Here is a 57,671-nt window from a genome sequence, read left to right as displayed (position 1 = left end):
TTTTTTCTTAATTACGTCATAACTATTTGCATCCTTTTTTACTGGTAAATATCCAGAATTCATTGAAAACTCTATATTTCTATCTATACCCGTAAACCATTTTAAGAATTCAGTAACTGCATATTCACGCTTTTCATCGGATTTAATAAGTACCATTCCTGCTCCTTGTTGAGGCATATACCCTTTCCCTTCCTTAAATTTAGGAAGAGGCAGCATCATTGGCTGAATTTTATAACTTGTTTCCTCATTTGTTATCACTGCGTCTGGAAAATATTCAGCTCCGCTTGTTGATCCAACAAATGAAATAATATCACCTGTTTTAGCATCATCAGAGCGGAAGCGTCCATAAGACGCGTAATATCCATTTATGTATGGAACATAAAAATTATCCCACAATTTTCTCATAACTTTTTTATTTATATTAACTTTTAATTTTCCATCTTCCATATTAAACATATCTTCGCCTAATTGCTTACTTCCAACTATCATATAGTTAGCCATTGCATCTCTTCCAAAAAAGGCTTTTCCATCATTTTTTGTTTCAGTTTTGCTATCTGACCATTCATAATATTGTTTAGCTAGATTTGCAATTCCTTCCCATGTTTCAAAGTCTTTTATATCTGCATTAGTCTCCTCTGAAAACGTGTCCCAATCTGTTTTATTAACCATAAGTATTTCCGTAGACTTAGCTATTGGAAATATCTTCAATTTATCTTCGCCATTTAATTTTCCTTCATCAATATAATTCCCTACATACTCAGCTATTTCGTCTTTAGTTAAGTATTTATTGAAATCAGATAATATTCCTAATCTATCCACTTCAAATGCAGTATCGGGATACGCCATAAATGCATCTGGCATTTTACCTGTTCCTACTTTTTTATTCGCAGTATCTATAATTTTATCCGTAAGTTCATTAATACTACCTTGATTAAAAGCCTCAACAATTATTCCTTTATCTTTTCCTACCCCCTTATTAAACTCCTCAATCATTTTATCAAATTCTATTTTCTGTACCCCATTATAATAATGCCATATTTGGATCGCTATTGGATCTTCTTTATCCAATCCATATTTATTCCTAGAAATAACATTGCACTCAGTTAAAGTAGTCAAACAAATCATTAATGCTATCACTATTTTAGTCAAATTCTTACACTTTTTTAACATCTCAACCCCGCTGTATAAAACATATTTATTCATTATCTCTAATTATAGGTTAAAATTCATCTAAATTCCATAAAATAATTAAAATTATATATCAAGAATGACATAGATTTTAAACTCCTTAATTAAGTATTGTAAAATTTATCATTATTGATAATTTTAATATTTATAATATATTTTTATAATTTCACGAAAATAAGGCTATATAAAATAGCTATTACTTCTATTTTATATAACCTCATACTTTTTTGTATTCATAGACTAGATTTTAATTTCGGTTTTATTCCTTATTATTAAAGCAAATTTATTTATATTTTAAAATTCAAAACTAATTCAGTTAATTTTTCTGCCCTTATTGACTGCTCTTGAGCTACTACTGCAACCTGTTCAATTGCCTTATTAGTTTCACCTATACCTATTAATATTTCTTCTGAACTATCCTTAGTATTTTGCATATTCCCAGCAATTGTTTGTATCACACTTGATATTTCTTCTGTCGATGCATTTAATTCTTCAGTCATTGATGCAATATTTTGAGATAAATCACTAACAAAAACAGCATCTTTTTCATATTTTTCTCCTGTATCAATTAATAGATCATAATCTTTTCTTACTCTATTATCTATATAATTCAGTATATCTTTTGAATTGTCTGATAAATTGTTAAAAGCAACTTTAACATTTGATATTACATTCTGTATATTTTTCACATACTCAGCTGACTGTTCAGCTAGTTCTTTCACTTCATCTGCTACAACTGCAAATCCTTTCCCATTCTCTCCTGCTCTTGCGGCTTCAATTGATGCATTTAATGAAAGCAAATTAGTTTGGTCAGCAATCGATGCTATTGATTTAGCAATTATACTTATTTCTTCAACTACCTCTCCCTGCTCAATCGCATTTATAATTTTACTTTGCTTTTCTCCATATAGTTTATCAGCAGCATTCTTAGAATTATAACCTTTTTCTCTTATTTCAGATGCCTTATCTTTAATTTGCACCGATTGATGGCTGCTTTCAGTTGAATTTGCTGCTAATTGATTTATTCCCGAATTAACATCCTCCATAGTTGCCGATAGTTCCTCAGTAGAAGAATTAATTTCCTGTATATTCATCACTATATGTGAAGTATTCTTATCTATGTTATTAAAATTATTAGCCATTTCTTCCAAAGTAGCAGATAACTCTTCACTAGACGATGTCATCCCTTGAGCTTGATCAATTATATTTTCAATAACAGATTTCATTTTATTCTTCGCATTATTCAAAGCCTTTATAAGTTTTCCGAGTTCATCATTACTTTTACTTTCTAGAGAATATGTTAAATCTCCATTTCCCAATGCTTCAGCAAATAATAACCCTTTTTTTACTGCATTTGATATATATCTTGATAGTATAGTTCCGATAATTACTGCTAAGGTAATTCCTACACCTAAAATTATATGCATTATATTAATTGTTATTTTATAATCTTCCGCGTTATTATCATTAGCTTCTTTTGCTAAAGTTTGATTTATTTTAATCAATTCATTCAACTTTTCAAACATATTATCTCTAGCTTCAAATAATTCGTCTTTCTTTTTAATTGCTTCGACATAATTTTCTTTATTAAGTAAATCAAAAATTTCACTTTGTACCGATGCATAATTTTCCAGATTAGAAACATAACCATCAAATGCCCTTTTCTCATCATCTGACATAGTTCTTTTACTATAGTTCTCAACATATGTAATATTTGCTGATTTAATTTCATTTATTATTTTTATACCTTCAGCCGTTTTAGTAGGATTACCATCTATAATCATCCCCTGCACTATGGACATTTCATCAAGTAAATTTTCCTTAATCGAATGTATTTCATCAATTCGTTGAAGGTTATTGGTATATATTTCTTGCGCACTATTCTCTATTTTTGACATACCAAACTTTCCAAAAAAGCCTGTTACTCCTATTAAAAGCGCAATAACTATAAATCCTGTTAGCAATTTTACTTTGATTGATAAATTTCTTATAATTTTCATACTTGTCCCCCTGAAAGTTTATTATCATTAAGATTATTTTTATATTAAAGCACTTATAAATTCCAAATTAATTCTAATTTATAAAGTTTTCTATAATAATTAAGCTTAATATTTAATCTGATAGCTTACCTCATCCATATCCCCCTTCTACTAAAACAAACCAGATACTGACTTTTTCATAAGTCAGTTGAGAATAAAATCAATATGGTATTACAAGATCAGATTTCCTCTTCACACATATTATTCTATTTTATTAACCTTAACAATAGCTTAACATGTATATATTAATTGTATCTTCTTAAACCATTAATAATTCTATTCTCTCCCCAATAATAATACATTTAGAATCCTTCCCATGCCCAATTTCATCGGTTTTAACTATTGGCATATTCGGATTATCGACAATTCCTTTTACTATCTCTTCGATATCAGGAGAATATTTTTTTCTTTCCATCTCAGTAAAACTTCCAAGTATTATTCCTTTCACTTCACCAAATACTCCCATTTGTTTATATTGAGTTAAATATGTTACCATTTTAGGGACATCTCCACCTAAACTTTCTAAAAAGATAATTTTGTCTTGAAAGTCAGGTATATATTGGGTTCCAGCTAATTTTAAAAAGCATCGTAAATTTCCCCCAACAACAATCCCATCCATAGAATTGCCTTGAATCCACTTATAGTTAAAATTTAAAAGTTCATTTCCTGATTCCATAAACGTGCTCTTAAATTCTTTTATTTGCTTTTCCTTATAACTTTCAATTAAATTTCTTATCTGATACAAATATGTTTTTAAACCGGCCTTTGAGTATAATGAATTTATAATAACCGAAAGATCACTATATCCAAAGAAAGACTTTGGATTATTTCTTATGATTTCAAAATCTAAATAGTCCAAAACCTCATTAGCTAAATCTCCACCTGAGATATCAAATATGGCTTTAATACTACAGTCCTTAAAAAAATCCATCAAAACTTCTGCTCTTTCACTTCCAGTACCATTAAACACAGAAATTTTTCTATATATTTTGTCGCTAAACACAACTTTTAACCCTAATAAACTTAATGTGTCTTCTAATTCTTTCATTTTTATTTTATTCGCTTCTTCTAATCCATTTGAACAGGCGATAATTCCAACTTTGTCACCATTACTTAATACTTTCATAAATAATCTCCTTTAAATACTATTCGAGTAGTTTAATCTTTTATAATAATCTTATTTTATTGTATCGTACATTCCCGTACAAAAAAAGTTTCTCTATATAATAAACTATATACCTTGAATACTTAGGACTCAATTACAACTCAACCGCTTGATATCTTAACCTAAAGTTTAGTTATTATAATTATAAAGAGAGGTTAAACTAACTCTTTCGTAACCCAATCATTATTATGGATAACAAAATTAGAATAACCTCTCTTTAAATCATAGGATTTAATAATATATTTATACTTATCTAATGCACGGTATATAAATATTTTCTAGAATGCTGCTTTAAAAATATTTAATACATCCTTTTCTTCTAGTGGTTTAAATGCATATTTAAAATATGGATTCATAGCTTTCTTAGCCATTATTTCAAGTTTATCTTCTTCAATCCCAACTTCCCCCAATGTACCTGGTATTCCAAGATCTTTAAAAAATTCTGCTGTCTTTTCTATTGCTTTATTAGCTATTTCAAATTCATCTAAGCCTTTATCTATTCCCCAAACATTCACTCCATACTGTGCAAACTTATAAACTGTAAACTCATCTAATGAATATCTCATCCAATGAGGAGTTAATATTGCAAGACCCACCCCGTGCGTTATGTCATAAAAAGCACTTAATTCATGTTCCATAGGATGAACTACCCATGGCGAACTGGTTCCATAAGAAATAAGACCATTTATTGCCCAGCTTGAAGCCCACATTAAATTAGCTCTAGCATCATAATCCTTAGGATTTTCTATTGCTATCTTTCCATATTTTATACAAGCTCTGAGTAATCCTTCTGCTGTGCTATCTTGAATATCTACACCCTTTGTGTGATTAAAATAAGTTTCAAAAATATGACTCATAATATCAGCTGTTCCTGCCGCTGTTTGATTCTTAGGTACTGAATATGTATATTCAGGATCTAATATAGATACTTTTGGTTTCATATTTTCATGCCCTGTGCCTATTTTTTGGTTAATGCTCATATCTGAAATTACCGCATGCCTATCCATTTCTGACCCAGTTGCCGATAGTGTTAATATTGTCACTATAGGTAAAACTTCATTAATTTTTTCTGGATTAGTTACTAGGTCCCATGCATCGCCTTCATATTTTACTCCTGCTGCAATTACTTTTGCACAGTCTATAGTACTTCCGCCTCCTACAGCAAGAACTACCTCTACATTATTTTCTCTACATATTTCAATTCCTTTTCTTACTGTTTCAATTCTTGGATTAGGTTCTATACCTGAAAGCTCAACATATGTCACTGAATTATCATCTAAGATTTTAATCATCTCATTATATAATCCAATTTTCTTGATACTTCCTCCACCATAGGCAATTAGTACTTTATTTCCATATTCTTTAATTACTGTTGCAAGTTTTTTAATTTGACCTTTACCAAAATAAACTTTAGTAGGTATTGAATAATTAAAATTTTCCATAAACGCTCTCTCCTTATTAGTAAAAAATTAGAGTAATAATTATATCAGTTACATAGAATAACCTATATAAATTCTACACCATATACTTAGCTTTAAGTCAAGAATTTATACACAATTTTTCCCTATTTTTTTATACTGAAGCTATTTTTTCTTCTTTGCTTACAATTGCTTTCCCATTCCATTTCTTACTTCTCCACCTAAAATACATGATTAGCCCTCGTACCCATTCATCCATAGCTAAAGCTATCCACATACCTGGCATACCCAAATTAAAAGTTATGCTAAATACATAAGCCAGTCCTACACCAATTGTCCACATAGAACATACTCCAACAAACACTGGAAATCTTACATCCCCACAAGCTCTAAGGCAATTTATAATTACAAGATTAAAAGTCCTTCCAGGCTCAAGAAAAGCATTCACAAATAATACTGCCGCTCCAAGTGCTAATATCTCCTCATTGCTTGTGAATATTCCAAAAATATTCCTTCCCAATGCGGCTACTAAAATTCCTAGAATTGTAGAAACTACAAATGCTTTTTTTAGCGAAGAGAAACATAGATGATATGCATCCTCTGTTTTTCCTCTCCCTACTAATCTTCCCACAAGGATTGATGATCCCTGAGCTATAGCAACTGAGAATACAAAAATAAAAATACAAATATTATTTATATAACTATTAGTAGTAACTGCTGCAATACTAATATGTGTTAGTATAACTGTTGTTACTAATTTTGCTACAGAGTATGATATATTTTCTCCCGCGGATGGTACTCCCATATGAAGTATGTTTTTAACTTCTTTTTTATCAATTTTCCTTAAATACTTGGACGAAAAGTTTGGTAATATCCTCTTAAACAAGTAATATCCTAGAAAGATAGTCCCAAATACCTTACTTATAGTAGTTGCAGTTGCCGAGCCTTGAACCCCAAGACTTGGTGCTCCAAACTTACCAAATATTAATATATAATTTAGGATTATATTAAATATATTCATTACAAACGTAGTATACATACATATACTTGTAAATCCAAAAGCTCTTATAACTGAAGTAAAAGTTGTCGTTATAGCTTGAACAATCATAAAGCCTCCAACTATCTTTATATATTGAGAGCTATATGTCATAAATTCTGGTGCTACATTCATCCATTGTAAAATATACTTTGAAAATAGTAGAATTATCAGACTTATTATTCCGCCAAAGCATAAATTTATTACAAGAGATGTTCCCACAAGCCCCATGATATCTTCATCTTTCTTTTTAGCTCCTATGTACTGTGAACAAATTATTGTAGTTCCTGAAGTAATAATAACAAATAATAGATTTAACATATTTATTATTTGATTAACTATTCCTACTGCTCCTACAGCATCGTCACTATATTTTCCAAGCATAAATATATCCATGCTTCCAAGTAACATAAGTAATAACATCTCAACAAAAATAGGCCAAGTAATCTTAAATAAATTCTCTTCTAATTTTATACTTGCATTTTTCATAGAACTTAAAATCTTCCTTTCTGATTATTTAAGCAAATACCCTGAAAATAAATTGTAGTTAAACGCTATAATAATCACTTAGCTTTATTTAGCGTTTAACTACTGATTTAATATAATTCATTAACTATATTTTTATCTATTAAACAAATTCTTTATTGCTTACTAGATTAGGAATTATAGCTTTTCCATCAATAATTTCTATGGCTTCCCCATTGATGGTTACTGCTCTTTCATTTATATTATTAAATATAAATTCTATATGTGTGAATTTATCATCATATTCATAATCTATAATTTTAACCTTTATTTCAACCTTGTTATTATTATTGATTACTTTTATTTTATAATTATTAAATTCCCCAGCTTGATATCTAAAACTTTCTCCATCATCAGTAAAATGATGATATTTTGTTTCTGTTTCTTCATTGCATAGAAAAACTTCAAATGTTAGCTTATTAGAATTCTTTTCTCCAATATAGTTTTGTTCTTCTGCTACCGAAATAATAGATCCCCCTTTAATAAATATTGGACAAATATCTAGTGGAGTTTCTCTTATTATATATTGACCACCCCTATATTCTTCTTTTGTCCAATAATCTACCCAAGTTTCACCTTCAGGAAGATATATTATTCTTGCTTTAGCTCCTTGTTCTACAACTGGTGCAACTAAAATATTTTCACCACAAAGGAATTCATCATTAATTTCATAAGTATTTTTATCATTCTGATAGTTGAATAATAACGGTCTTATAATAGGTGCACCATTTTTACTGCAATTCCACATACTATCGTATATATAGGGGATTAACTTGTATCTAAGCTTTATATATTTTTTATTTATTTCTTCGGTACTTTCATCAAATGCCCAAGGTTCTTGATCTCTTGTTCCCATTGCCGAATGATTTCTAAAAAGTGGAGTAAATGTTCCTACTTGAACCCATCTACTTAAAAGCTCTTCACTGCAATCATGGCCAAATCCGCCCACATCTGTACCACAGAAAGCCATTCCGCTTAACCCTAAATTCATAAGCATTGGTATAGACATCCTTAAATGTTCCCAGGTACTCTGATTGTCCCCAGTCCATATTGTAGAGTACTTTTGAGTTCCTGCATAGCAGGCTCTAGTTACTATAAATGGTCTTTTTCCTGTTGCTTTTTTTAACCCTTCATATGTAGCCTTAGCCATCATATGACCATATACATTATGAACTTCCTTATGAGTTACCGGAATTCCATCATTATCAAACATTACGTCATCAGGAAGCGGACCCTTAAAACTAGCTGGTTCATTCATATCATTCCAAATACCACTCACGCCTGCTTCTGTCATTATCCTTTGATTTTCTCCCCACCATTTTCTTACTTCTGAATTCAAAAAATCTGGATAAACAGAATCCCCTGGCCACACTTCATTTCTATAGACTATTCCCTGATTATCAGTCGCAAAATATCCGTTTTTCAACCCATCATCATAAATATTATATCCTTTATCTACTTTAACCCCTGGATCTATAATAGTTACTACCTTAAATCCCATACTATTAAGCTTTTTAATCATTTCTTCCGGATTATTAAATCTCTCATTATTCCATGTAAATACTCTATATCCATCCATATAATCTATGTCTAAGTACAATGTATCACAAGGTATTCCTTTTTCCCTAAAGTTATTCGCAATCTCCATAAGCCTTGCCTTATTATCATAAGACCATCTGCATTGTTGATATCCTAATGTCCACATTTGAGGTAAAGGCATATTTCCTGTAATTTTTGTATATCCTTCAACTACGTTTTTTACTGATGGGCCATAAATAAAATAATAATCTAAATTACCATCAACTCCTGCAAAATAATAGTATTTCGAATTATCTCTTCCCATATCAAAATGTGTTTCAAAATGATTGTCAAAGAATATACCAAAAGCATTTCCTTTATTTAATCCAATTAAAAATGGAATAGACTTATAAAGTCTATCAAAAGTTTCTCCATGTGGTGCAGGATTATCAGTATTCCAGTTTACATAATGATAGCCTCGTTTATTTAGATGCCCACTTCGTTCTCCAAGTCCATAAAAAAACATATCCTCTTCCATTTGTTTGGACACATATACTTTAAACTCTTCATCGTTATTAAGGGCATGCCCTTCTGCCTCTGCTAACATAAAGTCTCCTTTTCTTCTTATAAAAGGGTCTTTTTCACCTCTATAATCTGCACAAAGCAATGTTCCCTTTTTGTCATAAATATCTACTTTAAACTCATCATAAATCCTAACTGTTAGTTTTTCTGTTAATAATTGAATTCCATCTGCTATATTCTCAATTTCAAAATCACAATGGCTATCTTTTAAATTTTCTACTGCTTTAGAATTTCTTTCTTCTCTAAATAAAGGTGCAAAGAAGTTAATAATATGTGAATTTACTACATTTACAAACACTTTTTTATTATTAAATTCAATACTAATTACGTTATTCTCAACTTCATAGTTTAGTAACTTTCCAAAACCTTCTTTATCTCGTTTACATTTTTCCATAATCATATCCTCCATTACTAACTTTAAAAACAAATTAATTTTAGGTTGTTTTGCTAGATTAAATTTATTTTAAGGCTCAGACCAAGGGGTATTCGTAAATATTAACTGAGCCTAAAATATCTTGGTAATTCAAATAACCATAACTCTATAACAAACTATGATTATACTGTTATTATATAACTATAAAACCTAACTTTCTTGCAGAATAGAGGCGAATAATATAAAAATACTGCTCTTTTAAAAATTATTAAATATAAATTATTTATTCTACTGATCTTGAAATTACTATTTAAATTAAGTTGAGATTATTTAATTAATAAAAAAGAGGTAAATATGATAAAGTTATAGCTGTAAAAACTTCATCACATTTACACTCTTAAAAGTTAATTAAATAATTATTTTAGGTAGTATAGCTCCTTAATAAAATTAATGCATTGCTCCGTTCCAATCAAGGTAATATCCATCTACATATGTATTGTATGCCATACTTCCGTTAGAATTTAAATAATACCATGTCTCACCATCATTTATCCAACCAGTTTGCATTACTCCATCAGCATCCATGTAGTACCACTGTCCCCTTACATTTCTCCATCCACTTGCAGGAGTACCTTGCTCTATTAATATCCACTTTCCGTCCTTGGTTTTCCCCCAGAAGTCACCCTTTCTCCCAGTACTCGGTGTAGAACTTACTATGACATTTCCTAAATTTGATTCTACAGTGGTATTAGTTGCTGTTGACGTCGAATCACTCTTATCATTACCGCTGTCATTACCAGTTTCTGGCGTTTGGGTACTTGAAAAACTATTTTTATATGAGTTAACTTTGTAATTGCTTTTATTAACGTCTTTCCATTCAAATCCTGGTTCTAAATTATTTAATTCGTCTTTGGTATAATCGCTATCTTTCGAAGTTGCCGCAAAAGTCGCGCAAGTTCCTTGAGCTAAAATTGCTGCTATAACTAATGATACGATTTTTATTTTATTGCTTTTCATCCTTCTCATCTCCTAGAATATTTTACGTAAGTTTTTAATGTAAACCAAAATTATATTCTTATGATTACTTTCGATTATTTTTTTCCATACTTAAGGGTTTTTATAGTAATATTTCTAATAAATATTACTTATTTATTAGATACATAAAAAAACCATAGTGTAATTATATTTACATTATTATATAAAATTAGTCCCAATTAAATAATTTAATTGGGACTAATTTTTTTTATTAAATTTTATTATTAAATCTTTTACAAAGATCTATCATATCTTCTTGCGCATTAACTGACCTTCCGTCTGAATCTATCTTTGTGTACGATCCATCTGAATTTAAAATTCTACTTTTAACATTATCTTTTAAATATAAGCTGAGCATTTCTTTTAATTCCTTTTTAATTTGCTGATCTTCAATTATTGTCATAGTTTCTACTCTTTTATCTAGATTTCTGTACATCCAATCTGCACTTGAAATATAAATTTCTTCATTTCCATTATTATGAAAATAATATATCCTACTATGTTCTAAATACCTTCCTACTATGCTTCTTACCGTTATATTATCACTTAATCCTTTAATACCAGGCCTTAATGAACAAATTCCTCTGACTATAAGCTCTACTTTAACTCCCGCTTGAGAAGCTTTGTATAATGCTATCATTAATTTTTTATCAATTAGTGAATTCATTTTTGCGATTATTTTTGCTGGCTTGCCATGTTTAGCATGCTCTGTTTCTCTTTCAACTAAATATTCTAATTTTTTTCTCAATCCATATGGAGCAATTGTTATTTTACTCATATTTTCCGGCTTAAAATATCCAGAAAGCATATTAAAGATAACAGATGCATCCTCTCCATATTCTGGTTTTGCAGTAAGAAGCCCTATATCTGTATAAAATTTTGCTGTTACATCATTATAGTTACCAGTTCCTAAATGAACATATCTTTTTATTCCTTTCTTTTCCTGCCTAACAATTAATAATATTTTACTATGAGTTTTAAGTCCAATAACTCCATAGATCACGTGGCATCCGGCTTTTTCTAGCTGTCTCGCCCAATGGATATTATTTTCTTCATCAAACCTAGCCTTTAATTCAACTAAGACGGTCACTTGCTTACCATTTTCTGCTGCTTTTGAAAGTGCTTCAATTATAGGAGAGTTACCACTTACTCTATACAAAGTTTGCTTTATGGCTAGTACTTTTTCGTCCTGTGCCGCTTCTTGAACTAATTTTACTACTAATGAGAAACTTTCATAGGGATGATGAATAAATATATCTTTTTTACTTATCGCTTGAAATATATCACACTCTTGTAGTTCCTTTACAGGAAGGCTTTTTATTTGTTCAAATTTCAGTTCATTATATCCTTTTATACTATATAACTTATTAATAAATGTTAAATCGATTGGTCCTTTTATGGAGAAAATTTGATTGTCTGATATCTCAAATTCTTGCTCTAATTTATTTGTTATCCTAGTATCACTAGTATCTTCAATCTCTAATCTTACAGCTAATCCCCATCTTCTTTGTTTAAGAGATTCTTCAATAGTTTCTAGTAAATCTTCTGCTCCTTCCTCGTTTAAGCTTAAATCTGCATTTTTCGTGATCCTATAACAAGCAGTAGTCAAAACCTTAAACCCAAATAGCTCACATAAATGATTTTTTATAACATCTTCTAAGAGAATGAAATTTTCTCCTTCTCCTCCTGGAATAGGCACTAATCTTTCCAATACAGATGGAACTTGAATAGTTGCAAAAATTTCTTGATCACTTTTATTTGCCTTTAACATTATACCTATATTTAGCGTTTTATTTAATAGTAATGGAAATGGCCTTCCTGAATCTATAACCATAGGAGTTAAAACTGGATAAACAATATTTCTATAATAATCTTTAACAAAATCAAGTTGTTTTTCATTTAACATTTCATACGTGAAAATTCTTATATTTTTAGATCCTAAATGATCATACAAATGTTCATATGTACTATATTGATCATGTACCATTTTCCTAACTCTATTTAAGATTCTCTCTATTTGCTCACTTGGAGTTAATCCTGATACTTCCCTTTCTTCAAATCCTGCCTGTATTTGACTATATAAAGAACCAATTCTCACCATAAAAAATTCATCAAGGTTTGAACTAGATATAGCTAAAAATTTAAGCCTTTCTAAAAGAGGATTCGTATTGTCCTTAGCTTCATCTAAAACTCTTTGATTAAATTCTAACCAACTGAGCTCTCTATTGATAAAATTTTCATGATTATCATATGTATAAGTTTGATTCATAATAATTCTCCTCACCCAAAAGTTAAATCTTCTTTCAACTTATTTTAATTATTTGTAATAATAGTATTTAAAATACACTTTGAATATTGTAATATATTTAAAAGTATACTAATATAATCTAACATTTTTGTTAATTCTATGTTAACACATTATTATTTATTAGTTAACTTTTTTGTCACATTTTGTTAATTAGGAGTGAGTAAATGAAAAACATTGCAGTAATTGATATCGGTTCTAATTCTATGAGGGTTTTAGTCTACGAAATATATTTAAATAATTCTTATAAAATCATTGATGAAGAAAAGAGAATGACAAGATTAGGACAATATCTAGATAAAAATAATAATCTATCAATTGAAGGAATCGAAAAGCTATTAGTAACATTAGAATTCTTCAAAATTCTTTGTGAAAAGAACAATGTTGTAGAAGTAATTGCGGTGGCCACAGAAGCAATTAGACGAGCAAAAAATAGAAATGAAATTATTTCTTTAATAAAAGACAAATTAAATTTAAATATTAGAATATTAAGCGGGCTAGAAGAATCTGCTTATGGCTATATAACAGTAAAATCCACCATGGATATTGATAATGCTCTCCTTATTGATATAGGTGGTTCAAGCATGGAGATAACTTTGGTTAAAAATAAAAATATCATTAATGGTATAAGTTTACCTTTAGGCTCAATACCTTTAACTAAACTTTTTCCATTTGATACACCTGCTGATAAGGACACTATATTAGAATTTAAAAAGTTTATTTTCAGTGAATTTGATAAATTACCTTGGTTAAAAAGCGCTAAAGGTTTACCTTTGATTGGCATAGGGGGAACTGCACGGTCTATAGGTAAAATTCATAAAAAATTTATTACCTATCCTTTAGATTTGCTACATAATTATTTTATTTTATTTGATGAAATTACAACAGTATATAATTATGTTATTGATTTAAATATAAGTCAAAAAGCTAAATTAAAAGGACTCCCTAAAGAAAGAGTTGATATTTTTACTGCTCCTTTTTCTGCTCTTTTTATGTTGATGAATTACTGTAATTGCCCACTTCTAAAAATTAGTCAGTACGGAATTCGTGAAGGTGTTCTATATGAAAAACTCTTAGGTGAAAATATTTATAATGTAGATATTTTAGATTTTTCATTAAATAATATTTTAACTAACACTGATTTGAATCTTCCACATGCTGAAAAAATACAAGATCTGTCTCGTGTTTTACTCGATCATTTGGAACAGACAGATTCAAGGTATTTTGAATTAGAAAGTAAATTATTAAAAGTATCTGCTAAATTACATGATGTTGGCATCAGCATATCAGTAAAACATGCTTATAAACATAGTTTTTATATTATAATTAATTCCTTTATTGCCGGACTCACTCATAAAGAAATATTAATGGCTGCATATACAGTTGCCCTAAGTGGTAAATTTGATTATAAGATAGCAGATGAATACAGAGCTCTGCTAACTAAAGATGATATTATAATATGTAAAAGACTTTCAATTATTTTATGTCTTGCTCATAAGATTGACAAATACTTCTATAATAGCTTAGCTGAGGTTGTAATCCTAAATGAAAAAGATAACTTTAATTTAGCATTACCTGCAGATAGTGTAAAGTATATGAAAGATAGTCTACCTGTTGAAATGGATGAAAGTTTTAAGAAGTATTTTAATAAAAAATTATCGGTTGTTCCTCTTTAAATAATTCAATTTTCATTTACCCTATTTATAATAGGTATAAGGATGATACCTGTTATAAATAGGATAATTATGCATTAGGTATATAATTTAGACCAAAATTTAATCTATGCCTTTTGTATTATTTTTTTGACCTCTGCAACAATACAATCTATAATTTTACTTTCTTCACATACTTTAAAATATAACTCTGTTTCATTTACAGGCAGATGAGCAAGTGCTCGACTAATGAATTCGTATTCTTGCTTAATACGTTGTATACATTCAGTAAAAACTCCTTTTCCATTGCTAAGCAATGTAATATAAATCGAACTAATTTTATTCTCACTATCACATATATAATCATTAGAAAGCTTTAAAGTCAAAAAACTTTTATTATACTTAATATCGCATAATACCTCGTTCCAGTTGCTAATTGCTTTATTATATACAGCTTGGATATTGTAACATTGATATTTTTCATTAATTACCTTTTCCAATTTTATCAGCATATTTTCTATGCTGTCTTTTAATATTTCATTTACCTCTTCTTTTGAATATAGCTTTTTTTCATCTTCATATTTTTTATTCTCTTGTTTTTTATAAACTTCTGTTTCAATCAAAGATTCATTCTTATGATTCACTGATCTATCGCCTGAATCATTATAGGTTATGTTTTTAAACTCCATTAGCTCCTCTTCCACCCTTCTCCTCTATTCTTGATAATAATTACCATATTAAATATATTTTACTTGATTCAGTAATATTACCTTAATTCGGTTTATAAAAGCTCAGTTTTTATATCATACTCTTAACTAAACGCTTTGCTTAATTTTAAGTATATTGTAATTTTAAAATACCTAATATATTCTAAAAAATGTGTTATAATGTTAGTAATTATATTTTAATTAAGTTTTATGTTGTAAATGAGCAACATTATTTTTGATTGATCATTTAAATTTACACAATAACAAGGAGATAATAATACTAGCATGAAAATTGAATTTGATAAAAAACTGCTTAAATACTCTATTTATATAACAATTACAGCTGTAATAATTTATATAGCATTCTTATTTATTCTTAATATAGGTGCACTCTTCAGAACAGCATTAAATATTGGTAGTTATTCAATTGACTTAATCAAACCATTACTTATAGGGATCGTAATTGCTTATCTTTTATATCCTATCACTAGAACCATAGAAAATTTTTTAGAAAAAAGTAAATTCGTTAGAATTCAAAATCCATCTACAAGGCGTACATTGGCGATTATATTTGCATACCTTTTAATGATTGGTATTTTCTTAGGATTGCTGTTTGGAATTTATTTCATGATTGGTGGTCAATTATCAAATAACACAACTATAACAAATATGGCTCAGCATATTTCTCTATATTTGAGTAATAATTCTTTTTCAACAGATTCCATAAGGGCAACTTTAAATAATTTAAATAACCCATTAATTGATGGCGTAAAACCATATATTACCGATGGACTTGTTAACTTACAAAAATATATTGAAAATAATCTTGGTAATATGACTTCCTATATAATGTCCATAGGAAGTAGTGTGGCAACCTTTTTTATTGCTCTTATAATTAGTATCTATCTATTAAAAGATTCTGAGTATTTTATGGATTTATGGAATAAACTTTACTATTTAGTATTTAGGAAAAGTAATATTGGAAGTAATATTACATACATTTTTAGAGTAATACATGAAGTATTTGCAAAATATCTACGAGGTCAATTGTTAGAAGCATTTTTTGTTGGAGTCCTATCTGCAATTGCACTTTCAATTGTAGGTATAAATTATGCCTTTGTTATTGGAATCATTGCTGGTATTTGCAACATGATTCCTTACGTTGGTCCAATAGTTGGTACCATTCTTGCTGCGATTATGGGACTGCTTAGTGGAACCCCTATTAAAATACTTTACGCTGTTATTGCTATGCTAGTTGTTCAACAAATAGATAATAATCTTTTAGCTCCTAAAATTGTTGGCAATAGTGTAGGATTACATGCTGTATTTACAATGTTAGCAATTTTAATTGGTGGCAATGTAGGCGGACTGTTAGGTATGCTGTTAGCTGTTCCAATAGCCGCTTCTTTCAAAGTTTTATTTAATAATTGGTATGAAAATTATATCCAAAGTCAACGCGACTTCTAAATTTATAAAAATTATTAATAACCATAATAATTTAAATTCAAAAATAGATACATGTGCGAATGGTTTCAATTAATTAAATGAAGCATTACACTCATGTATCTATTTTTATCTAAATAATTATTTTATTGTAATCATAAACTTTTCGCCTATTTCAATCACTAAATTTCAAAGCTGCTATTATCTATCCATTTATACTGTGGCCTAATTTTTTTTATATCTTCAGCTAATAAATACAATGCTTCGTCCTTCTGCTTACATTCTAGCATTACATCAATATCTGTATCTATTTTTTTAGCTTTTTCTAAAAATCCAACAAAATCCTTAGCATTAATATAGTCTGCATGTTTTCTATCTTTTTCATTCTCTCTAGGTGTAGAGAAATGAATTTTAGGTGGTAAACTTTCATTACCCCAAGTGTTAAAAATATCTTTCAACAACGCCTCTATATTTTCACCATTATTATTGCAGTTATGATGATGTACATCTAAAACCATTGGTATGTCTAATATTCTACATAAATCTAAAACTTCATTTGCTGTATAAGTCTTATCATCATTTTCAATTATTAGTTTTGAAGTTATTTCTTTAGGAGACTTATTAAAATTTGCTATAAACCTTTCTATTCCTGCTTGTTTACCTCCAGCTGAACCACCAACATGCAAAACCATTTTTCCATTCGGATAATTTAAATCTTGAAACCACTCCACCTGCCTCATCAAATTATTTACTGTATTATTAACTATTTCATCATTTGTACTATTCAAAACATTAAATTGATCCGGATGAGTATCAACCCTCATATTATGTTCTCTGATTATTCTACCTATATACTCAAAATCTTTCTTAAAAATTTCTCTATGGCCCCAGTAACCTACTTCTGGGTGTGTAACTAAAGGAATTAGTGCAGATGTTATTCTATAAAAATGGATATTATTTTCTATATTATATTTGAGTATTTTTTCTAAATCATTTAGATTAGATAAAGTAATACTCTTTAGCTTTTCTAATCTATTCTTATCATCAATTATTTTGCTATAATTTGCAAATGTTACTGTACTAGAACTAGTAATCTTCTTTCCTAGCCTCATAGAAACTGCTACATAACCAAGTCTTACTCTCATCTTTTTCTCCTCGTAAAGTTATTACTGAATATAACTTTTCCAAAAACATAATAAAAAAACCCCTCAAAGGAGTTTTTTTATTATGTAAAGAGATTAATTGTTTTGAAGATATATTAAAAGCTATTAAATGCTATTATTATCTTTTACTTAAAATATTCACTTTTAACTACTTCTTCTTAATTATAACTTGAGCCAAGCTTCTTGTAAACATTTTCTTCACTTTTGTTAATATATCCTTGAGTATTATTAATTACAAACTTATTTAATAAAGTATTAACAAAATATTATTCCTTATGTTGGTATATTTCATTAATATGATTTTGTATTTCTTTTAATACGTAAGTTTCTCTAAATATCCAATTTGCAATATGTTTATCTCCTAATTCAATTATTTTTTCATTATTGTTTATAGCATCCACTATTTCTACCCATTCTGGCTTAAATCCTAACTTCGCTTCATAAGGATCTAACTTTTGTGACTTTCTTACATTAGATACTTCTGCAAAATAATAATAAGAAATCATTTTAAAAATTCTATCATTTACATATTTATCCCTACTTCTTTCAGTTACAATACCAATTTGCCCATTTATTCTATTGCAAATATAACCTGTCTCTTCTTCCACTTCTCTTTTTAATGCTTCTTCATGTTTTTCCTCTTTTTTCATTCCACCACCTGGAAACTTGTAGTCTTTATTTTTCGAATGTACCATTAATATTTTGTTATCTCGTATTATGATTCCTCTTACTGCTTCTCTAAAATTTACACTTCCAATTGAATCACTAACCTTATCTATCTCGAAAAGTTTATTAAATAGCATATTATATTCTCACATCCTTATTCTTTCAAACTCCCAATCTAAATTCATAAATTCAATTTGATATTTAGCTTTATATAAATATTCAGAATTAAATACTATTCGTTTTATTTTAGCTTATTAATGATATTTTAACTCCAAAGTTAAAAAATATCCTAATATAAGTTATTACATAATTTAATTTTATATAATATAGATTATACTATAATTGTACATTAATGTAAAAATAAAAAACCACAAGGCGTGTGTAAACCTTGCAGTTCTTATATAAATTTTATGAAATGTACTATCTAATAAAAAATTCGTTTGTTTTATTATTTTCATACTTATAATGGTGTGGACATTATAAGTATATATCATGGTCTATTACATTATTTAATGGTGTGTGGGCATTAAATAAATCACTATGGTGGTTAATTATCACATTTATTCATGGTAGTGTGTAAAACCAAGAATAATTTTGTATTCATATTCTTATAAAAACTTAACTATATAACAATTTTTAATTATCTATTTGCTAACTAAATAGCATTAATATAAAAGGAGTTTTTTATACTTAAAGCGAGGTCACGCGATGAATTCCCTTCAAGCATATTTTTTATGGCATATTCTTTAACTTTATCATATTTATTAAAGATTATTTTTGCTTTATTACTATCATTGTATACTTTCCAGTATCCGCATAATAGGCATTGCTTAGTAGTACATTCCATAAAATCTTTAACATCTTCAAAAGGTATTCCAAGGAATAATCCAAGTTCGTGAGGGCAGTGATATTGATCATATCTATACTTTAATGTATTAACATATTCATTTATTTTAATCTCGAAGGGGTATCCCATATTAACTAAAAACTCTATATGTGTTTTTCTGTTTAATTCTTTCTCCAATATACTTTCATCGTAAATCATCACTATAATAGAACTATCACTTTCTCTTAATTCTATAAACTTTAAATTTATATTTTTAAGAAAAGACTTTCCATAACTTGTCCAGCTGTTGTGTAATTTTCTATTACTTTTTTTCATTGTTACTGTTACCGCCGGCTTAACTCCAGCGATTACTAGAGACGAATTGTACACTAAAAAATTCTCGATATACTCCTTATTTTTCATTGAATCTAATCTTTTGTAAAAATCTAGATATTTCATTCTATATCACCACCGAACTTGCTTATATTTGCGCTATTTTTTTACCAAAATCTATGCACTCTTGTTCATTGTCATCTGGCTCATTTTGAACAATTAATGGGTCTCCGATTATACTGCAACCATAACCTATCATTCTTTCTTCAAAGTCTCTCATCCATTGTCCATCTCCCCAGCCATAAGATCCAAAAAGTGCTGCTTTCTTTCCAGATATTTTGGTTGAAATCTCCTCTATAAATGGTTCGAATTCAGATTCTTCTAATACCTCATCGCCCATAGCTGAGCATCCTAAAACAAGTATGTCTTCATTTAATAACTCATTTACATTTACATCAGAAACATTTATAACTTCCGATTCTTTTCCGCCTTCAGTTATTCCTTTTCCAATCAATTGAGCCATTTTTTCTGTATTACCAGTTCCTGACCAATATACAATCTTCATTTCAGTTCCTCCTTGTTACCTTAAATAATCTTGAAAATCATTCTCAATTAGATAATATAATATATAACCACTTTTGTCAAGTTTTATTTATAAATTTTTATATAATATACCTTTGAATATATTTTTAACCTAGTTTTATATGTATTGCTATATTAATTCTATGAATTCAATTATCTAGCCTTTATTAAATATAAACATATATAGTGACGCTAAGAATATAATCATATACCCAATAACACTCAAATAATCCGGAATAGTTCCAAATAAAAATACACTTATTATTGCTGAAAAAACTATATTTGTATAATCAAAAATTGAAATTTCTTTAGCAGGTGCGTATTTATAAGCTAAAGTTATTCCAAATTGACCAATGCTAGCAAAAATTCCTGCTAAGAGTAAGTAAATAAATTGAATAAAATTCATTGGGTTATATGAAATAATCATAAACGGAAGTATAATAACGCTTGAAAAAAATGAAAAATAAAAAACAATTGTCTCCGTATTTTCTTTTCCACCTAAATCCCTGACACATGTATATGCTGCCGCTGCAAATATTCCACCCAGTACTCCAATTATTGCTGGGATCATCTCCAAATTAAATGATGGTTTGATTACAAATAATGTTCCTATAAAAGCAATTGCTATAGCTATAACCTGCTTTGAATTTACTTTTTCTTTTAAAAATAATCCAGAAAAAATAATCACAAAAAACGGACTAAGTTTATTTAGCATGTTTGCATCTGATAATACTAATTTATCTATGGAATAAAAATTAAATACTATCCCTAGAGTTCCAAGTGCTGATCTTAGTATTAATTTTTTCTGATTCTCTCTTTTTCCAAAGTAATTACCCTTATGCCTAAATAAAATTATAAATGCTACTGTAGCTGACACTATATTTCTAAAAAAAGTTTTTTGAAATGATGGTAAATCCCCTGATATTTTAACGAATGCAGCCATCATTGCAAATCCAAAAGCCGATGCTATAATAAATAATATTCCTTTATTTCTATCACTGAAATTATTTAGTCTCATGTTCTTCTCCTTTTGATAAAATTATATATTTTTTCTTATTATAAAAGCGTATAAGCATTTATACAACTGCTTATACGCTAATAATATTTTTATTCAATCAATTCTAAAACTGGTCTATACCCAACGGTTTCGTATTTTAAGTCCTTAATTGATTGGTTAGAGTATGTTATTGAATAGAATCCTCTTATTATGCAAAATTTTTCACGCCTTAAGCCTTCACTTTGAGTAAAGCTAGAAAAATTGTACCAATTCCACAACTTATTACTATCTCCATTTAATTTTTGTTTTTCATCTTGCTGCTTCGTACTATTTGACATATCACAATCCTTACATATCGGCAAACTATCAATTTTATCTGTATTTACAATATATTTATCCCATTCATTTGCTTTGTAATTTTTCTTTTCACTATATCCGGTTAATAGCCTTAGAATATATTTTTTGCCTTCAATTATTACAACTTTACCAAAAATTAAATTTTGCTCATTTAATTCATTCCAGGACATGCCTTTTAATATATTCCGATCACATATTAAAAGTTTTTTATTATCGTCGTTCACTTCTACCCATGTTAACATATATTCTTCATTTTTATCAGTATCGTTTATTTTGATTTTTTGTCCTTTGTACTCAGGGATATCTTTAAATTCTATAAAATCTTTTGGCCTTTTCTGTTTCTCATTATCTAAATATAATGTCCCAAAGTTTCTAACTTTACCTGTTGTATATTCTATACTTTCTAAAAAACTTTGCTCTTTGTTTTTCTTTAATTTTTTACTTACAGCAATAACACTGCTTATTGCTGCCATAGTTCCAAAAATAACTCCTGTACCAATTATAGTCTTTTTACCTTTATTCATAAATTTTTCCCCTTTTTAACCATAGATAATTTATATAGTATGCTTTAATTATATCAATTTTCTTTAGATTTTATTCTTTATTGATTTTGTAGTTTGTAATAATTTTTTTGCAGTTTCTGATAAAGAGCTAAGTGATTGATTTTGTGCTTCTGACATTTCTAATGCTGTAGTCTTTACTTTTTCATATCTTCCACTTAGTTCCGATATAACATTTGCATGAGCATCAATTTCGCTTACTTCTGTAACTATTTGCTTAAATATATCTTCTGCTGTCTTTACAGTATTTATACTTTCCTCTATTAGTTGTCCACCTTCTCTTGCATTTTCAGTAGTCTTGTTTATAGCTTTTGTTATATCATTTATTATACCATCAACACTATTTACAGCTGTTTTAACATCGTCTGCTAACTTCCTAATTTCAGATGCTACTACTGAAAAGCCTTTACCTGCTTCCCCCGCTCTCGCTGCTTCTATAGCTGCATTTAATGCTAATAAATTCGTTTGATTTGCAATATTTCCTATTAGATGAATTATATCAATTGCTTCTTTAGTTGAACTGTTTGCAACCTGTACTGATTTATCCAATAATCTGTTAGCATCATATATCTTTTTCATAGACTCATCCATATTCCCCATACTTTCAGAACCTACACTTGTAAAATACATAGTCTTAGCTAGCGCTTCTCCAAGTTTAACAGTGTCATCGTTTTCAGTTTCATCTAATTTAGTTGATTTGTGAATATCCTTCTTCATTTCATCTGATTTGTCAATCATTTTGTTAATTATATTATTTAAATTTTCCACAGTCTCCTCTTGAAATTTTGCTAATTGCAAGATTTCTTCTTTTTCTTTACTATTTACAACATTGTCCATATCTATAGCTAGTTCCTCTTGTGAGCTTTGAGATGATATTGTTGTTTCTATAGGCATTTCATTATATCCTGAATTATTAGTTTTATCTTTTTCAGAATTACCTAATATAGCTAGATATACCGCTGCTATAATAACTGCTATCAATGCTGTTACTACAGCATTCATTATAGACAACTTTAAAATTATCGGCAATATGGTGCTAATCATTATTATTATTGCTATCACAATAATGTTTACAATTTTTTTTGTCATTTCCTTCATTCCCCTCTTGTTTTTTACAATTATCTTGTTTTATTATACTAAGTAATTCTTTCCTCTATTTTTTATCAACTCTCCCCTTTTAATATTAAATATAGGATTATCTGACACTAGCAAATTTTTATTAATATAAACCCACAAAATAATCATTTAAATAATAAATTTCACTTTACAATTTTTCAACTTTATTACTAAAATTTATCATTTTACCTAATTATATCTTATTTTTGCAAGTGTTTAAATAGTAAATATAATATATTATACAAAAAAGGTATCTAAAATTTATAGATACCTAGCTTCGTTATTAGATGTGAATTAAAATTTAATTATACATTGAATAAGAATATTTAAAAGTTCTATGAATTTATTGAAACTTTGCCTTTTAGAATCTTAAAGTTTATTTACTAATACGTAAGCCTGTGTCTTAACCATTTAATACCGCTTAATCTTATAGAATACATTGATCCGCGGACAATCCAATCTATATACATAGCAATCCAGATCCCCAAAACTCCGATTCTACATACAATTCCCAAAACATATCCAAATCCGATTCTAAACACCCACATGCCAACAAATGCTGTTACCATAGTGTATCTAGTATCACCAGCTCCTTTTAATCCTGACGAAAGTACGAATGACACAGCCCATGCAACAAGCGCTATACTATTGCTCTTAAGTAATAATGCCGTGAGCCGTATTACTTCTGGATCGCTGGTATAAAAACTTGCTACCCATTCTGATATTGGAACAAAAAGAAAACCTACAGAAACTAGGCAAATAGTTGCAAACTTAGTCAAATAAATCAAAGTACTTTTTGCACCTTCAATATCATTTCTTCCAACATATTGACCAACTAAAGTAGTTGCAGCCAAACAAAATGCATTCCCTGGTACATTAATTATTTGAGAAATGGACATTCCTATTGCATTTGCTGCAATTGATGCTGTCCCCATTGTAACTATAAAGACTTGGACAATTAATTTACCAGTTTGAAAAATCACTTGTTCCATACCTGCTGGTATTCCAATATTAAAAATTTCCTTCTGTATCTTCATGTCAAACTTAAAAGGAAATAACCTCTTAATTTTTATATTTTTGCTTCCTCTAAATAAAACTATCACAATAACTACAGTTCCAATAGTTCTAGCAATAGCTATGGCTATTGCAGCCCCCATTATTCCAAGAGAAGGTATATTGATAATATTAATCCCAAATATTAAAATATATCCTAATATTATATTAATAACATTCATAAACATTGTAATACTCATTGGAGTTTTCGTATCTCCTGTCCCTCTGAGTATACCATTTGCAATTTGCTCAATAGCAATAAATGGATATGTTAATAAAGTGAATTCAATATATAATTTTGCATCTAATTTTACTAATTCTTCAGCGGAACCATAAAGAGAATTTATTAATGGAATCCGTAAAATCCATAGAAGCAAAGTTATCAGTACAGATACGATAATCCCTGATATTATAGCTTGCTTCGCAGTTTCATTCGCTCTCTTAGTTTGACCTTGTCCAATTTGTTGCGCTACTACTACAGTCGCTCCAACCGATAAAGCTGCAAAAAAAGAAATAAACAACATATTTATTGAATCTACCATCCCTATAGCAGATACAGCTTCCTCACTAATATGCCCTGCCATCATAGTATTACAAACACCTAGCAGCATAACAAAAGTCTGCTCTACCATTATTGGTATAGCTAACTTTAATACATTCTTTCTTATTACCATTATTCCCTTTCATCCCTTTCCACTACTTAGCTTACATAAGCATTAGTATCCAGTAGTCTCCTTTGTTCACGTTAACACCTTTTCCATTATTTATTATATCATATAATTTGGAATATAGTGTGCATAAATACAGATTATTTTAAAATTCCGAATAATTTACTTTTTTATTAAGTATAAAAATTAATATTGAAGAAAGAATAAGGTTGTATTGCTTACCCCCAGTAATTTCATTATCAAAGATTAGGAGATTTTCATTTGTAAAATTCCAAATATGGATTAAATAACAAATAAAAATCTCCTGTACATTAGTGTTTATCTATTAAATTGTGCTAAAAGCTTCCTATGAGTAGAACACTATTATAATTATTTCAGCAATACTATTTTATTGAGATTCTATTTTCTTGGAGTTCATTTTTTATCAATTTACCATTATCTTTTGAAAAAATACCTTTGGAGTATGACTGCAATAGTTCACCTTCGTATTTAATCGTTTTTTTGCTATAAAGCTCCAAAACGCTACTTGCAGTTTTATCATTTACATAGACTTTGCCAGAATAATCTATTATAATATCGTCTCTATTCACTGGTTTTTGTAAGGTTAATGTGTTCCACTTTATTTTTTCATTATTTAAAGCAGTATAATATATCTTAGCAATTTTCCCATCAGATTCTTCACCAAAATATACATTATCATTAATATCACTTCCCAATATTCTGGTAACTTCAACATTAGGTATTTCTATATTATCAGGATTATTTAATATAGTTGCTCCATCTCCCATTTCCATTACTGCATTTGTACTTGTAGTCGGTACAACAATATTTCCAATCTGCTTATTTGATCTAACTTTTTCTAATTGATTCATTACATTTGCATAGTAAAGATCACTTTTGCCGCTTATTTTCTTAACTTTTATATAAAGAGTATGGGTAGCCGTTGAAAACACAACATTATCAATTACTTCACTATTATTTCTTATATCTATTTTTAATTCATTTAAATTAAAATCTGTAAGTTGCCTTGTCTCACCTTTTTTTGCATTGAATGATACTGGTTCAAAATATAAATCTCCATCCTTTTGGACCTTTTGAATAACAATTATGCTATTCTCATTTGTTAACCATTTATAGAATGCAACTTCCCCATTACTTTCACTTTCAAATTCTTTCTCACTATTATCATTACTATCCAATACCTTAAGTTTTTTATTCTCTAAGTAAGCAACAAATCTCCCATCAGATGACACTGAAATTTGTTCCACTCCATCTTTTAAATGAATTTCATTTTGTTTCTTTTCTTTTGGAGCTTCTTTCTTCTCTTCAACTTTTTGAGCTTCTATCTTTACATCTGAAGCCAAGTATATATTCTCTACGTACATAAAGATACTTTGTTGAATTAATATCGCCACAAATGTCCATATTAAAATCCTAATTAGGTTTTTCATTGCTTTATCCTTTCCTTCAAAAATATTCCTACCTAAGCCTTATCTTAATTTGATAGACAAAAATATCAATTACAAGCTTTAAGTATTTTCTTTTATTCAACGTAAAATGCTGTTGCAACCGATCTCTCTCCATCCCATGCATTAGGAGAATTTATTACTTCATCTTTATAATACATTGTTGATGAATATCCGCCATCAAGTGCCCCTGCATTGATTGCTCCTCTATCCAACATTATTTGTTGTACATCATAAACGCTTGCACCAGGTGCTGTTATTTTTCTACCATCAATAACCAAAAAGATTACTGTTCCATCTTCTTTTTGACCAACGGCAGTTCTCGGATTTAGCCCATCAGACATTTTATCCTTTACTTGTGGCTTACCATTAATTATAATATTGGGACGTCTAAAGCACATTGCTTCTTTTACATCTAGTTTCTGTAATTCTTCTAATGTATGGTCGCCAACAATCAATTGACCTCCTTTTGTAAAAGCAATTACATTTTCAACATTATCTTTCTTTACATTAGTCTTTGGATATATAACTTTACCATCTGAAATTACAAATCCCCCTGGTTCTGCCCCTGTTCCTGCATAAAGAGTTCCGTCTGACGACTCATCTACAAAAGCTCCCCCATTAATAGCAGCAATTGCATTATGTTCCTCGGCCATTTCGCTCGTCTTTTGTCCTATTTTTCCTAGGTACTTTGTCATTGCGACTTTAACACCAAGCGGGTTTTTTATTTCTAAAACATATCCATTATATCTATCTGTATGTATATCGTACCTGGTGATTTCATTTCCACTAGTGTACTTAACTCTTATTTTATTAAGATCTGTTTCGCTTTTTTCAGCAACATTCTCTGTTACCTCGTTAACAGTATTATTTACTCCTAGAATCTTATTTATAGCATCTTGAGATAAAAAATCAGTTACCAGGTATGAATGTCTTGTTCCAAGAACAGTTGATATAACCACTTTCCTTGTATTTTCATATGGCCCCCAAAGTAACATAAGAGGAGTTGTTATTCCTAAAAATACAACAATATATATTATTGCCATCAAAAATACTACTGGTCTAAATTTCTTTTCATTTAGTTTTTCTTCTTCTGGATGATTACTTTGCGTGCTCATCTATTACCTCCTAATTTTCTACCCATCTACCTTTTTGCAAATTATCAATACATATACAATACACTGATAAATATACTTTTACAATAAGTTTATAACCTATTTGCTAAAATTATGTAAATAACTTATATTTTTTTAAAATTACGTCTTAAATCAAATGAATTATAACTTAAAAAAATAGCTGTGGGTCTTTCTCAGAAATATTTTGTCCATTCTTTCACTATCCCAATAACAACTTGATTTAGTAAAAATAGTACAAAATAGACCTGCGAAATACCTACAGCAATATTATGCAGTATAAACTGAATCTTATTTATTTTATTCTAATGTTAGTCCTACTTCATTAGGTACTCCTTGTTCTTCTACCTTCTCTTGCTTTTTCATATATGTTTTAACTTGATCTTCTAAATTTTTAAATGCTACTGATAACATCAGCTTAATTCTATTCAACTGATTTACATTTGAAGATCCTGGATCATAATCAATTGCTACAATATTTGAGCTTGGATATCTTTCTTTTAAAGTCTTGATCATTCCTTTTCCAGTCACATGGTTTGGTAAACATGCGAATGGTTGAAGGCAAACAATATTGCTCGCTCCACTTTCTATTAATTCTATCATCTCAGCAGTTAAGAACCAGCCTTCTCCTGTCTGATTTCCCAAAGATAATATAGGAGATGCCATATCAGCTAATTCTTTTATATGCTTAGGTTTATAAAATCTGCTGCTCTTTTCTAAAGATTTTTTCATAGTATTTCTATAGCTCTCCATATACATAATCGCTAAATTGCACAAATGTTGTGTAATTTTACTTCCTGCAAGATATCTAGCTTTAAAATCAGCATCAAAAGTTGAATAGAAGAAGAAATCTAAAAGATCAGGTACAACAGCTTCCGCTCCTTCATTTTCTAATATTCCTACTATATCGTTATTTGCTGTAGGATGAAATTTAACTAATATCTCCCCAACAACTCCAACTCTAGGTTTATTAATATTTAGTAATGGCAACGTATCAAAATCCTTAATAATCTCTTTTATATTATTATTAAATTCTCTCTTGCTTCCATTGATTAAATTAACCTTTACCTTCTCATTCCATTTTGCATGGAGTTCATTTGCAGAACCTTTAACTTTTTCATATGGTCTAGTTCTATACAAAACCCTCATAAATAAGTCCCCATAAACAAGTGCCATTATTGCTTTATTAAGAAGCTTCGTAGTAATTTTAAAACCTGGTTGTTGTTCAAGACCAACCGCATTTAAGGATATAATTGGAACCTGCTCAAATCCTGCATGTTTTAATGCCATCTTTAAAAAGCCAATATAGTTAGTCGCTCTACACCCGCCCCCGGTTTGAGTAATAATAACTGAAGTATTATTCAAATCATATTTACCTGATTTTAATGCTTCAATCATTTGCCCAACTACTATTATCGAAGGGTAACAAGCATCATTGTTGACATATTTTAATCCCTCATCAACCGCTTTCATATCCATTGATGGTAGAACTTCGATATTATATCCGGCTGCCCTTACCGCGGTTTCAATTAGCTCAAAATGTATCGGTGACATTTGCGGAGCTAATATTGTATGTTTTTTTCTCATTTCTGGTGTAAATACTGGATTTTTATAAACTATTTTTTCTTCAACAGGTTTATAATTCTTTCTTTCTCTTTCATCCATAGCGGCTTTTAATGATCTAATCCTTATTTTAGCCGCTCCTAAATTATTACCTTCATCTATTTTAAGAACAGTATATATCTTTCCTCTAGATGATATTATTTCTGAAACTTGATCTGTAGTAACAGCATCTAATCCACAACCAAAAGAGTTTAGTTGAATAATATCTACACAAGGCTCCTCTGCGACAAATGCTGCTGCTCTATACAATCTTGAATGATACATCCACTGATCAACAACTCTTAATTTATCCTTTAGCACACCTAAGTGTGATATACTATCTTCTGTTAATACTGCCATATCAAAGGAACTTATAATATCAGGAATTCCATGATTTATTTCCGGATCTACATGATAAGGTCTTCCACATAGAACTATTCCCTTTTTATTATTATTTCTCAAATAGTCTATTACTTCTTCACCTTTTCTCTGTATGTCCCTCTTGTAAGTTTCTCTTTCCAAGCTTGCTGCTTTTATAGCAGCTTTTGCCTCCTGCAATGTAACATTAAACATCTTAAATTCGTCTACAATACGTTTAGAAAGTTCCTTATCGTTATCCAAAGATAAAAACGGTTCAATAAAATTAATATTATTTAATTTCAGCTCATCCATATTATTTTTAATAGCCTCAGGATATGAAGTTACCATGGGACAATTGTAATTATTCTGAGCATCTTTAAATTCACTTTTTTCATATGATATGCATGGATAAAAAATGGTTTTAATCCCTCTATTTATCAAATTAATTATATGCCCATGCGCAAGTTTAGCTGGATAACAAGCTGATTCAGATGGAATTGTCTCTATTCCAAGTTCATATATTTTTTTACTTGAAGCAGCTGATAATTTTACACTAAAGCCTAAATTAGTTAGCAATGTAAACCAAAATGGATAGTTTTCATACATATTTAGTACTCTTGGAATTCCAATTGCACCACGCTTTGCTTCTTCCTCTTTAAGAGGCTTATAATTAAAAGTTCTTTTATACTTATATTCATATAAATTTGGTAATTTATTCTCCTTAGGCCTTTCTATTCCTAGACCTCTTTCACATCTATTCCCTGAAATATATTCTTCTTCCATAGAGAATTGATTTATAGTAAGCAGACAATTATTTCCGCATTTACCACATCTTCTAAATGAGGTTGTCATTTCGAATTCATCCACTCTATTTCTAGGTAATAAACTTGATTTTGTACCTTCAACATATCTTTCTTTTGCTATAAGCGCACATCCAAAAGCACCCATAAGACCTGCTATATCTGGTCTGACAGCTTCCCTGCCAGAGATAAGTTCAAAACTTCTAAGTACAGCTTCATTATAGAAAGTTCCACCTTGTACTATTACCTTTTCACCAATATCTTTTTCATCTCTTAATTTTATTACTTTAAATAAAGCATTTTTTATTACTGAATACGAAAGTCCTGCTGAAATGTCCGAAACTTCAGCTCCCTCCTTCTGGGATTGCTTAACTCTTGAGTTCATAAACACTGTACATCTTGAACCAAGGTCAACTGGAGCTTTTGAAAATAAAGCTTCTTTTGCAAAATTCTCTACCTTCATATCTAAAGATTTAGCAAAACTTTCAATAAATGATCCGCACCCAGAAGAACATGCTTCATTTAAAAGAATGCTATCTATAGCTCCATTTTTGATTTTCAGACATTTCATATCTTGTCCACCAATATCTAAAATGAAATCAACTCCTGGCAGGAAATAGTCCGAAGCTTTGTAATGAGCAATCGTTTCTATTTCTCCTATGTCTATATGAAGAGCTGCTTTAATCAAAGCTTCTCCATAGCCAGTAACAGCCGAATTCATAATCTCTACACTCTCAGGAATCTTTTTATATAAATCTTTTATAATTTCTACTACTTTCTTTAAAGGTTTTCCCTCATTACTTCCATAATAGGAGTATAAAAGTTCTGAATTTTCACTTATAAGTGCAACTTTAGTTGTTGTCGAACCTGCATCTATGCCTAAAAATGCTCTTCCTTTGTATTCTTTGATATCTAATCTTTTTACGACATTCTTATCGTGTCTATCTTTAAATTTTATATAATCCTCTTCATTCTTAAATAATGGTTCTAGTCTTGGCTCTGTATCATCTTTTATACTTGATATATCTGAAATCTTCTCAACAATCTTTCTTAGAGATGTTATTTTTTCCTTTTCTGACAATAATGCAGCGCCCATGGCAACAAAAAGTTGAGAATTTTCAGGAGCAATAATTTGTCCATCTTTTAAATTTAATGTTTCAATAAACCTCTGTCTAAGCTCCGATAAGAAGAATAATGGTCCCCCAAGAAACGCTACATTACCTCTAATAGGCTTACCACACGCAAGTCCCCCAATTGTTTGATTTACTACCGCTTGAAAAATAGACGCAGCAATATCGCTCTTCTTGGCTCCTTCATTAATTAACGGTTGTACATCCGTTTTAGCAAAAACACCACATCTTGATGCTATTGGATACAATACTTTATATTCCTTAGCATACTCGTTTAATCCCATTGCATCTGTATTTAATAGTATTGACATTTGATCTATGAAAGCTCCAGTTCCTCCTGCGCAGCTTCCATTCATTCTTTGCTCTATTCCACCTTTAAAGTATGTAATTTTAGCATCTTCACCACCAAGTTCAATCACAACATCAGTCTGTGGAATTATCGTTTCAACTGTTTTTGAACATGCAATTACTTCTTGCACAAATCCAAGATTCAACCATTTGGATACTGATAATCCCCCTGAGCCTGTAATGTTAATTTTACAATTAATGTCCCCTAATTCCTTATAACATTCATTTATTAAATCAATTATTGTACTTCTTATATCCGAAAAATGTCTCTTATATTCATTATATATTAAAATATTATCACTATTAAGAACTGCTAACTTTACAGTTGTTGATCCAATATCTAAACCAATTCTATAATTTATCATGTTTTATTATTCACCTACTCTGTTTTTTGCAATGTATAATACAATGCTATAAATTTAAAATATTTATAAATTATTCCATATGTATACTAATTTAAAGTTTTGTCAATAATTATAAAATGTTTAAGGTAATATTTACATTTTTATTTTTGGAGGTCACAAATGAATTATTTCAATGAAGGCAACAAATATTATAATTCTAAAGATTATGAAAGAGCTATAGATTGTTATAAAAAATCTGCATCTCAAAATCTAAATTCGGCTTGTTCATTTTATAATTGCGGCGTTTGTTTTATTAAATTAAAAAATTTTGACGATGCAATATTAATGTTAAATAAAGCAATTTCTATTAAACGTGAAAGTAAATATTTCTTTAATCTTGGGTACTGCTATGTTATGAAGGAATGCCTTGACACAGCCTTGAGGCACTTTAATTTAGCTTGGTCAATAGACCCCAATGATAAAGACTGTGAGAAAGCAATTAATCTTATAATTTCAAAATTATATAAGACAGCAACGTAAGTTTTTTACCATTCGCCAACAATTTCTTCAACATTATGATTTTTAAATAAGTTGGAATCAAAATAATTACCTCCATCATAGAAGGTTGAATCTACATTTATCCAAATATTTTCATCATTTAAATAAACTTGATTCCATGCATGCCCTACATACTGATGTCCATCAAATGCCTGTCCTCCTATTAACCTTACTTTGAGGTTTATAGCTCTTGACATAGCTACATAAAGACATGCTTTGTCAAAACATATTCCAGTTCTACCTTCAAAAGCATTGATTGCGCCACTTTCTGGCATCTGGCGAATGTCCTTTTCATATAAAACCTTATTGGCTTTATCATCATCATATTTTATGTTACTCCCTACCCAAGTGTATAGAATTCTTGCTCTCTCTCTATCACTTGTAGCATTTTGAGTTAACTCCTCTGCTTTATTATCAATATCTTCATTTGATTGTATTCCCTCATCAATTGTTACTCCATTATAAATTACTATTTCCTTAGAAGATCCATTTTTATTTAATTGCCTATTTGTAAAAAATTTTGTAAGTTGGCTTTTATTATATTTGCTCGTTGATTGTTCTTTAGTAATTTCATTTTCAGAAAATGAGTTTGTAGATTCTGAATTAAATAATATATTGGGAAGAACTAACATTCCAATTACTACGCTTATCTGAATACAGCCTGATATAACTCCAGTAATTATGAGTAAAAATTTATTTTCCTTCATAACTTTCCTCCACAGATAATTATCTTTGCCTTAGGCACATGAAAGAATTTGATTATGCCTTCTTCTAATTTATATTCTTATTATACCAAAAATAATATCACTGGCCATATTAAAAATACCATTCTATGTTTATATTATGGTAATACCTGTTATTCCTTATTATTCAAACTCCTCTAAAAGCATGATCTCCTTTACCACCTCATTGGTAATATCAGCTCCATATCCTTTTGAAATCAAGTATCTAAATAATTTACCAGAAATTTTATAATTGTCACTTTCTTTTCCTTTGATTAAATTAAGTTTTTTCTTTGCAATATTCAATGCAATATTTTTTTCATTCTCTTTGTCTAAATCATAAAGTTCTTCATCTATAATATCTCTGGAAACCCCTTTTTGAATCAAGGAATATTTAATTTTTTGGCTTCCCATTGATTTTAATTTGTCTTTTATAAAGGCTTTTGCATAATTTTTATCATTTAAGAAATTATATTTTGTTAAAAATTCTATGCTATAATCAATAGCATTTTCTTCGTATCCTTTTAATCTTAATTTATCTCTTATTTCTTTTTCTGTTTTATATGCCTTTTCAATACTTCGGAGTGCTGCTTCTTTACATCTAATGAAACTTTCATTTTCAGCTAATGATTTTATTTCTTCAAAATTTATTTCTTTATTTACTTTAAGACCTTCCTTATAAACCAGTTCTGCTGATATAGAGAAAGCATATTCATCATCTAAAAATAAATTAACTCTCTCTTTATTCCTCTTTTGAACTTCTATCTTTGTTATCTTAGCCATGATTATTTATTTTCACCTTTTTCTATAATTACATTTATTATAGGTTAATTTGATTTTAATATATGGATTGTTGGATTTTTTAAAACCTTTTTTCCCACTTCATTAATTTTAACTGTATCTACTGTATTTAATCTATGCATATCTTTAACAAATTCAAAAATATCCTCATCTTCCAAGGCTTGATGAAGCATATAATTACATAACTCTGAAGAATCTTCTAGTGTGGATATCACTGCCGTCTTATGGACTTTCTTCATTATATCTAAATCTTTTTCTCCAATTTGAATTTTTCCTTCAGTTATATTTTTTAATGTTTCATCAATTGCTTGCTTAGCTTCATCAACATTCTCTTCACTAACTGCAGTATATATATAAAGAGTTTTAATATTATTTGTAATTTCTAAATGAGTGTAAATATCATAAGCTAAGCCTCTATTTTCTCTAATTTCTCTAAATAGCAAGGAGTTTGAGCTCTCTCCAAGTCTGTGGTTCAGTATTCTTAATGGCAGCTCATCTGCTTTACTTATATCATTGAAAGTATATAGATATACTATAGTACTTTGTTCGATATCTTTTTTATAACTTATTTCTAATTTTTCCTCATTTTTTTCCTTTATGATATTAATAGGATCAGGTTTTTCTCCCTTCCATTCTTCAAAATGCATTTCTACTAATTTAATTGCATCCTCATGGTTTAATGATGAGACCATGGTTAATAAAGAATTTTTAGGAGTATAGTATTTATTATAATATGATAGTATCTCTGTTCTAGAAAATCTTGAAACATTTTCTTCAAGTCCAGTTACTTCATATTTAAGAGGACTATTATTGAACGCAATTTTATTTACATTTTTAAAGCTAAAGTCTTCAATATCGTCCTTACCCATTCTTATTTCAGATAGTATTACGCCTCTCTCCTTCTCTATCTCTTTTTTATCAAACGTTGGGTTTATTATCATATCCCCCAAAAGTTCTACTGCATTTTCAAACTCTTCCATCAAGCAACTTATAGTATATACAGTTGCATCATAATCTGTATACGCGTTATATTCGCCACCTAATGCTTCTAATTCTTCATTAAGTTCCTCATCACTTCTATTTTTTGTGCCTTTAAATAAAGCATGTTCAATAAAGTGACTAATTCCTTTTTCCTTTATACTTTCATATAGTGCTCCAACTTTAATCCCTATATTTATGGCAGCAAGCTGGGTATCCTTTTTTATAGTTATCACTTCTAGGCCATTTGTTAGAGTATGCCTTTTCACATCAAAATTTAATTTTACCATTCATTATTCTCCTAATTGTATCATTAATCTTTTGGCTTCGTAAGAAACTTTTTTATGTTCTTTCTAATAATTAATAAAAATCTCTTCCTTAACATTATATAATAAAATCTTTCTTCTATAATAATATCACAAGTTAAAAATATATTCCTATACTTTCTAATAAAATCATTACTATCGTGCTCCTTGTCATAAGCGTTTCTTATTTTTAGCCTGGAATATATTTTTTTATCTTGCAATCAATTATAATATCTATAAGAAAGTATATTAATTAAATTGCAAAATTATATTATAATTTAATTAATGTCAAAGTATATGTCAAATCTAAATAAATAATTTATAATTAAAATCATTATTGTTTATATATGTAAAAAACTAAATACTTAAAGCTTTATAAATAGATAGTTGTAATATATTTGCCTTATTTATAGGTTATTATTAATATAAGAAAATTTTTATTATATTTAATGAATTTTACATATTTAATTAGAAAATATAGATTTATTATTATATTGTTTATTTCAAAATAAGGAGATGAGTTGCAATGAGAAAATCCATCTTAATTGTAGAAGATGAATTAAGAATTAGATTTTTACTTAGAGATTACTTAATGAAAGAAGATTTTAACGTTTTTGAAGCATCAAATGGTGAAGAAGGCTTATACATGTTTAGCACTCAAAAAATTGATTTAGTGCTTTTAGATATAATGATGCCTGTTATGGATGGGTTAACAATGCTTGAAAAATTAAGAGAAGTTTCAACAGTTCCTGTGATTCTTCTTACTGCTAAAGGTGAGGAAGAAGATAAATTACAAGGATATGACTACGGTGCCGATGATTATATGACAAAACCCTTCAGTCCTAAAATTGTAATCGCCAAAGTTAAAGCCTTGCTAAAGAGGACCAGAGATGACTTAGACTCAAGCTCTCAGGACTTTAATGGTCTAACTGTCAATAAGCTTTCTCACGAAGTAAAAATTGATGGAAAAGAAGTTATATTATCACCAAAAGAATATGAACTTTTAATATACTTAATTACAAATGAAGGAATTGCATTAAGCAGAGATAATATTTTAGATAATGTATGGGGAGTGGACTACTATGGTGACATCCGTACAGTTGATACCAATGTTAAAAGGCTTAGAGAAAAATTATTAGACAAAGCCAACTATATAATTACGGTTCGTGGCAGTGGATATAAATTCGAGGTAAAAGAATGAAAAAAAGTTTATCAAAAAGATTATTTAGCATAACTTTATCGCTAATTATTGCGCTAATGTATATGACTTATTTGGCACAAGCATTTTTCTTTGAAAATTTTTATTCTTATAAAAAAACTGTATCATTAATTAGAGAAGTAAATAAATTTAATGATTTATATTCAATGCATATCGATAGTGATCAGGCTTTATACAAGGCTCTTCAAAAATTTGAAGATGACAATAATGCTAAAATTGTTATTACTTCATTAAATGGAGATATTAAGTATATTTCAAATAATATTTATGGCAATAAAGAAAGCTTTGATAGCTTTACTAATTTTGCTTCAGAACTAGTAAATGATAAAGACTTAATAAACCAAGCCCTTAAATACTCTCAGCCAAGATATAAAAGTTTTGATAATGAAAGCAGTGGACTAAAAAAAATTGGAGTAGTAAGCCCAATGTCCTTAATGAATAAAAATGATAGTCTTATCTTTTGTGTATCTTCTATTCAACCAATACAAGAAGCTTCAGAAGTAATGAGTGAGTTCTTTATATACCTATTTTTAGGCTTAATTGTTATCTCAGTAGTATTATCATTAATTTGTTCTAATTTAATATCTAAACCCCTAGTAAATTTAACTCATGCTGCAAATAAAATATCTCATATGAACTTTACTGAAGTTTGTGAAACTAAAAGAGAAGATGAGATAGGAAGCCTTGCTAAATCTTTAAACTTTTTGTCCAAAAATCTTCAGGATGCTCTATTAGATTTACAACAAAAAAATTCAAAATTAGAACATGATATTGAAAAAGAAAGACAACTAGAGGATATGAGAAAAGATTTTATTTCTAATGTCAGTCATGAACTTAAAACTCCTATCGGCATAATCGAGGGGTATGCCGAAGGTCTTAAAGATGGAATTGTATCTGGCGATGATGCCAAAATGTATTTGGAAACTATAATTGATGAATCTAAAAAAATGAGTGTATTAGTTACCAATATGTTAGAGCTTTCAAAACTCGAGTCTGGTACTATAAAACCAAATTATGAAGATTTCAACATAAATAGATTAATTACAAAAATATTAAAGAAACATACACCAGAATTTGAAGAAAATAAATTTAATGTGAAATTTAATTCCTCTACTCCTTATAGTTACGTTTATGCAGATCCATTTCAAATGGAGCAAGTCTTAACAAATATTATAACTAATGCAATTAAATATACTCCTCCACGTAATGATATAAATATATCAATTGAAGAAGGTTTGGATAAATTTAAAATATCTGTTCAAAATATGGGGGTTACTATTCCTGATGCAGAAATAAGCAAGCTTTTTGATAAGTTCTATAGAATGGATAAATCTAGGGAAAGAACTCAAAAAAATAGCACAGGAATAGGCTTATCAATAGTAAAGAATATATTACGCCTTCATAATAGCGAATTTAATTTACAGAACATAAATGGAGGAGTAGAATTTTACTTTTATTTAGAAAAAATTGTATCATCAGAAGAAAATGAAGAATATTAAAGAAAACCACCGTCTGCTCTGATAATTTGTCCCGTAATATATGACGAATCATCACTGCATAGAAATACTGCTAGTTTTCCTATTTCACTAGGAACTCCAAATCTTCCTAGTGGAATTTCTTCTTCTAAGGATTTCCTTTCTTCTTCTCCTAAGAATGAATTCATCTTAGTATCTATAACTCCTGGTGAGATGCAATTTACTCTTATGTTTGAAGGGGCTACTTCCTTCGCTAAAGCTTTTGTGAATAAATTCAAACCACCTTTTGTAGTTGAATATAACACTTCACAAGAAGCACCTACTTCCCCCCACATTGAAGAAATATTTATTATGTTCCCACTTTTTCTTGAAATCATATTTTCAAGCACATGTCTTGTTATATAGACGGCACCTAACAAATTAATATTCATAATTTGTTGAATATCATCCTCTGTGGCATCTATAAATAATCCTATTTGACTTATTGCTGCATTATTTATTAGTATATCTATTTTTCCCATAGACACTAAGATTTCTTGAACTATTTCCTTACACTTTTCAAAAGACGATATATCACCTTTTATTATAATTCCATATCCATTTATTTTTTTTATTTCTTCAAGTGTCTCTTTAGCTCCTTCATCATCTTTAGAATAATTAATTACTACACTTGCGCCTTGCTTTGAAAGCTCAATAGCAATGGCTCTTCCGATTCCTCTTGATGCACCTGTAACCAATGCAACCTTACCAGTTAATCTATTCATAATTTCTAGAGAGATATAAAACCTATCCGTTAAATCTCTCCTAAAACTCACCTCTTTTTCTCTTATACTTATATATTAATTATTTTAACGTCTCTTTAAAAACCCTAATTGCATTTTTAAAAAATATCTTTTCAATTTCAGATTCTTTGAAATTATTTTTCTCAAGAGCACTATATAATTTATCAAATTCTGAAGCATCTTTAATTTCAACTTCATTGTGTATACCATCAAAGTCACTTCCAAGTGCTAATATATCTATTCCTCCAACATTTCTTATGTGTTTTATATGAGACAACATTTCATCTATTGTAGCTGTGCTTTTATTTCCCAGAAAATCCGCACAAAAATTCAATCCCATTATCCCGCCTTTTTCAGCTAATAATTTTATCATATTATCATCTAGATTCCTAGGATGATTTGTAATAGCCCTTGCATTAGAATGAGATGCTATAAATGGCTTTTCACAAATCTTAGTCATATCATAAAACCCAGCATCAGATAAATGTGAAACGTCTGGTATTATCCCTAAACTCTCACATGCTTCAACCACCTCTATTCCTTTGCTCGTTAGTCCATTGTTCCTATATGCGTAGTTAAAATTAGGATATCCTAATTGATTCTTAAAATTCCAAGTTATTGTTAGTATCCTTATTCCTTTTTCATAGACTTTCTTTAAATTTTCTATGCTTCCTTTAATAACTTCCCCTTCTTCAATTGAAAAAAATGCTCCTATTTTCCCTAAAGCTTCTGCTTCTCTTAATTCTTTTATATTTCTTACAATTTCAACTTCATTTTTATTATCTTCAATTTCTATTATAAATCTATTATAAATTTTTAGAAATTCCTCATATGGGTCTTCATTTAATTCTTGGTTTACAAAAAAAGCCAAGACTTGCCCTAAACTTCCGCCTTTTTTTAAATTCGTTATATTAGAACTGCATAGTTCACTTTTAAAATCCAGATTATCATAAAATATTTTACTTGCTGTATCACAATGCAAGTCTATAAACTTCATTTTCATTCCTCCTAACTCGTAACATTTTTCTATAATAATTGTCTTGCAAAATCAAAATATTTTTGTAATTTTTCCGGTCCTCCAGTTACCGTTTTGTTGATATACAAAATATCTTTATTAACCTCAACCTGCCATTTAACTAAAGAAATTTCACCATTAGTTAATTCAATACACGTTACTGCTGATGGAAATACACAACATCCATCATTAAAGTAAAGACCTTCATCGGGTTCAGGAAAAATATCATTATGCGTATGTCCACAAATAAGTATCTTTTTTTCTCTTCTCGCTACTTTTTCAAGCATATGATCTATTTTAGTACCTTTATTATAATTATTAGCTGGACTTGTTGGAGACTTAAAACCAGCGACTCCCTCTAAAAATCTCCATACATATCTTACTAAAAATCTGCTTTCCTTCCATAAGTCGCAATTAATAAAATCAACTTGATGACCATGAAATGCTAGTATATCTTCTTTTAAAGGCATATATCTTAGTATAACACTTTCATAAAATGTAACATCTGTATAAAGGCTAATCATTTCACGTCCAAATCCACCACCTGCATTTTCAAATAACTGCTCCTGCCTTTTTATATATTCTGGATTCGATTTAACTATGTCATGATTTCCAAAAACTAGACATAAACGATTATCGTAATTAAAATCATTTAAAATAGCAAAGATATCTTTATACATATATGCGATATCTAAACAGTCTTTATTTTTCCATAATTCATCTCCATCGCCTAGTTCAATTAAAGTATATCCATTTTCATAATAAAATCCAAGGGCCGCTTTATAAATATTTCTATTTTGTCTTAAAGAATCTGCATATCCTCCATCTCCTCTATGAGAGTCACTTATTATAACTATTTTAGAAGAATTATCAAATTCAATAATATTTGCTTTCTTCATTAACTTACTAATAAAATTCTTATCTTTACTACAATGTTCACTCATACAACAGCAACTCCATATAATTTATATTAATTCTATTCATTATATGAAGATTTAGTTAGAGTTGATATTTTATATATTATTAATTAAAAAATAAAAAGATGAAGATAATCTTTAAATCAACTCCATCTTTTTATTTAACTTATATATATTTGCAATTATTTATTCTATCAATATTCAGAGAAGATCTTCCCAATCTCCGAAAAATCTTTTGTTTTAGTTAATGCCAAAGATAGTAAAATTCTTGCTTTGGGAGGTGATAATGTATAGCTTGGAATACAATTAATATATCTATCCATAGTTTCATCCCTTAGTATAATTCCACTTCCTATCCTTGAGGATCTTACAACAGGTATGCCTTTTTCTTCTAAGTTCTTAATCTCATTCAACCAGTTAGTACTAAAAGTTCCACTTCCTGCACCTGCAATTACAACTCCCTCAGATCTTTCTGCAAGATAATCGAGAATAAGCGGATCAGCATCTATATTGAAATATGCAATAGATACCACAGGTAGTTTATTCAACCCTGAAATATCAAATTGTGAATCAACAGTGTGTGGTTTTATTGATTTATTAAAGAAATAAGGAACATTATCTCTCATATAACCAAGACAGCCAAATTCTATTGAATTAAATGCATTTGTTTTAAACGTATTAACCTTTTGAACATTTCTTCCACTATATATACCATCCGAAAAAACAACCATACATCCATGACCTATAGATAATTCACTAGCTGCCAGTGCAACTGATTGGTATAAATTTAGTGGTCCATCAGCACTAGTTGCTGTTGAAGGCCTCATAGCTCCTGTTATTACGACCGGTTTGTTAGTTTTCACTGTTAGATCTAAAAAATATGCCGTTTCTTCTAAAGTATCAGTTCCATGCGTTATTACAAATCCATCTATATCATCTTGTTTTGAAAGTTCGTTTATTTTGTTAGCAAGAGTTAACCAATGATCGATAGTTATATCATTGCTATCAACATTAGCAATTTGCTCACCATATATATTAGCTATCTTATCAATATTAGACACACTACTAACTAACGTATCTATATCTAAGTTACCTGCTTGGTAATTTGTTGTCTTTCCTTCTTCGCCTGTACCAGCAATAGTTCCTCCAGTTGCTAAAATAATTATATTCTTAAGTCCAGGTTTTTTAGGGTTAATAGTTATCATTTTTTCCCCTCCTAAGTTGCATATAGTAATTTAAACAAAATAGGACATATAATCCTATATAAATCATTTAGATTAGTTAAATCATTCCTATTTTTTATTATAGTATAACACATAAACTCTATTATAGATTAGCTCTTTCTTATTTTAATTTCATATTCAACAAGTAAAGGATATTCTCTTGTACACTGTTGCATTAAAGACATAACTATGGGTATCTTTTATGGATAGATATATTTTTGAATTCGCATAAACTATGCTTAGCTGTGCACTAAATCCATTCATATATTAAATCCAAAATCCCACTGTCACATTTCTTTTGCAACCGAACAATTAGAATATCCTTTCTTTCGGTTGATGATTATTGTATAAATTTCATTTTAAAATTGAGCTCTATAAGCTTAACAACTTAAAACAAATCTATCGCTCTTTCTTATAGATTAATATTAATTAGCGTTAATAACTTTATCTAGGAATTCTTTACATCTATCACTTGTAGGTGCTGTAAATATCTCTTCTGGCGGTCCTTCTTCTAATATATATCCTTGATCCATAAAAATAACTCTGTCAGATACATCTCTAGCGAAGTTCATTTCGTGAGTTACAATAACCATAGTCATACCTTCTTGTGCTAGATCCTTCATAACTTTAAGAACTTCTCCAACCATTTCTGGATCTAGTGCTGATGTTGGTTCATCAAAAAGCATTATCTTTGGATTCATCTCAAGTGCTCTAGCAATCGCAACTCTTTGCTTTTGACCACCTGATAAAGTGTTAGGATAAACATCCTTCTTATCTTTTAATCCAACTTTCTCTAATAAAGAAATAGCTTTTTCAGTTGCTTCGTTTTTGCTCATCTTCTTTAATTCTAAAGGTGCAAGCAACATATTCTCAAGTACTGTTAAATGAGGGAATAGATTGAATGATTGGAATACCATTCCTATCTCTTCTCTTAATTTATTAATATTTTTATTATTTACAAGCTCTTGCCCTAATATATTAATACTTCCAGATTGTATTTCCTCTAACCCATTTAAGCATCTTAGCAGAGTACTTTTACCAGATCCAGAAGGTCCTATAATACAAAGAACTTCCCCTTCTGTAACATCTACCGATATATCTTTAAGAACTTCTAATTGTCCATAACGTTTTTTGAGATTCTTAGCGCTTATTACCATTGCCTAATCTCCTTTCTATATAACGTGATGCTAAAGTTAATAATGTAATTACTATAAAATACATACAGGCTACAATTGCATACATCTCAAGTGATTTAAAGTTTCTGGCAATTATAATTTGTCCTGCTGATGTTAATTCCCTTATACTTATAACAGTTAAAATAGATGTATCTTTTAATGTAACGATAAATTGATTTAATATAGATGGAATCATTATTTTAACCGCCTGCGGTAAAACAACTTTTCTCATAGCTTTTGAATAGCTAAGACCTAAGCTTCTTGCTGCTTCCATTTGACCATGATCTACTGCTTGAATTCCACCTCTGAAAATTTCAGCCATATAAGCTGTTGCATTAACCGTAAGAGTTATTATTCCTGCAACAATAGGATCAAATCTTACATTTAACGCTTGTCCAATACCAAAATATAAAAATAAAGCTTGAACCATAAGTGGGGTTCCACGAACTATGTAAATATATGTTGTCGCTATACTTTTTAATATATTTGAAGTACTTATGCTAAATATACCTAATATTATTCCAAATATTACAGCTAATATTAGTGATATTACTGCAATTTCTATAGTTATCCCAAGTCCACTGAGCAGACTTGGGAAGCTGTCTTTTAGCAATTGAAAGATTTGCATTTTTCATTCTCCTTACTATTTTGCTATATATTGTCCGACGATTTCGTCATACTTTCCGTTTTCTTTTAACTTTTTAAGTCCATCATTAAATTTCTTTAGTAGATCTGCATTTACACCTTTTTTTACCGCAAATCCATAGTCAACAGTATCTAATTTATCTCCAACAATTTTTAGTTTTGCACCGTTATCAACTTTAAGCTTGTATGCGATAACTGGATAGTCCTCCATTAAGAAATCAGTATTTCCATTTTCAACAGCTTGGAACATTGACGGAGAATCCTCAAAATAACTTAATTTCAATCCGTATTTTGCTTCATTGTCTTCAGCAAATTTAGACCCTGCTGTACCTTTTTTAACTGAAACACTCTTACCTTTTAAGTCATCTATCCCATTAATTGACGCATTATTTTTATTAACAACCACTGATAATCCTGATACAAAGTATCCATCTGAGAAATCTAAAGATTGTTTTCTTTCTTCTGTTATGCTCATCCCAGCTATAGCTCCATCTAATTGGTTAGACGTAAGTCCTGGAATTATTCCATTAAAGTCCATTGGCTTTAAATCATATTCAAATTTTTCTTCCTTAGCAATTGCATCTAGAAGTTCTACATCTATGCCTTTGTATTTTCCGCCTTCTTCAAATGAGAACGGCGCAAACTTTGCATCACATGCAATTATATATTTTTTATTTCCTCCCTCAGCTGCTGTATCGCCTTTTGATGCTCCACAGCCTGCCAATAATCCTATTGACATTACTGATACTAATAAAATACTTACTAATGATTTTTTGTTCATCTCATCTTGCTCCTTTGCAATTATTTAGTTGTAGTTAATAAATCAAATCTATTGTATAAATACAATTTTTCCTCAATAAATTTCACAATTATTTTTATCCTTTATGAAACTTATTATATAATCCAATTCAAAAACTGTCAACAAATCACCTCGGGAACAAAGCCTGATTATTTATGTTTCAAAAACGATTTTCCTTTATACATCTTACTTTTACAGTTGAATTTGAATTTTTAAGATGTATCTCTTAATATCAATTTTTTCTAATATATGAATCAAGTCTCACACTTTCCTTCATTTTTAGTTTTCATACATTTTCCATTATTTTTGTATATTTTCATGCATAATTTGATATTTTAAAGAAGAAAAAGCTATAAATCAGAAATTTCATTATCCTAAACTTATAGCTTTTTAACTTTTATTATAACTCAAATTCTATTTTGCATGAGTTGTATTTTCATTTACCAAATGTATTATTTGCCTATATATTGACCAACTATCTTATCATATTGTCCATTGTCCTTTAATTTTTTAAGGCCTTCGTTAAATTTCTTTAAAAGATCTGCATTTGATCCTTTTTTAACAGCAAATCCATAATCAACATTTGTTAATTTTTCTCCTGCAATTCTTAATTTTGCACCGCTATCAACTTTAATCTTATAAGCGATAACAGGAAAATCTTCCAATAAGAAATCAGCATTTCCGTTTTCAACTGCTTGGAACATTGATGGAGAGTCATTAAAGTAATTTAATTTTAATCCATATTTTTCTGCATTATCTTCTGCAAATTTAGAACCTGCTGTTCCTTTTTTAATTGAGGCACTTTTGCCTTTTAAATCATTCACCCCATTAATTGAAGCGTTATCTTTATTAACAACTAATGATAATCCTGATACAAAATATCCATCAGAAAAATCTAAAGTTTGTTTTCTTTCATCTGTAATACTCATTCCTGCAATAGCCCCATCTAATTGATTAGATGTTATACCTGGAATAATTCCATCAAAGTCCATTGGCTTTAAATCATACTCAAATTTTTCTTCTTTAGCAATCGCATCTAAAAGTTCTACGTCTATACCTTTGTACTTTCCACTTTCTTCAAATGAAAATGGTGCATATTTTGCATCACAAGCAATTATATACTTTTTGTTTCCATCAGCACTTTTTGACGAATCATTATTTGATGAACCACAACCTCCCAATATTCCAATTGACATTACTGATGCTAATAAAATTCCTACTAACGATTTTTTATTCATTATTTATTCCCCCTTGAAAATAATTAGATAAATTTTTCTAAAGTTTTTGTTGCTATTTATATTTTTGCTTTTACAAGCTAAAAACTCTATTAACTTATGCATATAGATCATTATATTTATATATTTTTTATATAAGTATTATATAATTTATACTTATACAATAGTTTTACCCTAAGTTTATCATGTTATACTATTATGCTTTCATTTATATAAACCCTTGCCTCTAAATGCGTAATATGTTCTGTTATTAATTCCTCTGCCTTTTTACTATCTCTTGCAATCAGTGCTTTTGCTATCTTTATATGTTCTTCTTTTTCGTTTATAAATTCTAAATTTTTAGAATCCATCATAAGAATTCGTGAAAGATTTTCCATAATTCCTTCAGACATTTCAATTAATAATGAATTATGAGCTGCCCTAATAATTGACATATGAAACATATCATTTAATTCATTAAATTCAGCTATGTTGCCTTTTTGTGAACCGTCCGGAAATTTCATTGCCAATTGCAATATGCTCTCTAGCTCTAAGTTATCAGCTACTTTAACAGCTAAGTTGACAGCTGCTTTTTCAAATATAAATCTCATTTGAAAAGATTCCCTAATATTCCTCTGTGTAACTGGCTTTACTAGATAACCCTTTCTAGGAAGTGACTTAAGGTATCCTTGAATTTCCAATGCACCTAATGCGTCTCTCACAGGCGTTTTGCTTACACTGTACTTGTCCGCTAATTCAGCTAATGTAAGAAAATCTCCATCTTTTATTTTTAGATTTAAAATATCTAATTTAATTTGCCTATATATCTCTTTAGCATATGATTTCTCAACTTGACACAGATTTATCTCCCCCTTCACTGAAATCCCACTGATATATCAGTAATAGTAAATAAAAAAAAGCAATAAAACACCTATATTAAATAAATGCTCCATTGCTTTATCTTCTATAATTATATTTCAACAAAATACAGCTTGTCAAGTTATTATTTAATTTTTTATATAAACAAAAAAAATTTTCTATAAATTTATAAGTTAATAATATCTCCCTGCTTTTTCTCTAAACTCTGTCGGTGACATTCCTGTCTGTTTCTTAAATGCTAATGAAAAATAATTTGTATCATTATATCCTACTAATGTTGCTATTTTACCAGTTTTCATACTCGTTGTTTCTAATAATGATTTCGCTCTTTGAATTCTTTTGCGTATTATATAATTATTACAGCCTTCTCCCGTACTTTGTTTAAATAGCTTGGAGAAATAAGTTGGAGTTAAGTATAACATTTCCGCAATACTATAAACAGAGATATCTTCATTTAAGTGATCTTTTATATATAATTTCGCTTTCCCTATAATTTCATGGCTTTCTCCTATATCTGCTTGAAGTATTTGCATGATAAAGTCTCTTGTGATTCTTATGGCATCATTCCTCTCGCAATTTTGCAGAGAAATTAATAAAGAATTTAATTTATTGTCTGATACTAAGCCTTTCTCCATCATATAAGAGAAATAAACTCCTCCTCCAATATCAAAACATGTTTTCTTAACTAATTGAGTTGATAAATTATAAAATTCTATCGCATCTTCATAAGACGCATAAATACTCATAACTTTTTCGATGTCATCTATATTGTCTATAATATTCTTTCGAAATTCCTGCACCCTTTCATTAAATAAGGTTAGCCTTAACTCTCTAGGTTCTTTTGTAATAATTCCACCATATGTACTTTTATTATTTAGCAAAGTACATGCATCATTATATGAAATATTGATTTTATTAAACCCTTCCACTGCACTTCCAAGAATAACTTTGGGATTTATATCATACTCATTTTTTAAGTAATCAATTAATCGTTTTATTCTCAGTGTAATTTCTTCCAAGTCTTCTCTAATAAATATAGCTATTGCTATATTTTTGTTTTTATCCTCAAACGTAACTCCTTCTTTTATAGAATCAAATAATTCTATACATGTATTTTTAATATACAAATTTAACAATTCAAAATGTTGTCTCCATGATAAATTATCATCTATAACTGGGCAAACTAGAGCAATTTGCAGCATTTGCTCACCGCTATAAGAATACTCATCTAGCACCCTTTTTATTTCATCAGCCTTTACCCGTTCATAAAGCAAGTTCTGCATAATCTGTTCAATTTTCAGTTGTTCAGTGATACCTTGTATTCTATTATTTATCTTTTGTTGATGATTCATAATTTTCTCATTGTCTAATTCCCCTATTAATCTTTTAATAGTATCTTCAAGCTCTACTTCATCCACTGGCTTTAAAAGATAATCCTCAACTTGCATCTTGCAGCATTTCTTAGCATATTCAAAATTATCATAACCTGTAAGAACTATAACTTTAAGTCTGGGATTTAAGCAATTTATTTTTTCTACCAGTGATAACCCATCCATTTCACTCATACAAATATCTGTGATCATAATATCAAAAGATTCTTCTTCCATAATCCTTAAGGCCTCAATTCCAGATGAGGCCATTTTAATAGTATCTATTTTAAGTTTCTCCCAAGGAATCACCTTACATATTCCTTTTCGAATCATCTCTTCATCATCTACAACTATAGCCTTATACATTTATTATTCTCACCATTCTCCCCTTTAGGTAATAGAATATCAACCGTAGTTCCACCATATTTACTTTTTCTATAATATAACCCATATCCACTACCAAATAATATTTCAATTCTCTTATGAACATTTCTCAACCCATAGCCTGTTTTCTCGTCAAAAACTGATATTGAATTATTAATCTCATCAATTTGCTCCTGCGTCATTCCAACTCCATTATCTGAAACTGATATAACTATCTTATTTTCTTTTTCTTCAGCTGTAACAAATATTTCCCCCTTAAACCCATCTTTAACTCGTATTCCATGGTAAATAGAATTTTCAATCAAAGGCTGCAATGTAAGCTTAGGTATTAGCACATTTTTAAATTTCTCATCTACGTTAATATCGCATTGTGCAATACCACTATATCTCATATTTTGAATAATTAAATAATTTTCTATATTAGCCAATTCCTGAGAAAGCTGAATAATATCTTTTCCTTTACTTAAACATAAACGGTAATAATTTGCTAACGCTTTTACCATTCTTGATACGTCTTTATTTCCATCTGACAAGGCTTGCCAATGGATACACTCTAATGTGTTATATAAAAAATGTGGCTTAATTTGAGATTGCAATCTGTTTAACTCTATTTGCTTAATCTCATTTTGCTCCCTTTTTATTCTATACATAAGTATATTAATTTCTTCAATCATAATGTTAAATCCGCTTGCCAGTTGTCTAAAATCTTTTCCTTTATAATCCCGTTTCATTCGGACTTCAAGATTTCCCATAGAAACCTCTCTCATTGTACTTACGAGAGCATCCACTGGCTTATATAAATTATTACTCAGCTTATAGAAAGCTAAGCTAATAAGCCCCCCCGCTCCCAGAACTAATGTTATAATAAGAAAAATCATTGTATTAGTATCTTTTAGCATAGATTCTGTTGGTATCTCTCCTACCATATACCAATCCCAATTATCTAATTTTTCATAGATAACCATCTTATTTCCAACTTTTTGCTGACCACTTTTTCCTTGTAATACATCTTTATAAGAACTATCAGTTCCAATCAAAGATTTATCTTCATTAGATATTATAACTCCATCTTTATCGGTTAAATAAGTCTGCACTCTTAATCCTTTATCTAAATTGGAGTAAAATTCCTTAATGCTTTTTTCTCCAATTCCTATAACCAAAAACCCAGTGTATTTATTATAATTATATTTATCATAAATAGGCTGATAGATATTTAGGACATACTGATATGGATAAAATACTTTTCTTTTCATACTTATTTTGCAATTACCAAATTTAGTTCCCACTGCTTGTTGATAGTCTTTTAAAGTCTCAGTTCTAAAATCACCACTCGTCCAAGTTTCGCCAACATATATTAACTCTGGTCCATCAAATTTCACCAATGAAATATAATCTATATAGCTGTTTGAATCTAAGAAATATCTTACTGAAGAATAAGCATCGCTAGTATCTTTATTGTAATTCTTTGACGTAAACTTATTATTCATTAAGAATTCTTTTACCCTGCTATCTCCTGTTATTATATTTGATGTTTCAATAATATTTTTTAAAGTTATATTTAATATGTCTGTAGTGGTTTCAAACTGTCCTTGTACAAGGCCGCTAGACTTCTCAGTAATTTGTTTCCCTGCTAATTGATAAACTGCAAAAATTACAAAACTATTGGTAATTAAAACTGCTAAAATGAAAAATATAGTTATTTTCTGATTAAATTTCATTTTAGACAGCTTACTTATAATTTTTCTTAATCCTTTATACATAGCTGTATCCTTTTCTATAATTATTGTATATATCAGAAATAGTACTTCCATGCATATTCATAATATTCTTAGCCTTTAACAGCTCCTGCCATCATACCCTTAATCAATTTATCTTGTCCAAAAATAAATGCTATTATCATCGGTAACATAGAAATAGTTAACACCGACATAATCATTGGTACATTCATTGTATATTGTCCCTGATATTCCCATATAGCAAGAGGCAATGTCCTATTTTTCAGAGTTTGAGTTAAAACCAATGCAAAACTAAATTCATTCCATATAGCAACACCATTATAAATTGCCAGCGTTGCTAAGCCTGGCTTAACTAAAGGAAGCATAACGTTAAAGAAAATTTTATATTTATTACATCCATCTATTTCAGCTGCTTCCTCTAATTCTCTAGGGATAGCCTGCATAAATGTAACTAGAATAAATACTGAAATCGGTAAATTGAATGCTACATATGGTCCAATTAATGCCCAAGGACTATCATATAACCCTATCTTAGTTGTCATTAGGAATATAGGAAGCAATGTTACATGAACTGGTACTGACATACACGCTACTATTATAGCATAAATTGGTTTATTTAACTTAAATTTGAATCTTGCTAATGGATAAGATGCGCACGCGCTTAAGAATAGTAGAATTGCTAATGAAACTATAAGTACTAATACACTGTTTTTAAAGTAGATAAATATGTTTCCTTTAAATACATCAATGAAATTCTTCAAATATAAACCTTTAGGTAAATCGAAAACACTTCCCATAAGCATCTCGAATTGCTGCTTAAACCCTGCAAGTAACATAAATATAAAAGGAACTATTGTAATAAAAAGCCAAGCTATTGCTAATATTCCCACGATAGCCTTTATAGATAATTTTTGTATTGATAAGTTATGCTTCATAATAATCAATCTTCCTTTCTATTTAATGTTTTAATTGTAATTAACGATATTATTGTTATAAGAATGAACATTCCTGATGCAATTGCAGAGCCATATCCCATCCTTTGAGATAAAAATGCATTTTTGTACATATATGTTGCCATTAGTTCTGATGCATTACCTGGTCCTCCACCCGTCATAACGTATATAAGATCAAAATACTTTAATGATCCAACCATTGATAATACAATTGCACTTTTAATAGCCGGTTTCATTAATGGAAGTGCTATCCTCCAAAAATATTGACTTTTCTTAGCTCCATCAATAATCGCCGCTTCATATAAATCTGATGGTATACCGCTATATGCAGCTAGAAAATATACCATATAAAACGGGATAAATTGCCAGCATATTGCTACAGTGATGGTCAATAGCGCTGTTTTAGGGTTCCCTAATAAGTCTATTGAGTGTCCACCCAATGCTTTTGATATACCAGTTACTATACCACTACTTGCATCTAATGCATATTTAAATAAATAACCAATTGCAACAGATGACATTAACATTGGTATAAACCAAATTACTTTAAACACATTTAATTTTTTTCCACCGAAATCTAGGAAGGTTGCAAGTGCTATACCAATTGGTAATTGAACAATTATAGATAAAACCATAATTATAATATTATTTAAGAAAGCTTTTCTGAAAACACCATCAAGAATAAGTTCTTTCCAGTTATTTAAACCTACAAACGCCTTATTTGATGCAAATCCATTCCAATCATAGCAACTTAAATTGAAAGAATAGACAATTGGATATGCTATATATATTATTAGAAATAAAAATGCTGGAACAAGAAATATGATTGCTGCATTTCTTGTTGAGGCAGCACGTCTTTTAGCTAAACTATTAGTTTGTGATTGCACTTTTTCTCTCTCCTTTATAATAATTATTGAGCTGCTGCAAAACTCTTACATAATGCAACAGCTCAAACTTATTTTTTAATGTTGCTATACTTATTTATTTTTTGCTTTATAAGCATCCATAGCTGATTGTAATTCTTTATCTGCATCTTGTGGAGTCTTAGTTAAACCAAATATTTCTTGACAAGTTGATTTGTGTACTTCTGCAACTTCTGCTGGTAAGTATTGGTCATACCATAATTGAACTCCTTTTGCTTGATTTACTGTGTCTAGAATTTTTTGTGTTAGTGCATCATCTGGTTTAAAATCTTTAAGTGGAATAATTTTTCCTAATTTTTTACGATCTTGTAGCGCTTGATCATCTAATAATGATTGAATTAATTTAAAAGCACCTTCTTTGTCTTTACATGTTTCTGAAATTGAATATAAGTTATCTCCAACTGTTCCTGCACAAAGTGATTGATCTTCTTTTGAACCATCTAATGCTGGGAAAGCGAAGAATCCTAATTTACTCATGAAATCTGGGTTTTCACCTAGTACTGTACCTGTAAACCATGATCCCATTAAATCCATAGCTGCGTCACCTTTATATAGTGCTTGTCTAGCTTGACCACTGTCATCATCCATACCATTAAATCCATCTATAAAGTAACCTTTTTTAACCCAATCTTGAATCTTATTTCCTGCAAATTCAAATGCTGGATTTTCAAACTTACCTTTTCCTGATGCTGCATCTGCAAATGCATTAAGTCCACCAAAACGAGTTGTTAAATACATATAGTACATTGAACCTGTCCACTTTGTTGCATTAGCTAAAGCAAATGGTGTTACTCCATTAGATTTTAACTTATCGCATGCAGCTTCTAATTCAGAAATAGTTTTTGGTTCTTGTATTCCATATTTAGCGAAAACATCTTTATTATAGAAGAAACCTGCAACGGATACGTTTTCAACTGGTACCGCATAGATTTTACCATTGTATGAACATTGGTTAATTCCAGCATCTATAAATTTATCTTTATAGTTGTCTTTTTTCATTAAGTCTGTAAGATCCGCAATTTTGTTTGAATTTACATAATCAATTAATCCTGATCCTCCCCATTGAATAAATACATCTGGAGTTTGATTTGAACTCATTGCCATGGCTAATTTTTGTTTGTAAGAGTCATTAACCTGATCAACAACTTCTACTTCATATTGAGGATTCTTTTCCATAAACCTTTTTACAGAGGCCTTAATTGCATCTGCTGCTGTTGATGTTTGAATATGCCATAATGTTAATTTTGTCTTCCCTGACGCCGCTCCTCCACTTGCCTGCGACGTACTATTTCCGCAACCAATCATCGCTGTAGAAACCATAGCCACTGTCATTATAACTGAAGCTATCCTTTTTAAATTCTTATTCATATACCTTTCTACCCCCTAGAATTATTATATATTTGATACTCTTATATATTAGCATTGGTAACGTTTAATAAACATTGAATAATTTATCTTTTATATATAATATTATATGTTCTTGTAATCTTACTCATAAAACCTTTTAGATAATAACTTCAATTTCTTCACATTTGAATAAATTTACTTTGTACACAAATAGACTTATTCTATTTGTTATCCCTATAATTAACACAGGTTATATACATACCTTAAATTCAAGTATAAAGGTGGGGGTATATTTAGTTTATAAGTATTATTCCTTTTCACATGTAAATAACCTCCATGTTAAATAGTTTCTCTTTAAAAACACTTAATTTATGGAGGTATATTTTTATTTAATAATATTGTATTTTCTACTTTTAACTTTAACTAAGTTTATAAATTAAAGGCTGAAAGCTATGATAAGTCTGCTTTCAGCCTAAAATGTCTTTTTAATTAGAGTAATCTAAGTTATATTTGCTTCTAATTTCCCTTAATTAATAATATTTAAGGCTTAACAAATGTTTAAATTATGCAAATGGATTTTCTGTTTTGTAAAGCATACCTTTTGGTTGGTTAAATCCAACTTCTTTAACTCCTAAGTATCTAAATAAGTTGTAAATTGCTTTTCCAAAGTGTCCAAATGCTACTGCTCCATGGTGAGGGTATCTTCCTTCAACTAATACGTGACGATAGAATCTTCCCATTTCTGGAATTGCAAATACTCCTATAGCTCCAAATGAACGAGTTGCAACTGGTAATACTTCACCTTGTGCTACATACGCTGTAAGCTCAGCCTCTGCATTACTTTGTAATCTGAAGAATGTGATATCTCCTGGGATAATATCTCCTTCAAGTGTTCCTCTTGTTATATTTGGTTCTTGATTTGGCTCAAGAGCTCTCGCCATGATCATTTGATTTTTCATAACACCGCATGTTAATTTGCAAGCTGCTGTATTACCACAGTGGAATGCCATGAATGTGTCATTTAATGAATAGTTAAATTTACCTTTAACTTCTGATTCATACATATCAGCTGGTACTGTATTGTTTATGTCAAGTAATGTTACTACATCTTGGCTTATGCAAGTTCCGATGTATTCACTTAATGCACCATAGATATCAACTTCACATGATACTGGGATTCCCATAGCTGTTAAACGGCTGTTTACATAGCAAGGAACAAAACCAAATTGTGTTTGGAATGATGGCCAACATTTATTTGCAAATACAATGTATTCTCTTGAACCCTTATGTTCTTCCATCCAATCTAATAATGTAATTTCATATTGAGCAAGTTTTGGAAGAATACCAGGCATTTTGTTTCCTTCACCTAATTCTTTTTCCATGCTAGCTATTACATCTGGAATTCTTGCATCATCTTTGTGAGCATTGAATGCTGCAAATAAATCAAGTTCTGAGTTTTCTTCTATTTCAACACCTAAGTTATATAATTGCTTAATTGGTGCATTACAAGCTAAGAAGTCTTGAGGTCTTGGACCAAAAGCAATAATTTTTAAGTTTTTTAATCCAAGTAATGCTGTTGCAACTGGTACGAATTCAGAAATCATACCTGCAACTTCTGGAGCTGTTCCTACTGGATATTCTGGAATGTACGCTTTTATGTTTCTTAAAGCTAAATTGTAGCTTGCATTTAACATTCCGCAATATGCATCTCCACGTCCACCTATTAAATTATCTCCACTTTCTTCAGATGCAGCCGCAAACATAACTGGTCCATCAAATTCTTTAGCAAGTAAAGTTTCTGAAGTTTCAGGTCCAAAGTTTCCTAAGTATACAACTAATGCGTTTACTCCAGCTTCTTTAACTTCTGCTAAAGCTTTTCTCATGTCCTTTTCATTTTCAACAGTTGTTTGGCATTCAAAAATTTCACCATTAAAAGCTTCTACTACAGCTCTTCTTCTATTTTCTGATAATTCCATTGGGAAACAATCTCTACTTACTGCAACGATTCCTAATTTTACTTGTGGTATATTATTCATAATAAATTCCTCCATTTTATCATTTTTATTTAATCTATTTTAATCTTTTCGTTATTTTACAGTTTATTTAATTTATTCTTATAGTTATTTATTCTTATAGTTATTTATTAAATTCTTATAGTTTATTTAATTATTTCTTATAGTTTATTTAATTTCTTATAGTTTATATTTAATCAAATTGATCTTGGTTGCGCTAAAGCGCTTTTTTTAAATGTAATATGATCATTGTTGTGCTTCGCACTTTTTTATAGTTCAAATGATCCTAATTGCAGCATAGCTGCTCTTTTTATAGTTCAAATGATCCTAATTGCAGCATAGCTGCTCTTTTTATAGTTCAAATGATCCTAATTGCAGCATAGCTGCTCTTTTTATAGGTGAAATGATCTTGGTTGCGCTAACGCGCTCTTTTTATAGGTGTATATTTTCTCCAACTAGACCTATAAATGCTCCTTGCTCACCTAGATCAGTATCTTTGTGACCAATTAACCATTTATTCTTAGCGAAAAGTAAAGCATCTTCTTCAACTTTTTCAACTTTGTTTTCTAAAGCTAGATTTGTATCCTTAGGTAAAACTACAACACATCTAAATCCTTCTTCACTTACATTGCATGGAGCATAGTGAAGTGTAGTCGCATAAACTTCAATTATAGTACCTGCTGGAACTTTAAATGCTTCAATTTTTGATGTATCATATGAATAATCATCTTCAATATCTTGTTGACTACCTATTAATAAGATAAGATCAGTTACTGCTATATTTATTTCAGATGAACGATGGTACTCAACTGCATTTAACATATAATTGTTACCATTGCAATATCCTATTTGTATTGGCAATTCTCCGTATTCTCTATCTTGTAATTCTTTAGCAATGCTTAATTCTTCAAGCTCTTTAATTGATGGTTCGTATATTACTCCTTCTGGTAGCGGAGTACTTTTCATTTTTTCGATTATTTCTGTACAGTCATAGTTCTTTAATATTTGTCCATATTTTTTAAATTCTTTGTCAGTAACACTTTTAATAACCATACTCTTCGTCTTTCCTCCCATTTAATTTCAAGGTATTTTTATTGTAAAAACCTATAAACATACTGTATCCTTTATTGAATTCTTCTATTTTAAACTTTATATACAATCTTTATCTGATGTTTAGCCACTGTAACACTCCCATCTTCTATTAAAGCGGGAGTTAACAGTGTCACGACCATAGATAAGTTTTACTTTATTTCACACTACTTTTCTTACACACACTTTTTCTTATAATATTGCTGCTAGAAGAACTAACAAATAGACTCCATACATTTATAGATCAAACATTAACATTAATCTTTTTTAGTTAAACTACTTTCCTGCAACTTTAACTGCTTTTTCTACCACATTTTCTACTGTGAATCCAAATTGTTTAAATAATGTTTCTGCATTTCCTGATGCTCCAAAAGTATCTAATGAGATAACCTCTCCATCAAGACCTACATATTTGTGCCATCCAAAGCTTGTTAATGCTTCAACTGCAACTCTAGCTCTAACTGATTTTGGCATTACTGATTCTTTGTAAGCTTCGTCTTGAGCTTCAAATAATTCGAATGCTGGCATACTTATAACTCTTGCATCTATTCCTTTAGCTGCTAGTTCATCAGCTGCTTTGTAGATTAATTCCACTTCTGAACCTGATGCCATTAAAAGTACATCTGGAGTTTCTTTCTTAGAATCTTTAAGGATATACCC

Annotated in this window: 45 protein-coding genes (1 of these 45 only partly in view); 5 read left to right on the top strand and 40 right to left on the bottom strand. The window is 29.5% G+C overall.

Annotated features, from left to right (window positions below; genetic code table 11):
- The 8 genes from D2A34_RS10640 to D2A34_RS10605 form a co-directional block, all read right to left on the bottom strand.
- Window positions 1-1,203: the 5' portion of an extracellular solute-binding protein gene (locus tag D2A34_RS10640; RefSeq protein ID WP_242966014.1), read on the bottom strand. Its footprint begins 297 nt before the window's first position; the window shows 1,203 of its 1,500 coding nt (coding positions 1-1,203); its start codon is at window positions 1,201-1,203; the stop codon falls past the left edge of the window.
- A gap of 272 nt (window positions 1,204-1,475) precedes the next feature.
- A complete protein-coding gene (locus tag D2A34_RS10635) occupies window positions 1,476-3,188 on the bottom strand; it encodes a methyl-accepting chemotaxis protein (RefSeq protein WP_079439678.1) in 1,713 nt (570 codons plus the stop codon).
- 298 nt (window positions 3,189-3,486) lie between these two features.
- Complete coding sequence (locus D2A34_RS10630; protein WP_079439679.1) at window positions 3,487-4,353, bottom strand: S66 family peptidase; 867 nt, start codon at window positions 4,351-4,353, stop codon at window positions 3,487-3,489.
- A 317-nt stretch (window positions 4,354-4,670) separates the two neighbouring features.
- Entirely contained in the window at window positions 4,671-5,834 is a 1,164-nt protein-coding gene (locus D2A34_RS10625) for an iron-containing alcohol dehydrogenase (RefSeq protein ID WP_119366589.1), read from the bottom strand.
- Window positions 5,835-5,964: 130 nt separating this feature from the next.
- Window positions 5,965-7,335, bottom strand: coding sequence for an MATE family efflux transporter (locus D2A34_RS10620; RefSeq protein ID WP_079439681.1), 1,371 nt, complete (start codon window positions 7,333-7,335; stop codon window positions 5,965-5,967).
- A gap of 139 nt (window positions 7,336-7,474) precedes the next feature.
- Complete coding sequence (locus D2A34_RS10615) at window positions 7,475-9,865, bottom strand: glycoside hydrolase family 31 protein (protein WP_119366588.1); 2,391 nt, start codon at window positions 9,863-9,865, stop codon at window positions 7,475-7,477.
- Between the two features lie 426 nt (window positions 9,866-10,291).
- Complete coding sequence (locus D2A34_RS10610) at window positions 10,292-10,861, bottom strand: PspC-like choline-binding domain-containing protein (RefSeq protein ID WP_079439683.1); 570 nt, start codon at window positions 10,859-10,861, stop codon at window positions 10,292-10,294.
- 229 nt (window positions 10,862-11,090) lie between these two features.
- Entirely contained in the window at window positions 11,091-13,148 is a 2,058-nt protein-coding gene (locus tag D2A34_RS10605) for an RNA degradosome polyphosphate kinase (protein WP_079439684.1), read from the bottom strand.
- Window positions 13,149-13,351: 203 nt separating this feature from the next.
- On the opposite strand from D2A34_RS10605, the gene ppx reads away from it, so the two are divergent.
- Window positions 13,352-14,860 (top strand): exopolyphosphatase, encoded by a 1,509-nt coding sequence (gene ppx / locus D2A34_RS10600; protein ID WP_119366587.1) that lies wholly within the window; start codon window positions 13,352-13,354, stop codon window positions 14,858-14,860.
- A gap of 104 nt (window positions 14,861-14,964) precedes the next feature.
- Here the strand turns inward: ppx and D2A34_RS10595 are convergent, their stop codons facing one another.
- Window positions 14,965-15,525 (bottom strand): hypothetical protein, encoded by a 561-nt coding sequence (locus tag D2A34_RS10595; protein WP_139376224.1) that lies wholly within the window; start codon window positions 15,523-15,525, stop codon window positions 14,965-14,967.
- A gap of 303 nt (window positions 15,526-15,828) precedes the next feature.
- On the opposite strand from D2A34_RS10595, the gene D2A34_RS10590 reads away from it, so the two are divergent.
- Complete coding sequence (locus D2A34_RS10590; RefSeq protein WP_079439687.1) at window positions 15,829-17,010, top strand: AI-2E family transporter; 1,182 nt, start codon at window positions 15,829-15,831, stop codon at window positions 17,008-17,010.
- A 158-nt stretch (window positions 17,011-17,168) separates the two neighbouring features.
- Here D2A34_RS10590 and uvsE read toward each other — a convergent pair whose 3' ends face one another.
- From uvsE to D2A34_RS10535, 11 genes are all read right to left on the bottom strand, one after another.
- On the bottom strand, window positions 17,169-18,131 hold the full coding sequence (gene uvsE / locus D2A34_RS10585; protein ID WP_119366586.1) for a UV DNA damage repair endonuclease UvsE: 963 nt from the start codon (window positions 18,129-18,131) through the stop codon (window positions 17,169-17,171).
- 284 nt (window positions 18,132-18,415) lie between these two features.
- Window positions 18,416-18,952: an NUDIX hydrolase gene (locus D2A34_RS10580; protein ID WP_119366585.1), complete on the bottom strand. Its 537-nt coding sequence runs from the start codon at window positions 18,950-18,952 to the stop codon at window positions 18,416-18,418.
- A gap of 518 nt (window positions 18,953-19,470) precedes the next feature.
- Window positions 19,471-20,100 (bottom strand): DUF3793 family protein, encoded by a 630-nt coding sequence (locus D2A34_RS10575; RefSeq protein ID WP_079439690.1) that lies wholly within the window; start codon window positions 20,098-20,100, stop codon window positions 19,471-19,473.
- Window positions 20,101-20,122: 22 nt separating this feature from the next.
- Window positions 20,123-20,539: a flavodoxin gene (locus D2A34_RS10570; protein WP_119366584.1), complete on the bottom strand. Its 417-nt coding sequence runs from the start codon at window positions 20,537-20,539 to the stop codon at window positions 20,123-20,125.
- Window positions 20,540-20,713: 174 nt separating this feature from the next.
- Complete coding sequence (locus D2A34_RS10565; protein WP_119366583.1) at window positions 20,714-21,574, bottom strand: DMT family transporter; 861 nt, start codon at window positions 21,572-21,574, stop codon at window positions 20,714-20,716.
- Between the two features lie 89 nt (window positions 21,575-21,663).
- Entirely contained in the window at window positions 21,664-22,434 is a 771-nt protein-coding gene (locus D2A34_RS10560) for a hypothetical protein (RefSeq protein ID WP_119366582.1), read from the bottom strand.
- Between the two features lie 63 nt (window positions 22,435-22,497).
- Entirely contained in the window at window positions 22,498-23,559 is a 1,062-nt protein-coding gene (locus D2A34_RS10555) for a methyl-accepting chemotaxis protein (RefSeq protein WP_182629353.1), read from the bottom strand.
- 410 nt (window positions 23,560-23,969) lie between these two features.
- Complete coding sequence (locus D2A34_RS10550; protein WP_079439701.1) at window positions 23,970-25,313, bottom strand: MATE family efflux transporter; 1,344 nt, start codon at window positions 25,311-25,313, stop codon at window positions 23,970-23,972.
- A 377-nt stretch (window positions 25,314-25,690) separates the two neighbouring features.
- Entirely contained in the window at window positions 25,691-26,758 is a 1,068-nt protein-coding gene (locus tag D2A34_RS10545) for a hypothetical protein (protein WP_119366580.1), read from the bottom strand.
- A 92-nt stretch (window positions 26,759-26,850) separates the two neighbouring features.
- The gene (locus tag D2A34_RS10540) at window positions 26,851-27,891 is read right to left on the bottom strand and encodes a phosphodiester glycosidase family protein (RefSeq protein WP_119366579.1); all 1,041 of its coding nucleotides are present in this window, start codon (window positions 27,889-27,891) and stop codon (window positions 26,851-26,853) included.
- A 315-nt stretch (window positions 27,892-28,206) separates the two neighbouring features.
- On the bottom strand, window positions 28,207-32,511 hold the full coding sequence (locus tag D2A34_RS10535) for a 2-hydroxyacyl-CoA dehydratase (RefSeq protein WP_119366578.1): 4,305 nt from the start codon (window positions 32,509-32,511) through the stop codon (window positions 28,207-28,209).
- A gap of 159 nt (window positions 32,512-32,670) precedes the next feature.
- On the opposite strand from D2A34_RS10535, the gene D2A34_RS10530 reads away from it, so the two are divergent.
- Entirely contained in the window at window positions 32,671-33,030 is a 360-nt protein-coding gene (locus tag D2A34_RS10530; RefSeq protein WP_079439719.1) for a tetratricopeptide repeat protein, read from the top strand.
- Window positions 33,031-33,035: 5 nt separating this feature from the next.
- Here the strand turns inward: D2A34_RS10530 and D2A34_RS10525 are convergent, their stop codons facing one another.
- The 3 genes from D2A34_RS10525 to D2A34_RS10515 form a co-directional block, all read right to left on the bottom strand.
- Complete coding sequence (locus tag D2A34_RS10525; protein WP_079439721.1) at window positions 33,036-33,755, bottom strand: transglutaminase-like domain-containing protein; 720 nt, start codon at window positions 33,753-33,755, stop codon at window positions 33,036-33,038.
- A 159-nt stretch (window positions 33,756-33,914) separates the two neighbouring features.
- On the bottom strand, window positions 33,915-34,553 hold the full coding sequence (gene recX / locus D2A34_RS10520; protein ID WP_079439723.1) for a recombination regulator RecX: 639 nt from the start codon (window positions 34,551-34,553) through the stop codon (window positions 33,915-33,917).
- A 44-nt stretch (window positions 34,554-34,597) separates the two neighbouring features.
- The gene (locus D2A34_RS10515; protein ID WP_079439726.1) at window positions 34,598-35,839 is read right to left on the bottom strand and encodes a M16 family metallopeptidase; all 1,242 of its coding nucleotides are present in this window, start codon (window positions 35,837-35,839) and stop codon (window positions 34,598-34,600) included.
- A 541-nt stretch (window positions 35,840-36,380) separates the two neighbouring features.
- Here D2A34_RS10515 and D2A34_RS10510 point away from each other — a divergent pair.
- On the top strand, window positions 36,381-37,055 hold the full coding sequence (locus D2A34_RS10510; RefSeq protein WP_079439729.1) for a response regulator transcription factor: 675 nt from the start codon (window positions 36,381-36,383) through the stop codon (window positions 37,053-37,055).
- Window positions 37,052-38,572: a HAMP domain-containing sensor histidine kinase gene (locus tag D2A34_RS10505; RefSeq protein WP_119366577.1), complete on the top strand. Its 1,521-nt coding sequence runs from the start codon at window positions 37,052-37,054 to the stop codon at window positions 38,570-38,572. The genes D2A34_RS10510 and D2A34_RS10505 overlap by 4 nt, the downstream gene beginning before the upstream one ends.
- On the opposite strand, the gene ymfI is transcribed toward D2A34_RS10505, so the two are convergent.
- From ymfI to D2A34_RS27215, 17 genes are all read right to left on the bottom strand, one after another.
- Entirely contained in the window at window positions 38,569-39,312 is a 744-nt protein-coding gene (gene ymfI / locus D2A34_RS10500; RefSeq protein ID WP_119366678.1) for an elongation factor P 5-aminopentanone reductase, read from the bottom strand. The genes D2A34_RS10505 and ymfI overlap by 4 nt on opposite strands.
- Window positions 39,313-39,391: 79 nt before the next feature.
- Window positions 39,392-40,327 carry a dipeptidase gene (locus tag D2A34_RS10495; RefSeq protein WP_119366576.1) on the bottom strand — a complete coding sequence of 312 codons (936 nt, stop codon included), beginning with the start codon at window positions 40,325-40,327 and terminating at the stop codon, window positions 39,392-39,394.
- Between the two features lie 29 nt (window positions 40,328-40,356).
- Window positions 40,357-41,289: a metallophosphoesterase gene (locus D2A34_RS10490; RefSeq protein WP_079439751.1), complete on the bottom strand. Its 933-nt coding sequence runs from the start codon at window positions 41,287-41,289 to the stop codon at window positions 40,357-40,359.
- 167 nt (window positions 41,290-41,456) lie between these two features.
- Window positions 41,457-42,467 (bottom strand): asparaginase, encoded by a 1,011-nt coding sequence (locus tag D2A34_RS10485; protein ID WP_119366575.1) that lies wholly within the window; start codon window positions 42,465-42,467, stop codon window positions 41,457-41,459.
- 443 nt (window positions 42,468-42,910) lie between these two features.
- Window positions 42,911-43,642 carry an amino acid ABC transporter ATP-binding protein gene (locus D2A34_RS10480; protein ID WP_119366574.1) on the bottom strand — a complete coding sequence of 244 codons (732 nt, stop codon included), beginning with the start codon at window positions 43,640-43,642 and terminating at the stop codon, window positions 42,911-42,913.
- On the bottom strand, window positions 43,626-44,288 hold the full coding sequence (locus D2A34_RS10475; protein WP_119366573.1) for an amino acid ABC transporter permease: 663 nt from the start codon (window positions 44,286-44,288) through the stop codon (window positions 43,626-43,628). Before D2A34_RS10475 ends, D2A34_RS10480 begins: the two co-directional genes overlap by 17 nt.
- Before the next feature lie 15 nt (window positions 44,289-44,303).
- The gene (locus D2A34_RS10470; RefSeq protein WP_119366572.1) at window positions 44,304-45,086 is read right to left on the bottom strand and encodes a transporter substrate-binding domain-containing protein; all 783 of its coding nucleotides are present in this window, start codon (window positions 45,084-45,086) and stop codon (window positions 44,304-44,306) included.
- A gap of 470 nt (window positions 45,087-45,556) precedes the next feature.
- Entirely contained in the window at window positions 45,557-46,342 is a 786-nt protein-coding gene (locus D2A34_RS10465; protein WP_079439757.1) for a transporter substrate-binding domain-containing protein, read from the bottom strand.
- A 185-nt stretch (window positions 46,343-46,527) separates the two neighbouring features.
- Complete coding sequence (locus D2A34_RS10460) at window positions 46,528-47,196, bottom strand: GntR family transcriptional regulator (RefSeq protein WP_119366571.1); 669 nt, start codon at window positions 47,194-47,196, stop codon at window positions 46,528-46,530.
- Window positions 47,197-47,370: 174 nt separating this feature from the next.
- Window positions 47,371-48,933 carry a response regulator gene (locus D2A34_RS10455; RefSeq protein WP_079439759.1) on the bottom strand — a complete coding sequence of 521 codons (1,563 nt, stop codon included), beginning with the start codon at window positions 48,931-48,933 and terminating at the stop codon, window positions 47,371-47,373.
- Window positions 48,918-50,762 carry a cache domain-containing sensor histidine kinase gene (locus D2A34_RS10450; RefSeq protein ID WP_243128317.1) on the bottom strand — a complete coding sequence of 615 codons (1,845 nt, stop codon included), beginning with the start codon at window positions 50,760-50,762 and terminating at the stop codon, window positions 48,918-48,920. Before D2A34_RS10450 ends, D2A34_RS10455 begins: the two co-directional genes overlap by 16 nt.
- A 17-nt stretch (window positions 50,763-50,779) precedes the next feature.
- Window positions 50,780-51,622 carry a carbohydrate ABC transporter permease gene (locus tag D2A34_RS10445; protein ID WP_079439761.1) on the bottom strand — a complete coding sequence of 281 codons (843 nt, stop codon included), beginning with the start codon at window positions 51,620-51,622 and terminating at the stop codon, window positions 50,780-50,782.
- Window positions 51,623-51,627: 5 nt separating this feature from the next.
- Complete coding sequence (locus D2A34_RS10440) at window positions 51,628-52,527, bottom strand: carbohydrate ABC transporter permease (RefSeq protein WP_079439764.1); 900 nt, start codon at window positions 52,525-52,527, stop codon at window positions 51,628-51,630.
- A gap of 90 nt (window positions 52,528-52,617) precedes the next feature.
- Entirely contained in the window at window positions 52,618-53,931 is a 1,314-nt protein-coding gene (locus D2A34_RS10435) for an ABC transporter substrate-binding protein (RefSeq protein ID WP_079439766.1), read from the bottom strand.
- A gap of 542 nt (window positions 53,932-54,473) precedes the next feature.
- A complete protein-coding gene (locus tag D2A34_RS10430; protein ID WP_079439769.1) occupies window positions 54,474-55,946 on the bottom strand; it encodes an L-fucose/L-arabinose isomerase family protein in 1,473 nt (490 codons plus the stop codon).
- A gap of 408 nt (window positions 55,947-56,354) precedes the next feature.
- A complete protein-coding gene (locus tag D2A34_RS10425) occupies window positions 56,355-56,975 on the bottom strand; it encodes a DUF4867 family protein (RefSeq protein WP_119366570.1) in 621 nt (206 codons plus the stop codon).
- A gap of 312 nt (window positions 56,976-57,287) precedes the next feature.
- The coding region (locus tag D2A34_RS27215; RefSeq protein WP_279221612.1) for a transketolase-like TK C-terminal-containing protein at window positions 57,288-57,671 on the bottom strand (384 nt) is incomplete at its 5' end.

This window comes from Clostridium chromiireducens (genome assembly GCF_003575225.1).
Classification (GTDB): domain Bacteria; phylum Bacillota; class Clostridia; order Clostridiales; family Clostridiaceae; genus Clostridium; species Clostridium chromiireducens.
This window is presented reverse-complemented; position numbering and strand designations above follow the sequence as displayed.

What these genes read in the sequence shown, in the direction of transcription:
- ppx (WP_119366587.1), top strand. Translation starts at nt 13,352, where the DNA reads ATGAAAAACATTGCAGTAATTGATATCGGTTCTAATTCTATGAGGGTT.
- ymfI (WP_119366678.1), bottom strand. Translation starts at nt 39,312, where the DNA reads ATGAATAGATTAACTGGTAAGGTTGCATTGGTTACAGGTGCATCAAGA.
- D2A34_RS10610 (WP_079439683.1), bottom strand. Translation starts at nt 10,861, where the DNA reads ATGAAAAGCAATAAAATAAAAATCGTATCATTAGTTATAGCAGCAATT.
- D2A34_RS10425 (WP_119366570.1), bottom strand. Translation starts at nt 56,975, where the DNA reads ATGGTTATTAAAAGTGTTACTGACAAAGAATTTAAAAAATATGGACAA.
- D2A34_RS10595 (WP_139376224.1), bottom strand. Translation starts at nt 15,525, where the DNA reads ATGGAGTTTAAAAACATAACCTATAATGATTCAGGCGATAGATCAGTG.
- D2A34_RS10565 (WP_119366583.1), bottom strand. Translation starts at nt 21,574, where the DNA reads ATGAGACTAAATAATTTCAGTGATAGAAATAAAGGAATATTATTTATT.
- D2A34_RS10510 (WP_079439729.1), top strand. Translation starts at nt 36,381, where the DNA reads ATGAGAAAATCCATCTTAATTGTAGAAGATGAATTAAGAATTAGATTT.
- D2A34_RS10550 (WP_079439701.1), bottom strand. Translation starts at nt 25,313, where the DNA reads ATGGTAATAAGAAAGAATGTATTAAAGTTAGCTATACCAATAATGGTA.
- D2A34_RS10580 (WP_119366585.1), bottom strand. Translation starts at nt 18,952, where the DNA reads ATGCTATTTAATAAACTTTTCGAGATAGATAAGGTTAGTGATTCAATT.
- D2A34_RS10495 (WP_119366576.1), bottom strand. Translation starts at nt 40,327, where the DNA reads ATGAAGTTTATAGACTTGCATTGTGATACAGCAAGTAAAATATTTTAT.
- D2A34_RS10505 (WP_119366577.1), top strand. Translation starts at nt 37,052, where the DNA reads ATGAAAAAAAGTTTATCAAAAAGATTATTTAGCATAACTTTATCGCTA.
- D2A34_RS10450 (WP_243128317.1), bottom strand. Translation starts at nt 50,762, where the DNA reads ATGGAAGTACTATTTCTGATATATACAATAATTATAGAAAAGGATACA.
- D2A34_RS10575 (WP_079439690.1), bottom strand. Translation starts at nt 20,100, where the DNA reads ATGAAATATCTAGATTTTTACAAAAGATTAGATTCAATGAAAAATAAG.
- D2A34_RS10445 (WP_079439761.1), bottom strand. Translation starts at nt 51,622, where the DNA reads ATGAAGCATAACTTATCAATACAAAAATTATCTATAAAGGCTATCGTG.
- D2A34_RS10630 (WP_079439679.1), bottom strand. Translation starts at nt 4,353, where the DNA reads ATGAAAGTATTAAGTAATGGTGACAAAGTTGGAATTATCGCCTGTTCA.
- D2A34_RS10480 (WP_119366574.1), bottom strand. Translation starts at nt 43,642, where the DNA reads ATGGTAATAAGCGCTAAGAATCTCAAAAAACGTTATGGACAATTAGAA.
- D2A34_RS10555 (WP_182629353.1), bottom strand. Translation starts at nt 23,559, where the DNA reads ATGACAAAAAAAATTGTAAACATTATTGTGATAGCAATAATAATAATG.
- D2A34_RS10455 (WP_079439759.1), bottom strand. Translation starts at nt 48,933, where the DNA reads ATGTATAAGGCTATAGTTGTAGATGATGAAGAGATGATTCGAAAAGGA.
- D2A34_RS10615 (WP_119366588.1), bottom strand. Translation starts at nt 9,865, where the DNA reads ATGGAAAAATGTAAACGAGATAAAGAAGGTTTTGGAAAGTTACTAAAC.
- D2A34_RS10605 (WP_079439684.1), bottom strand. Translation starts at nt 13,148, where the DNA reads ATGAATCAAACTTATACATATGATAATCATGAAAATTTTATCAATAGA.
- recX (WP_079439723.1), bottom strand. Translation starts at nt 34,553, where the DNA reads ATGGCTAAGATAACAAAGATAGAAGTTCAAAAGAGGAATAAAGAGAGA.
- D2A34_RS10435 (WP_079439766.1), bottom strand. Translation starts at nt 53,931, where the DNA reads ATGAATAAGAATTTAAAAAGGATAGCTTCAGTTATAATGACAGTGGCT.
- D2A34_RS10635 (WP_079439678.1), bottom strand. Translation starts at nt 3,188, where the DNA reads ATGAAAATTATAAGAAATTTATCAATCAAAGTAAAATTGCTAACAGGA.
- D2A34_RS10545 (WP_119366580.1), bottom strand. Translation starts at nt 26,758, where the DNA reads ATGAAAAACCTAATTAGGATTTTAATATGGACATTTGTGGCGATATTA.
- D2A34_RS10430 (WP_079439769.1), bottom strand. Translation starts at nt 55,946, where the DNA reads ATGAATAATATACCACAAGTAAAATTAGGAATCGTTGCAGTAAGTAGA.
- D2A34_RS10560 (WP_119366582.1), bottom strand. Translation starts at nt 22,434, where the DNA reads ATGAATAAAGGTAAAAAGACTATAATTGGTACAGGAGTTATTTTTGGA.
- D2A34_RS10535 (WP_119366578.1), bottom strand. Translation starts at nt 32,511, where the DNA reads ATGATAAATTATAGAATTGGTTTAGATATTGGATCAACAACTGTAAAG.
- D2A34_RS10530 (WP_079439719.1), top strand. Translation starts at nt 32,671, where the DNA reads ATGAATTATTTCAATGAAGGCAACAAATATTATAATTCTAAAGATTAT.
- D2A34_RS10470 (WP_119366572.1), bottom strand. Translation starts at nt 45,086, where the DNA reads ATGAACAAAAAATCATTAGTAAGTATTTTATTAGTATCAGTAATGTCA.
- D2A34_RS10515 (WP_079439726.1), bottom strand. Translation starts at nt 35,839, where the DNA reads ATGGTAAAATTAAATTTTGATGTGAAAAGGCATACTCTAACAAATGGC.
- D2A34_RS10475 (WP_119366573.1), bottom strand. Translation starts at nt 44,288, where the DNA reads ATGCAAATCTTTCAATTGCTAAAAGACAGCTTCCCAAGTCTGCTCAGT.
- D2A34_RS10485 (WP_119366575.1), bottom strand. Translation starts at nt 42,467, where the DNA reads ATGATAACTATTAACCCTAAAAAACCTGGACTTAAGAATATAATTATT.
- D2A34_RS10570 (WP_119366584.1), bottom strand. Translation starts at nt 20,539, where the DNA reads ATGAAGATTGTATATTGGTCAGGAACTGGTAATACAGAAAAAATGGCT.
- D2A34_RS10525 (WP_079439721.1), bottom strand. Translation starts at nt 33,755, where the DNA reads ATGAAGGAAAATAAATTTTTACTCATAATTACTGGAGTTATATCAGGC.
- D2A34_RS10490 (WP_079439751.1), bottom strand. Translation starts at nt 41,289, where the DNA reads ATGAGTGAACATTGTAGTAAAGATAAGAATTTTATTAGTAAGTTAATG.
- D2A34_RS10590 (WP_079439687.1), top strand. Translation starts at nt 15,829, where the DNA reads ATGAAAATTGAATTTGATAAAAAACTGCTTAAATACTCTATTTATATA.
- D2A34_RS10465 (WP_079439757.1), bottom strand. Translation starts at nt 46,342, where the DNA reads ATGAATAAAAAATCGTTAGTAGGAATTTTATTAGCATCAGTAATGTCA.
- D2A34_RS10625 (WP_119366589.1), bottom strand. Translation starts at nt 5,834, where the DNA reads ATGGAAAATTTTAATTATTCAATACCTACTAAAGTTTATTTTGGTAAA.
- D2A34_RS10540 (WP_119366579.1), bottom strand. Translation starts at nt 27,891, where the DNA reads ATGAGCACGCAAAGTAATCATCCAGAAGAAGAAAAACTAAATGAAAAG.
- uvsE (WP_119366586.1), bottom strand. Translation starts at nt 18,131, where the DNA reads ATGAGAGTAAGACTTGGTTATGTAGCAGTTTCTATGAGGCTAGGAAAG.
- D2A34_RS10620 (WP_079439681.1), bottom strand. Translation starts at nt 7,335, where the DNA reads ATGAAAAATGCAAGTATAAAATTAGAAGAGAATTTATTTAAGATTACT.